General features: G+C 30.4%; 60 protein-coding genes and 1 tRNA gene (2 of these 61 only partly in view). 12 read left to right on the top strand and 49 right to left on the bottom strand.

Features of this window, described 5'->3' with window-relative positions; genetic code table 11:
- The 9 genes from rsmH to CD034_RS03940 all read right to left on the bottom strand — a co-directional run.
- A protein-coding gene (gene rsmH, locus CD034_RS03980; protein ID WP_103288155.1) for a 16S rRNA (cytosine(1402)-N(4))-methyltransferase RsmH crosses the window boundary here: on the bottom strand, positions 1–621 show its 5' portion. Its footprint begins 315 nt before the window's first position; only the first 621 of its 936 coding nucleotides appear in the window; it begins with the start codon at positions 619–621; its stop codon lies off the left edge, out of view.
- Positions 622–635: 14 nt separating this feature from the next.
- Positions 636–1,067 carry a division/cell wall cluster transcriptional repressor MraZ gene (mraZ, locus tag CD034_RS03975; RefSeq protein WP_002455463.1) on the bottom strand — a complete coding sequence of 144 codons (432 nt, stop codon included), beginning with the start codon at positions 1,065–1,067 and terminating at the stop codon, positions 636–638.
- A gap of 142 nt (positions 1,068–1,209) precedes the next feature.
- Positions 1,210–2,823, bottom strand: a complete 1,614-nt coding sequence (gene bshC / locus CD034_RS03970; RefSeq protein WP_002448845.1) for a bacillithiol biosynthesis cysteine-adding enzyme BshC — start codon at positions 2,821–2,823, stop codon at positions 1,210–1,212.
- Between the two features lie 374 nt (positions 2,824–3,197).
- Positions 3,198–3,887 (bottom strand): YjjG family noncanonical pyrimidine nucleotidase, encoded by a 690-nt coding sequence (locus CD034_RS03965; protein ID WP_002448764.1) that lies wholly within the window; start codon positions 3,885–3,887, stop codon positions 3,198–3,200.
- A gap of 125 nt (positions 3,888–4,012) precedes the next feature.
- The gene (locus tag CD034_RS03960; RefSeq protein WP_002488710.1) at positions 4,013–4,147 is read right to left on the bottom strand and encodes a beta-class phenol-soluble modulin; all 135 of its coding nucleotides are present in this window, start codon (positions 4,145–4,147) and stop codon (positions 4,013–4,015) included.
- 42 nt (positions 4,148–4,189) lie between these two features.
- Complete coding sequence (locus CD034_RS03955; protein ID WP_019835726.1) at positions 4,190–4,324, bottom strand: beta-class phenol-soluble modulin; 135 nt, start codon at positions 4,322–4,324, stop codon at positions 4,190–4,192.
- Between the two features lie 34 nt (positions 4,325–4,358).
- Positions 4,359–4,493: a beta-class phenol-soluble modulin gene (locus CD034_RS03950; RefSeq protein ID WP_002488682.1), complete on the bottom strand. Its 135-nt coding sequence runs from the start codon at positions 4,491–4,493 to the stop codon at positions 4,359–4,361.
- A gap of 42 nt (positions 4,494–4,535) precedes the next feature.
- The gene (locus CD034_RS03945; protein ID WP_002488705.1) at positions 4,536–4,670 is read right to left on the bottom strand and encodes a beta-class phenol-soluble modulin; all 135 of its coding nucleotides are present in this window, start codon (positions 4,668–4,670) and stop codon (positions 4,536–4,538) included.
- Between the two features lie 40 nt (positions 4,671–4,710).
- The gene (locus CD034_RS03940; protein ID WP_002449997.1) at positions 4,711–4,845 is read right to left on the bottom strand and encodes a beta-class phenol-soluble modulin; all 135 of its coding nucleotides are present in this window, start codon (positions 4,843–4,845) and stop codon (positions 4,711–4,713) included.
- Between the two features lie 431 nt (positions 4,846–5,276).
- Between CD034_RS03940 and CD034_RS03935 the strand changes: the two genes are divergently transcribed.
- Entirely contained in the window at positions 5,277–6,044 is a 768-nt protein-coding gene (locus CD034_RS03935) for a hypothetical protein (protein ID WP_103288154.1), read from the top strand.
- 655 nt (positions 6,045–6,699) lie between these two features.
- On the opposite strand, the gene CD034_RS03930 is transcribed toward CD034_RS03935, so the two are convergent.
- From CD034_RS03930 to CD034_RS03905, 6 genes are all read right to left on the bottom strand, one after another.
- Complete coding sequence (locus CD034_RS03930) at positions 6,700–7,662, bottom strand: hypothetical protein (RefSeq protein ID WP_103288153.1); 963 nt, start codon at positions 7,660–7,662, stop codon at positions 6,700–6,702.
- Positions 7,663–8,059: 397 nt separating this feature from the next.
- On the bottom strand, positions 8,060–8,656 hold the full coding sequence (locus CD034_RS03925) for a hypothetical protein (RefSeq protein WP_049418228.1): 597 nt from the start codon (positions 8,654–8,656) through the stop codon (positions 8,060–8,062).
- Between the two features lie 1,000 nt (positions 8,657–9,656).
- Positions 9,657–10,004 (bottom strand): ArsR/SmtB family transcription factor, encoded by a 348-nt coding sequence (locus CD034_RS03920; protein ID WP_010891100.1) that lies wholly within the window; start codon positions 10,002–10,004, stop codon positions 9,657–9,659.
- A gap of 18 nt (positions 10,005–10,022) precedes the next feature.
- The gene (locus tag CD034_RS03915; RefSeq protein ID WP_002500367.1) at positions 10,023–10,640 is read right to left on the bottom strand and encodes a CadD family cadmium resistance transporter; all 618 of its coding nucleotides are present in this window, start codon (positions 10,638–10,640) and stop codon (positions 10,023–10,025) included.
- A 747-nt stretch (positions 10,641–11,387) separates the two neighbouring features.
- The gene (locus CD034_RS03910; protein WP_049417887.1) at positions 11,388–11,567 is read right to left on the bottom strand and encodes a hypothetical protein; all 180 of its coding nucleotides are present in this window, start codon (positions 11,565–11,567) and stop codon (positions 11,388–11,390) included.
- 6 nt (positions 11,568–11,573) lie between these two features.
- Entirely contained in the window at positions 11,574–11,939 is a 366-nt protein-coding gene (locus tag CD034_RS03905) for an encapsidation protein CP3 (protein ID WP_049417885.1), read from the bottom strand.
- Between CD034_RS03905 and CD034_RS03900 the strand changes: the two genes are divergently transcribed.
- Entirely contained in the window at positions 11,933–12,655 is a 723-nt protein-coding gene (locus CD034_RS03900) for a tyrosine-type recombinase/integrase (protein ID WP_244927425.1), read from the top strand. The two genes, CD034_RS03905 and CD034_RS03900, sit on opposite strands and share 7 nt — an antisense overlap.
- Before the next feature lie 71 nt (positions 12,656–12,726).
- Here CD034_RS03900 and CD034_RS03895 read toward each other — a convergent pair.
- From CD034_RS03895 to zapA, 13 genes are all read right to left on the bottom strand, one after another.
- A tRNA-Arg gene (locus tag CD034_RS03895) sits at positions 12,727–12,800 on the bottom strand.
- A 223-nt stretch (positions 12,801–13,023) separates the two neighbouring features.
- Positions 13,024–13,536 carry a YfcE family phosphodiesterase gene (locus CD034_RS03890; RefSeq protein WP_077700544.1) on the bottom strand — a complete coding sequence of 171 codons (513 nt, stop codon included), beginning with the start codon at positions 13,534–13,536 and terminating at the stop codon, positions 13,024–13,026.
- Between the two features lie 8 nt (positions 13,537–13,544).
- Positions 13,545–14,126 carry an XTP/dITP diphosphatase gene (locus CD034_RS03885; RefSeq protein WP_002449992.1) on the bottom strand — a complete coding sequence of 194 codons (582 nt, stop codon included), beginning with the start codon at positions 14,124–14,126 and terminating at the stop codon, positions 13,545–13,547.
- Between the two features lie 30 nt (positions 14,127–14,156).
- Complete coding sequence (gene racE / locus CD034_RS03880) at positions 14,157–14,954, bottom strand: glutamate racemase (protein ID WP_049431689.1); 798 nt, start codon at positions 14,952–14,954, stop codon at positions 14,157–14,159.
- 175 nt (positions 14,955–15,129) lie between these two features.
- Entirely contained in the window at positions 15,130–15,987 is an 858-nt protein-coding gene (gene sdhB / locus CD034_RS03875; RefSeq protein ID WP_077700543.1) for a succinate dehydrogenase iron-sulfur subunit, read from the bottom strand.
- The gene (sdhA, locus tag CD034_RS03870) at positions 15,987–17,753 is read right to left on the bottom strand and encodes a succinate dehydrogenase flavoprotein subunit (protein ID WP_002450011.1); all 1,767 of its coding nucleotides are present in this window, start codon (positions 17,751–17,753) and stop codon (positions 15,987–15,989) included. Before sdhA ends, sdhB begins: the two co-directional genes overlap by 1 nt.
- An 80-nt stretch (positions 17,754–17,833) precedes the next feature.
- Positions 17,834–18,448 (bottom strand): succinate dehydrogenase cytochrome b558 subunit, encoded by a 615-nt coding sequence (locus tag CD034_RS03865; RefSeq protein ID WP_002449979.1) that lies wholly within the window; start codon positions 18,446–18,448, stop codon positions 17,834–17,836.
- 418 nt (positions 18,449–18,866) lie between these two features.
- A complete protein-coding gene (uvrC, locus tag CD034_RS03860) occupies positions 18,867–20,651 on the bottom strand; it encodes an excinuclease ABC subunit UvrC (protein WP_103288151.1) in 1,785 nt (594 codons plus the stop codon).
- 96 nt (positions 20,652–20,747) lie between these two features.
- Positions 20,748–21,062: a thioredoxin gene (gene trxA, locus CD034_RS03855; RefSeq protein ID WP_002449989.1), complete on the bottom strand. Its 315-nt coding sequence runs from the start codon at positions 21,060–21,062 to the stop codon at positions 20,748–20,750.
- 180 nt (positions 21,063–21,242) lie between these two features.
- Entirely contained in the window at positions 21,243–23,594 is a 2,352-nt protein-coding gene (locus CD034_RS03850) for an endonuclease MutS2 (RefSeq protein WP_049431698.1), read from the bottom strand.
- Positions 23,595–23,603: 9 nt separating this feature from the next.
- Complete coding sequence (polX, locus tag CD034_RS03845) at positions 23,604–25,316, bottom strand: DNA polymerase/3'-5' exonuclease PolX (RefSeq protein WP_002488667.1); 1,713 nt, start codon at positions 25,314–25,316, stop codon at positions 23,604–23,606.
- 72 nt (positions 25,317–25,388) lie between these two features.
- The gene (locus CD034_RS03840) at positions 25,389–25,910 is read right to left on the bottom strand and encodes a CvpA family protein (RefSeq protein WP_002455474.1); all 522 of its coding nucleotides are present in this window, start codon (positions 25,908–25,910) and stop codon (positions 25,389–25,391) included.
- Positions 25,911–26,177, bottom strand: a complete 267-nt coding sequence (gene zapA, locus CD034_RS03835; RefSeq protein ID WP_002449984.1) for a cell division protein ZapA — start codon at positions 26,175–26,177, stop codon at positions 25,911–25,913.
- Positions 26,178–26,389: 212 nt separating this feature from the next.
- Here zapA and rnhC point away from each other — a divergent pair, with 212 nt between their 5' ends.
- On the top strand, positions 26,390–27,316 hold the full coding sequence (rnhC, locus tag CD034_RS03830; protein WP_002455475.1) for a ribonuclease HIII: 927 nt from the start codon (positions 26,390–26,392) through the stop codon (positions 27,314–27,316).
- A gap of 16 nt (positions 27,317–27,332) precedes the next feature.
- Here the strand turns inward: rnhC and CD034_RS11195 are convergent, their stop codons facing one another.
- The 6 genes from CD034_RS11195 to CD034_RS03805 all read right to left on the bottom strand — a co-directional run bounded on the left by CD034_RS11195 (position 27,333) and on the right by CD034_RS03805 (position 33,249).
- Entirely contained in the window at positions 27,333–27,473 is a 141-nt protein-coding gene (locus CD034_RS11195; protein ID WP_037554444.1) for a hypothetical protein, read from the bottom strand.
- A gap of 295 nt (positions 27,474–27,768) precedes the next feature.
- Entirely contained in the window at positions 27,769–30,171 is a 2,403-nt protein-coding gene (gene pheT / locus CD034_RS03825) for a phenylalanine--tRNA ligase subunit beta (RefSeq protein WP_049431703.1), read from the bottom strand.
- The gene (gene pheS, locus CD034_RS03820) at positions 30,171–31,229 is read right to left on the bottom strand and encodes a phenylalanine--tRNA ligase subunit alpha (RefSeq protein ID WP_017175722.1); all 1,059 of its coding nucleotides are present in this window, start codon (positions 31,227–31,229) and stop codon (positions 30,171–30,173) included. The genes pheT and pheS overlap by 1 nt, the downstream gene beginning before the upstream one ends.
- 351 nt (positions 31,230–31,580) lie before the next feature.
- Positions 31,581–32,321, bottom strand: coding sequence for a TrmH family RNA methyltransferase (locus CD034_RS03815; protein ID WP_002488712.1), 741 nt, complete (start codon positions 32,319–32,321; stop codon positions 31,581–31,583).
- Positions 32,322–32,436: 115 nt separating this feature from the next.
- On the bottom strand, positions 32,437–32,610 hold the full coding sequence (gene rpmF / locus CD034_RS03810; protein WP_001830121.1) for a 50S ribosomal protein L32: 174 nt from the start codon (positions 32,608–32,610) through the stop codon (positions 32,437–32,439).
- An 84-nt stretch (positions 32,611–32,694) separates the two neighbouring features.
- Entirely contained in the window at positions 32,695–33,249 is a 555-nt protein-coding gene (locus CD034_RS03805; protein WP_103288150.1) for a YceD family protein, read from the bottom strand.
- Between the two features lie 126 nt (positions 33,250–33,375).
- Between CD034_RS03805 and CD034_RS03800 the strand changes: the two genes are divergently transcribed.
- Complete coding sequence (locus CD034_RS03800; protein WP_077700419.1) at positions 33,376–34,515, top strand: nucleotidyltransferase; 1,140 nt, start codon at positions 33,376–33,378, stop codon at positions 34,513–34,515.
- 46 nt (positions 34,516–34,561) lie between these two features.
- On the opposite strand, the gene coaD is transcribed toward CD034_RS03800, so the two are convergent.
- Both coaD and rsmD read right to left on the bottom strand, forming a co-directional pair.
- On the bottom strand, positions 34,562–35,047 hold the full coding sequence (coaD, locus tag CD034_RS03795) for a pantetheine-phosphate adenylyltransferase (RefSeq protein ID WP_002450001.1): 486 nt from the start codon (positions 35,045–35,047) through the stop codon (positions 34,562–34,564).
- Positions 35,040–35,591: a 16S rRNA (guanine(966)-N(2))-methyltransferase RsmD gene (gene rsmD / locus CD034_RS03790; RefSeq protein ID WP_002450015.1), complete on the bottom strand. Its 552-nt coding sequence runs from the start codon at positions 35,589–35,591 to the stop codon at positions 35,040–35,042. The genes coaD and rsmD overlap by 8 nt, the downstream gene beginning before the upstream one ends.
- A gap of 70 nt (positions 35,592–35,661) precedes the next feature.
- Between rsmD and CD034_RS03785 the strand changes: the two genes are divergently transcribed.
- Entirely contained in the window at positions 35,662–36,051 is a 390-nt protein-coding gene (locus tag CD034_RS03785) for a DUF7147 family protein (RefSeq protein ID WP_049335444.1), read from the top strand.
- 17 nt (positions 36,052–36,068) lie between these two features.
- On the opposite strand, the gene CD034_RS03780 is transcribed toward CD034_RS03785, so the two are convergent.
- Complete coding sequence (locus CD034_RS03780; protein ID WP_049335442.1) at positions 36,069–36,320, bottom strand: DUF2129 domain-containing protein; 252 nt, start codon at positions 36,318–36,320, stop codon at positions 36,069–36,071.
- A gap of 144 nt (positions 36,321–36,464) precedes the next feature.
- Here CD034_RS03780 and CD034_RS03775 point away from each other — a divergent pair, with 144 nt between their 5' ends.
- Positions 36,465–37,400 (top strand): lysophosphatidylglycerol phospholipase D, encoded by a 936-nt coding sequence (locus tag CD034_RS03775; protein WP_049431710.1) that lies wholly within the window; start codon positions 36,465–36,467, stop codon positions 37,398–37,400.
- A 175-nt stretch (positions 37,401–37,575) separates the two neighbouring features.
- Here CD034_RS03775 and CD034_RS03770 read toward each other — a convergent pair whose 3' ends face one another.
- The 4 genes from CD034_RS03770 to cyoE form a co-directional block, all read right to left on the bottom strand.
- Positions 37,576–38,010 carry a YlbF/YmcA family competence regulator gene (locus tag CD034_RS03770; RefSeq protein ID WP_002449999.1) on the bottom strand — a complete coding sequence of 145 codons (435 nt, stop codon included), beginning with the start codon at positions 38,008–38,010 and terminating at the stop codon, positions 37,576–37,578.
- 18 nt (positions 38,011–38,028) lie between these two features.
- Positions 38,029–39,090 carry a CAP-associated domain-containing protein gene (locus CD034_RS03765; RefSeq protein ID WP_002449976.1) on the bottom strand — a complete coding sequence of 354 codons (1,062 nt, stop codon included), beginning with the start codon at positions 39,088–39,090 and terminating at the stop codon, positions 38,029–38,031.
- A gap of 342 nt (positions 39,091–39,432) precedes the next feature.
- A complete protein-coding gene (locus CD034_RS03760) occupies positions 39,433–39,894 on the bottom strand; it encodes a DUF420 domain-containing protein (protein ID WP_002450009.1) in 462 nt (153 codons plus the stop codon).
- 29 nt (positions 39,895–39,923) lie between these two features.
- Complete coding sequence (gene cyoE, locus CD034_RS03755) at positions 39,924–40,835, bottom strand: heme o synthase (protein WP_002449983.1); 912 nt, start codon at positions 40,833–40,835, stop codon at positions 39,924–39,926.
- A 238-nt stretch (positions 40,836–41,073) separates the two neighbouring features.
- On the opposite strand from cyoE, the gene CD034_RS03750 reads away from it, so the two are divergent.
- On the top strand, positions 41,074–41,994 hold the full coding sequence (locus tag CD034_RS03750) for a COX15/CtaA family protein (RefSeq protein WP_049431714.1): 921 nt from the start codon (positions 41,074–41,076) through the stop codon (positions 41,992–41,994).
- A 123-nt stretch (positions 41,995–42,117) separates the two neighbouring features.
- Here CD034_RS03750 and CD034_RS03745 read toward each other — a convergent pair whose 3' ends face one another.
- The 3 genes from CD034_RS03745 to CD034_RS03735 all read right to left on the bottom strand — a co-directional run bounded on the left by CD034_RS03745 (position 42,118) and on the right by CD034_RS03735 (position 47,656).
- On the bottom strand, positions 42,118–45,567 hold the full coding sequence (locus CD034_RS03745) for a pyruvate carboxylase (protein ID WP_049431717.1): 3,450 nt from the start codon (positions 45,565–45,567) through the stop codon (positions 42,118–42,120).
- A gap of 335 nt (positions 45,568–45,902) precedes the next feature.
- The gene (gene ftsW / locus CD034_RS03740) at positions 45,903–47,135 is read right to left on the bottom strand and encodes a cell division peptidoglycan polymerase FtsW (protein ID WP_002455484.1); all 1,233 of its coding nucleotides are present in this window, start codon (positions 47,133–47,135) and stop codon (positions 45,903–45,905) included.
- Positions 47,136–47,380: 245 nt separating this feature from the next.
- Complete coding sequence (locus CD034_RS03735) at positions 47,381–47,656, bottom strand: Fpa/YlaN family protein (protein WP_019835862.1); 276 nt, start codon at positions 47,654–47,656, stop codon at positions 47,381–47,383.
- A 138-nt stretch (positions 47,657–47,794) separates the two neighbouring features.
- Here CD034_RS03735 and CD034_RS03730 point away from each other — a divergent pair, with 138 nt between their 5' ends.
- Both CD034_RS03730 and CD034_RS03725 read left to right on the top strand, forming a co-directional pair.
- Positions 47,795–48,280 carry a hypothetical protein gene (locus CD034_RS03730; protein WP_002450004.1) on the top strand — a complete coding sequence of 162 codons (486 nt, stop codon included), beginning with the start codon at positions 47,795–47,797 and terminating at the stop codon, positions 48,278–48,280.
- 1 nt (position 48,281) lies between these two features.
- Entirely contained in the window at positions 48,282–48,476 is a 195-nt protein-coding gene (locus CD034_RS03725; protein WP_002449988.1) for a DUF2197 domain-containing protein, read from the top strand.
- A gap of 61 nt (positions 48,477–48,537) precedes the next feature.
- Here the strand turns inward: CD034_RS03725 and typA are convergent, their stop codons facing one another.
- The gene (gene typA, locus CD034_RS03720) at positions 48,538–50,382 is read right to left on the bottom strand and encodes a translational GTPase TypA (protein ID WP_002455486.1); all 1,845 of its coding nucleotides are present in this window, start codon (positions 50,380–50,382) and stop codon (positions 48,538–48,540) included.
- Between the two features lie 98 nt (positions 50,383–50,480).
- On the opposite strand from typA, the gene CD034_RS03715 reads away from it, so the two are divergent.
- Positions 50,481–50,672: a DUF5325 family protein gene (locus CD034_RS03715; protein WP_002455487.1), complete on the top strand. Its 192-nt coding sequence runs from the start codon at positions 50,481–50,483 to the stop codon at positions 50,670–50,672.
- 68 nt (positions 50,673–50,740) lie between these two features.
- Here the strand turns inward: CD034_RS03715 and CD034_RS03710 are convergent, their stop codons facing one another.
- A complete protein-coding gene (locus CD034_RS03710) occupies positions 50,741–51,556 on the bottom strand; it encodes an inositol monophosphatase family protein (protein ID WP_049431722.1) in 816 nt (271 codons plus the stop codon).
- Between the two features lie 692 nt (positions 51,557–52,248).
- Between CD034_RS03710 and CD034_RS03700 the strand changes: the two genes are divergently transcribed.
- Together CD034_RS03700 and CD034_RS03695 are read left to right on the top strand one after the other, a co-directional pair.
- Positions 52,249–52,860 carry a YktB family protein gene (locus CD034_RS03700; protein WP_049431725.1) on the top strand — a complete coding sequence of 204 codons (612 nt, stop codon included), beginning with the start codon at positions 52,249–52,251 and terminating at the stop codon, positions 52,858–52,860.
- Positions 52,861–53,039: 179 nt separating this feature from the next.
- The gene (locus tag CD034_RS03695; protein ID WP_002448215.1) at positions 53,040–54,386 is read left to right on the top strand and encodes an Nramp family divalent metal transporter; all 1,347 of its coding nucleotides are present in this window, start codon (positions 53,040–53,042) and stop codon (positions 54,384–54,386) included.
- Positions 54,387–54,747: 361 nt separating this feature from the next.
- Here CD034_RS03695 and auxB read toward each other — a convergent pair whose 3' ends face one another.
- From auxB to CD034_RS03680, 3 genes are all read right to left on the bottom strand, one after another.
- Positions 54,748–55,869 (bottom strand): lipoteichoic acid stability factor AuxB, encoded by a 1,122-nt coding sequence (gene auxB / locus CD034_RS03690; RefSeq protein WP_049431730.1) that lies wholly within the window; start codon positions 55,867–55,869, stop codon positions 54,748–54,750.
- A 72-nt stretch (positions 55,870–55,941) separates the two neighbouring features.
- A complete protein-coding gene (locus CD034_RS03685; protein WP_049431733.1) occupies positions 55,942–57,015 on the bottom strand; it encodes an ABC transporter substrate-binding protein in 1,074 nt (357 codons plus the stop codon).
- On the bottom strand, positions 57,012–57,671 hold the 3' portion of the coding sequence (locus CD034_RS03680) for an ABC transporter permease (protein ID WP_049431735.1). The gene runs 150 nt beyond the window's last position; the window shows 660 of its 810 coding nt (coding positions 151–810); its start codon lies off the right edge, out of view; the stop codon is at positions 57,012–57,014. Before CD034_RS03680 ends, CD034_RS03685 begins: the two co-directional genes overlap by 4 nt.

Genomic DNA, 57,671 nt, shown 5'->3' with positions numbered 1-57,671 from the left:
TTGGAAAATGCGTTTAGCAGGATGACCACCTTTTCTTCGAGCTTTAGCTGGAATACCTTCTTTAATAATGTCTACAAGCTCTAATGTTGTTTCAATAGGTTGTTGTTCACGATGTGCTTCTATTCTTCTCGCTATTTGTTTAGAAAATTTTTCTTCTCCATAACGATAAAAGATTTTAACCAATGCCTCATAAGGCCAATCATTAACAACATCATATGCAGTTAATTCTTGCGTTTGATCCATACGCATATCTAACTTTGCATCATGATGATAACTAAATCCTCTTTCAGGTATATCAAGCTGTGGACTTGAAACACCTAAGTCGTAGTAAATACCATCTACTTTTTCAATTCCTAAATTTTTCAAAATATCAGTTAATTCTCTAAAGTTATTATGTACAAACGTGACCTTGTGTAAGTGATCTCTTAGTACTTCTTTAGCATTTTCTAAGGCAGTAGTATCTTGATCGATTGCAATCAACCTACCGTCATCGTTTAATTGATTTAATAAATAGAGTGCATGACCGGCTCCACCAAGCGTACAATCTACATATATGCCATCCTCTTTGATGTCTAATTCATCTATTGTTTCTTTTAGCATAACGCTTACATGATGAAACACTATAAATTCCTCCATTAAAAATCAAAATCTATCAAATCTTCGGCAATATCTTCAAAACTTTCTTCTGATTCTTCGTAAAATTCATTCCAAGTTTCTCTATCCCAAATCTCTATACGATTTGAGACACCTATTACCGTACATTCTTTTGTTAAATTTGCGTATTTCCTCAAATTTTGAGGAATGTTAATACGCCCTTGCTTATCTAGCTCTACTTCGATAGCTCCAGAGAAGAACATACGCATAAACTTACGTGCGTCTTTTTTTGTCATAGGTAAGGTTTTCATTTTCTCTTCTATCTGTTGCCATTCTTCAAGAGTGTAGCCAAACAAACATTTATCAAGGCCTCGTGTGATAATAAAACGTTCATTTAAGTCATATCTAAACTTAGATGGAATTATCATACGTCCTTTAGCATCTAATTGATGCTCGTATTCTCCCATGAACATTATTACCACCTCACCTTATTAATAATTTACCACATCTCACCACTATCCTCCACTAATTATGTAAAATATCTTAAAATTCTTTAATTTGACATAAAAAGACCCATATTATCTATTAAAATAATATGGGTCTTTTCCTCATAAATTAAGGTTTTATAACTATTTGGTTAAATGTATATTTAAGTGGAGGATAAGTGGAGGGACTAAACACATCTATCCCAAATTCATTCATCATTTGAAGTGGATTCCAAATTCTTTCTTGTAGGCCACCCATTGGATGCAATACATGTTCAATCTCTCTAAAATGTTTCATACTTATATCGTTATCTCTTTCAATGTTAAGTAAATAGCGATTTAATAAATATTCAAATTGTTTATTATGAATGTCATAATTTTTCTTTACTAAATTGATATTATCATGATTATCATTAACCTCTTTACGAAGTGATTCGTATATTTTGGCATGATTCTCTTTTAAAGACTCTACTTTTTTAATAAATGTATCTGAGGCTTTGCTACGAACGAATTTTTCTCTATCCGTTTCTATACCATTCATAATAACATTTTTAGCATTTAACTTATACTGATTAATTAGTTTTTCTATTCTAATTGGTAAATAAGTGATTTTCATTCTTGGTAAAACAATAGGCATTTCAACATCTAAAATTTTAAATACTTCATTCAATTCAGCCCAGTATTTAATTTCACTTGGTCCTCCAATAAAAGCTACCGTATTAAATAGCCATTCTTCCATTACTGGTCTAGTTACAACATTATTAGAAAAACGAGTTGGTTCTTTTTCAACTAATTTTAACAATTCATCTTTATTATATGTAATATCTGATTTACTCAATTTGAATACATCATCTTTTTTAGTAATTAGTTGACGCATACTATCTTCATGAAGGAACAGATGGACATTGGTATCTGTTTCAATCATTTTGTTTAAACCTGATTGTGTAGTTAATTTTTGTGTTTTTCTAAACGCTTGGTTAATTTCATTATGTTTTTGAATAATATTTTTTAATAATGGCTTCTCCAATTCACGAATTTTTTCATATTGAGCATCAATAAATAGTACACCGTAATCTTTAAATACTTCTTGAAGTAACCCTTTAAAAATATCAGTCCAATTATTGTACTTTTCTATAATCTCTAAACATACTTGATAAAGTGCGTTAGTATGTTTCGTTTCTTTTAATTCTTTAAAAAATTGATTAAGTGCTTCAATCATCTGTTCCTTTTCTAGAATATAGCGAGAAACGCTTGTTTCAGGCGGTGTCATTGTATGATATTTTACTTTATGTAAATGAGCATCTTTTGCATTATAAGCATACGTATGATTTACTTCTTCAAAGTCATGATCTTCACCTGCAATCCAAAAAACAGGTACAACAGTTTGTTGATATGTTTCAGTTAATTCACGACTTAAATTAACAATTGAAAGAATTTTATGAAACGTATATAAAGGTCCACCAAAAAGACCAGCTTGCTGGCCACCAATTACCACTTTAGCTCCTTCACTGAGTGCAGTAAGATGAGTCTGTTGAATTTCTGTTATATTCAAATCTGACATATATGATTTAATCACTTGAGCAAGTTGCTGCTCTCTACCATTATTAGGACGATCCATTCTTTGATCAAAACTAGATGGTTTGACTGGATTATATTGATAAAATTTCAATAATGTTTCATCACTGTTTTCTAATTTAGTAATAAATGAATCTTTTTCTTGAAAATTAGTTACTTTACAGTTCATTCCCTTACTCCTTCAATATAACATTACTTATTCAGTATAAAGATTATATCCCTAGATGACAATTTTACGGCTTAACTATTGAAATTCACATCCATTTTATCAGATTATAAGTAATTAATATGTTATTAAATGAAAATCGTATATTAATGACGATACAATATATATAAAGAATTTAAATGATGATGAGAACATGACTAAAGTTCAACATCTTGAAATAAAATTAAAAAACTGTTGAATTATTTGAGGCATTTAGAGAAATTGATAATGAAGACTTGCATAAGGAGTCAATATATTTGTATGATCTCTAAACAATTAAGCTATAAACGCTATTTGCATAAATAAGCCTGAGCCATTTAGCTCAGGTCTCTTATTAATTATTCTTCAACTAAATTAACCAATTCATATAAAGATTGTATTTCATAATCTGGTACAATATCACTGTTATTTTCTTTATTACGATAATTAAACCAACATGTTGTAATACCGGCATTTTTTCCACCTAGTATATCTGATGTAAGAGAATCTCCTACTATTATTGAAGTCTTTCTTTTTTCTTCACCAATTCTCTCAAAGATATAATCAAAAAATTCACTCATAGGTTTTTGATATCCTGTTTCTTCTGATATATATACTCCAGATAAGATGTCTTTAAACTCTAATTGAGCAATACGACGTTTTTGGGTATCTGTAACACCATTAGTCACAATAAACAATTCACATTCTTGGCTTAATCGATCAATTGTTTCTAAAGTAGAGTTGAAGAATTTTAATGGTGCTTTAGCTAGTTCGTCTCTAAATAAAACATCGGCTTTTTTACCATCTACGTCTATACCATACTCTTTAAAATAATTAATAAAACGATGTGTTAATACTTCTTCTTTAGATAGTTCATTTTTTTGAAATGCTTCCCAATGATTTTGATTTACTTTCTTAAAATATTGAAAATCTTCTTCAGTTGGATAATGACCGAAATGATGTGCCATTTGATGAAATGCTCGATCTTCTGCATCAAAAAAGTCCACAATTGTATCATCAAAATCAAGTAAAATAGTATCGTATTTCATTTTTATACTCCTAAATTATAGTATGTATATTATTTTAGCAGATTTATCATGATTCATTAAATAATGCTAAAAAATAAAAACACTTAAGGATTAATCCTTAAGTGTTGAATACTTGCTATTAAGTATTAGAAACCAAATACTTTACCTAATACACTTGCACCACTTGATACAATGTCAACAATACTTGTACCTAATTTTGTCCAGTCTTGATTTTGTGCTGCTGTTACAGTATTTGCAATTGCTTCTGCTAATTTAGTCATTTGAATTTCCCCATTCTGTTTTTATTTTTAAATATTATTACGTTAGAATCCTAAGTATTTACCTAGAATGCTTACGCCACTTGATACGATGTCAACAATGCTTGTACCTAATTTTGTCCAGTCTTGGTTAATTCCTGCGTCTACTGTATTTCTGATTGCGTCGAATAATTTATCCATATTAATAACTCCTTTATACGTAATTAATAATTAATTAAAATCCGAATACTTTACTTAAGATACCTACACCACTTGATACGATGTCAACAATGCTTGTACCTAATTTTGTCCAATCTTGGTTTTGTGCTGCGTCTACTGTATTTTTAATTGCTTCTACTAATTTAGTCATTTGAATTTCTCCATTCTGTTTTTATTTTTAAATATTATTACATTAGAATCCTAAGTATTTACCTAGAATGCTTACGCCACTTGATACGATGTCAACAATGCTTGTACCTAATTTTGTCCAATCTTGGTTAATTCCTGCGTCTACTGTATTTTTGATTGCGTCGAATAATTTATCCATGTTTGTTATCTCCTTTGTACTATTTATAATTATCTTTAAATTAGAAACCTAAATATTTACTCACTAAACCTACACCGTTTTCTACGATACTAACAATACTTGTACCTAATTTTGTCCAATCACCATTAATACCTGCAGTTACTGTATCTTTAATTGCGTTAAATAAACCTTCCATTTCATACACTCCTTAGAAATTAATTGGTAAAATTCTAAAACGATAGGTTACTGTATTGCTTGCTTTGTTTTGTTTAACTATCGTTTTGTTATCTTTACTATAAAGGGTTTCTTTAGATACTTGTGACATTTTCCGTAACTTATGCTTAAATCATCAAAACTGTGCAATTTAAAAATTTATATTTACAGTTAGGAATTCAAATATGTCTATCTCGTCAAAGTTTTTTAGGTTATCAAAATAAAATAATTAAAAATATTTAATACATAAATATATGATATAATCCAAAAGTATAAAGATTTATTATATTTATTCTCGTAATTTAATTAAATGGTTATAAGATGGTGATGTTAAATGTAATTCCTACATAAAATATGAATAAAAGGACTATATTATTAATAATTACTAATTGAGTGAACGAATGGAGAAGACATATGAAGAAGTATTTCATTTTATTATTTAGTAGTATTTTAATATTAAGTGCATGTGATAATGATTTTTCTTTAACTGGTGATAATAAAAAAGAACAGAATGATACCAACAATAAAAAGGATAATAAAAAAGAGAAAGAAGATAAGCATATTTCAAAATCAGATAAGAATTCTGTAGAACATAATGATAAAACTACCCAAAATCAAAATACTGAAAATACAAGTAATGAACAGAAGTCAAACGAAGATAGAGATTCAAAAGATACCATAGAAGATGTTTCATCTCACAATAACAATCAAATTGATTTCTCCAATATTAAAGATAAAAGTACATTAGAATCAGTTATTTATGGAAATTATAGTGAAGAACAAAAGATACAAGCTTACAATAGTGCAGTTGCAAATGGAATTATTCCACAAGGAAATGTAATGGAAGGTCCTGCTAGTGTAGCGTATCAAAGTTCACTTAGAGTTGAAAATGGTCAAGAAAAATCAATTTATGACCGACCAAATGAGTCAGATGTTTCAGTAAATGATGAAAATGCAAGTTCGGATCCTAATGCTGAAATCAATGCAGCAGAAACTGAAGATGAGTATTATGATGCACTCAGAAAAAAATATAATGGTGGTCTTTCATCTGGAGAAATTCAAACAAAACATGCAATTGAGCAAGGGTACTATGAAGGTGATGACGCTGAAGAAGTCTATCAAAACATTAAAGAACAAGAAGCTGACATAGTAGCTGGAAAATGGGATAAATATAAAAATTAAATTCTTGAAGTCAGTCATCATAGTGAGTTTAAAATAGATAAGCAAAAACCCCGTAACCACAATGGTTAACGGGGTTTATTAGTGTCCTGGGAGGGAATTCTTAACCTTTTATAACATTTTATAATCTTTCAAAAGACTATAATATCAGTATTTTTATCTAATTCCTTTTTATAGCTTTTAATACAATTTCAAATTATTTTCCCCAAATTTTCCCCAAATAAGATTATATATTTTCATTACACTTCAAAAATTTGTACATACTGAATCTCATTACCTCTAATAACCACAGTTTTACCAATAAATAAAAAAACTGTTATATATATATATCCTGTTTTGGACAAACGTAATTATATATAATATTAGTCTTAAGTCTTCATTGTTCTTTAATTCATTCACGCTTTTTATGTATTCGAATAATCTAGTTATATGCAATCATTGTGATAAACATTTTTGACTTCTTCAATATAAGTTATCCCTCTTTTCATTTCTCGCTGCAACACAGAGCTTCTCTCAGTATCTAAAATACAAAAAAACGTCACTCGTAAGTGACGTTTAAGATGAGATATTTAACTTGTCCGTATGCTCACTATTTAATAGTTTTGCCTTTTGTTTCATAAATATACCCTTTATTCGCCCTTTTCTGATTAATATTAAATTATTCAGTAAACAAATTATTTTCTAATATATTATATTCTTCTTCAATCTCCTCAATCATAAGATTTAATTTTTTCTTAATTGCTTCCAAAATGCTACTCATTACTTTTGCCTTTGTATAATCATAATTAGTATTGTAAAATTGATAGTTACCACTAATATTTAATAGTTCATTAAAGAAATTCAATTTTAGCGAATCAATTTGTTTTTGTACATGTATTCCTTCTTGATATTCTGATATAAATTTATCATCAATTATACCGCCTAATTTTTCTACAATTTCTTTTAAATAAGGTATATTATATTGATAATAAACAGAATTAGGTAATAAGTTATAAAACTGAATATTAATATTTATGTATGTTTGTTTTTTAGGATTATGTAAATTAAGTCTTAGTAAATTCTCTTCTTTATTATTTAAATTTGGTATTGTAATGTAATTTAAATTTATAAATTGATTTAATTCAGTTGGCATTTTGAGTACTTTGTGTTTTCTTAAGGTTAATAATTGGTCATATGTACTAAAATTAGTGTAACAAAACAAGTCTAATACTCTAACATATTTTATATATTCTTCTATGTTCTTTATATTTCTAGATAGTTCCCCTTTTTTATTATTCATCATCAAAATGTTTTGTATATCATTTTGTTGTTTCGTTATTTTTAGCATTTTTTCATTAATTTTATTGGCTTCTTCATTTTGTTGTTTAGTCATATTTAATATTCTTTCATTAATACTATTTGCCTTAAGATTAGCTCCATACAATAAAATACTCAATATTGTTGTTGATACTATGCTAATAACAGTTATTGTAGCCAAAAAACTTTCTCTACCATCATTTGTAAAGCTATGGAATATAATTTTTTCAACAAAAAAACCATATATAAATACGATAATTATAACACCTATTAATGTTAAACATAAAAATAATATTGTATTAAATAAATTTTTTTTATTTTTCATTTTTTCACCTCAATATGGTCTTTAACAGCATTAATTTAACTACAAAATAATGAAAAATAGCAATATAAAAATGTATTTTTTAAAATTTAATATTTATCCTATCATCATTTAATTCACAGATAGCATTATTCTTTTATCTATTCCATTCTTCACTAGCATTAAATTAAAATTTAGTATCATTCCTACTGCTACATGTAATTCGTTCCATATCTCTATTTCACTATGCGTCAATAGATCAGTATAAGTAATTCTCTTTAATGCTCATAGCTTTATCAAACATATCATTTACATCAATCTGTTCTACACTTAGAACACATAGTTATCAGTCCTCTAACGGTACATCATCAATTATCATTATTCTATTTGAACATTTCTCATATAGTCCATTTTGTATTATTTATTCAAACACAAATCGTTTTCTAAAAATTAATCTTATTTTTTTCTTACAATTTTCTAAAATATCATTTTGTTGTATTAAATATTCTTCAAAATTTCCTTCTATTTTTCCAGTTTGCATTATATTGTTTAATGACCACATTAACATGTTTGACGTATTATAATAATTCATTATTAATTCGTTTTCTTCGTTCGTAAACATTATAGTATTCTTTTGATGTAATTCTCTTAATTCCGCTATGCAATTTTGTAACAGTTGTAAATGGTACATAAAATTCACATTATAAACTTGTTTCTCATCATCACCCCACATATATTTATCGTAATTTTCTTTTGTAATTTCAATAACATCTTTAACATATACATTAGAATGACGAAATGTTATTTCACGATTAATAAAACATTCTATTTGGACAGTAACTTCATACATAGCACTGTAAATATCTCTATATATCGGAAAAAAGTTCTCTGCAAAAAATTGTTTCTTTTCAGTTTCAAATTTTTTATCTTCTAATTTAGATTCTTTAAAAAAATTAATAATCTCTCTAAAGATTATACCTCCAGCAAAAGATAACAAACTAATTATGATTCCTATCATTAGCATTGACTCCTTTTAAGTACTTAATTAGTACAGTATTTATACAATTTAATATAACTTTTAACTTTCAACTGAAGATTGACACATACATATACTTAACTTAGTATTAAACTGTAATAAAAAGCTTACCTATTGGAGTAGGTAAGCTAAAACTCATAATAGTCTTAAATTATTAATTTCATTTGTAACTATGCTGTTTACTATTGGAGTAGTAAGCAGCTATTTCTTTTTTAGATCATAAAGTACGGTAACAAAATAGAATGATAATAATGCACTAATGTTTAAAATTGAATTCACATTAATATTAATTGTTTCAATATTTAGCAGTACTATCACCTCCATATTGAGAAGAGATAGACTATTATGAATATAAGTAATTTTATCAACTAACTCTACATACTAAAAGCTAATATTTAACTTTGATTGTTCGTGAAAATGGTTGAAGGTGCGTCATAGCTATATTAAAAACTAAGAAAAATTTATTTTAGTTTTTTTTAGGGTATTTTACTTGATTTTATTTACAATATTTACTTCTCTAATGACAAAAGATGTAGTCCCAGTTTAGAGCTACATCTTTTTATGTATCGAAGCGGTTGCTATATTCACTTACCTAACGTCGCAAGTTGAAAGATATGAGGGAAAGTGTCGTTCACATATCTATGTGATATCCTTTTTTGTTTCATCAAACTACTTCCCTATTTTAAGGTACTGCTTACAAGCGGACTTTTAAGTCCGTTTGTTATTGTATGAAATGTAAAGTTTTGACAAGTTATAAATAAAAAGACTGCACCCAAAGGATACAGTCAGTTTATTAAAGGATACTCGATTTTGAGTAGTAAGTTTAGTAGCTACATGCATTATCTTATAAACGGCTCTACATGTAAATAGAAAACGCTTACTTTTTATAAATAAAAATTTTTCGCGTCATACTTACATTATTTTTAATCTTTGCGTTATTTCTATATAGTATCAAGACAAGAAGAAACTCGTTTCACTCGTTTCAAAAACCCTCCTGATTTTTAGAGAAAAATTCTCTTATTTCATCGTCTTTAATAAAATAATATGCCATCTTTCCCTTTTTATAAAAATCAAGTACATCATTTTTATATAAAAGTCTTAAATGATGTGAAGTTGAAGCAACACTCATTTTCAATATCAAAGAAATATCACAAACACACAACTCATCTTCTTTAATCAAAGATAATATAATTTTCAATTTCTTCTCATCACAAATCTTTTCTAAAATGTTAAGTAATTTCTTAGATTTATCATCTTCTAAAAAACTTAAAGCATTGTTAACTTTATCCTCATGTACACAGATCACATCACAAGCATTTTCATAACTCATATGAAATCACACCCTAAATTAAAATATAAATCCTAAAATTGTTTGAATAGTGTCATTTTCTATAATGATAAATAAACCTAAAGCTATATAAATAACAGCCATAATCCAACGACCAAATTTCTCAACAATTTCTCCAACTCCTGGAATATTAGCTAATTTTTGTGCAGTAAATACCAAGAAGAAAATTAAAATTAAAAAGACAAACAAAGTAATTAATAAATTAGTAACACTTAATGTCACAAAATAGGGAACAAATAAACCAATATTATCAGCGCCACAACTTGCTATCGTAACAATTGCAATCGTACCAACTAATTTAGACAATCCTTTTTCATTCAATTCTTTTTTAGCTCTCTCTTCTCCATCACTATCACCATAAATAGCCACTTTAATTCCTAAATAAATCGGTATTAACCCTAATAATCCTAATATCCATTTTTCAGGAACATAATTTAAGACAAAGGCAAAGAATAAACTTATGACAATCAATGCCACAGATCCTACATATTGACCAATATAAATATCTCGATATTCTTTCCTAGTCTTTGCTCTAGCAAAGAACATTAATAAAATCACTAATAAGTCTAATGCTGTCGCAATATAAAGAATAGCAGCAGTTACAATAGTCTGAAACATAATTACACCTCATTCAAAAATATTTTTGAATGTATTATAACTTATTTTTTTAAATAATCATAGTTGCTTTATTTGTGATAACTTAAATTTATAAAAATAAAATAAGCATAATCCACAAATCCAGTTTGTTTTTTACAAATTGGTTTTATTTTTTTGTCTTAATATCTAAGATTTTATAAAAAATCAGAATACCTTTATTTGCAATTTTAATGTACTTTTTAGAGCATTTAGAGAATTTCATATATTTTTTATTTAATAACTCTTAGAACACAAATAAATGGTAAATTTTAAAAAATTAGAAAAACAAACCTTTACTTTAGATATTAACAAATTAAACTCTTATTTAATATTTAACATTCAATATACATTTAACTACCTAAGAAAACCTAATATGAAATGTAGTAATATATAGTATTTTAGCTGATTTTAATTATTAAACTTAATAATTATTTTCTACACTTAGAAGCTCATAGTTTCTATATAGTTTTAAATCTCTCGAAAATTAAAGTTAATTAAAGGTGTAAAATCAACAATGACTATGTTCTTTTTTAACCCGTCGTTCGTGTCGTTCTTTTTATTATAAAACTGTTTAATAAAATAACTTCTCTATTGTTTCATCGAATATTTGTCTTATTCTTTGAACAGTTAGATTAAATATTTTTGCTATATCATTTAATTCCCTACCACTAATGATTAACCAAAAAACACTAAATTCTCTATCTGTTGCTATCAAATTAACTTCATCTATTAAGTTATTGATATATATATATGATTTTCTACATTTAAATTTTGAACTTCATCACTCGCATTAGTATCAAGAGAGAAAAAGTCTTCTATTGATGTATCTACAACTTCTATATTACTTTGCCTTTTATTTTTTCGGTATTCTTCAATATTCTTTTTGACTGTTGCTATATCATGCAGCAATAGTAGTCACGCACCTTTTGTTTTATTTATTGTATTAATAGGTTTTCTCATATTCATAATGCTCAATATCCTTTTTCTTTCTTGCTCTTTAAAACGTTGCCCACGCTCATCATTTGTTCTTTCAAAAATTTCTTCACATAATCTATCTATTAATTTTGTTGGTCTAAATCGACCATTAGAATTCATATAAGTCATGATAGCTATTTGATCTGATTTTGAGTATTTACTAATAATTTCCTTGAGAGTATTCATATTAACTTTAAATCTATCTTTATACTTTTGTAGATTTTCTTTACTCTCAATAATCCACTCTACAAGCTTATCAATAGGATAAGATACAGCGATTACACCTCTTATTTCATCACATGTCAAATAGATATGAATATGGTAAAAATCACAATAGAGAAACTGCAAGAAAATTAAACAGTTATGTAAGAAATGTATGTGACCAAGCAATACATGAAGGTTTAATTATGCGTAATCCTACATATAAAGCAACTATCACAGGTGCTAATCCTAGCAAGAGTGAAGATTTGAAGTTTATTAGCCATACTGAATATGTGAAACTTAAACATTATTTAGAACAAAAAGATACTACATCATCATTAGTATTATTAATGGCGTTAGTGACTGGAGGACGCTTTTCTGAAATAGCAAACATGCAGCGTGATGATTTTTACTTAGGTGACAATAAAATACATTTGCCTGGTACAAAAACAGAAACATCAGATCGTATTATTTCTATTGATACAAATACACTAAATAAAGTAAAAAGGTTTATTGAGAAGAAACCAGCCAATATTAATGGCTATGTATTTACAGTAAATGGTCACGTTATATCAAATACTGCTATAAATAAGGTATTAAAAAAAGCATGCGTACACTTAGGCATTAAATCTATTACGATAAACGCCTTGAGGCATACACATGCGTCTGTGTTAATTCATAATGGTTATAGTTTACATTATATATCAAAAAGGTTAGGCCATACTTCTACATTGGTCACACAATCTGTTTACCTACACTTATTAGAAGAAATTTATGAACGTGAAGATAAAAATATGATTGAGTTTTTGAATAAACTTTAAATTGTTTTCACCAAATTTTCACCAAACACAGTAAAAACCCCGTAACCATAATGGTTAACGGGAGGTATTAGCGTCCTGGGAGGGATTCGAACCCCCGACCGATGGCTTAGAAGGCCATTGCTCTATCCAGCTGAGCTACCAGGACATTATTTTTTAACACAAGTATTATTATATCTAAAGAAATCTTATTTAGCAATAGCTTTAATATAAAAAAAGTTTATATTTTCCACTAATTACGTATAATTGCAACTAATCACATACTTTTTTCGTTGCTATTTAGTTAAACTAAATAGCTAAATGTTTGGTACCAAACTTGAAATTAGATAGGACTAGACTATCTTGCATTGTAGTCCTAGCCCTTTTAATAGTTAATTAATTTCAAATTCTATTGATTGAATGACTTGATGATCTCTATTTCTAAAATTCAGCGTAGCTTTTTTACTTTCATCCTCTATAAGTAGTTCTGCGTACGTTTCTTCTATATTACTACGCGATTGTGAAATACTACCAGGATTTATAATATGGACGTCTCCTATTTTTTCATATTTAGCTATATGTGTATGCCCATAAAACGCAAATTGACAACCAAGAGATTGTGCTTTTTCAGCCAAACGCATACGCGTTTGATTTACACCATAAAGATGACCGTGGGTGTATAATGCTTTAACACTGTTCTTTTCAATAATGTCTTCATTTGGAAATTCAGGATAAAAGTCACAATTACCTTTTACACGTTGATACAAGTTCAATTCAGTATCGTTATATTTAAATTCAGAATCTCCTAAATGTAAGCATATATCTGCGTCTTTATGATAGTCGTATAATTCATACAGAATTCCAGATTCTGTATGATTATCACTTACAATTAACCATTTAGACATTTTAGACATTATTTTTCACGCTCCAAATATTCATTTAAAGCTTTAATTGCATTTCCACGATGACTCACATCGCTTTTTTCTTCTGTAGTTAATTCAGCCATTGTTTTGTTTTTTTCTGGAAGATAAAAAATAGGATCATACCCGAATCCATAATCACCTTTACGTTCTGTTGTAATTTCTCCAGATACAGTTCCTTTGAATATATGTGTTGGTTCATTTGGCGCACTCATACTAATCACACATACAAATTGTGCCTTTCTATTTGTCTTACCTTCTAACTTTTTAAGTACTTTATCAATATTTGACTCATCATTTTTCTCAAGACCAGCATAACGTGCAGAATATACACCAGGCTCACCATTTAGAGCATATACTTCTAAACCACTATCATCGGCAATCACTCTTTTATTGAGTGCTTTAGCTGCCGCTTCAGATTTTAATCGTGCATTTTCTTCAAAGGTAGTACCTGTTTCTTCAACATCAAAGTCTTTTATAATTTCTGAAATGCCAATAACATTATCATTTGGAAAAATAGTTTTAAAGTCATTTATTTTACCTTTGTTGTTAGAAGCTATAACAATGTCTGCCACTTAAATCTTCCTTTCAATTCTGTTTTAAATTTAATCTAGTTTTATACGTTCAACTTCTACATCTAATTTTAACCATTGAGAAATGATATGTTTAATATGAACCGTATCACCTGTTGCAAAAAATCGATGTTTTGGATGTTGCGTATAGCTTGCATGTTCATTACTAAACGTAAGTAATGCACTTACTTCACGTGCAGTTTCAAGCCCAGAAGAAATAACTTTTTTATTTCCACCAAAATAATCATTAATGGGTTTATATAATAATGGATAATGCGTACAGCCTAAAATAACAGTATCGGCATCTGTGTTACGCCAATGTTTTAAAGTCTGATGTATTACAATACTAGTTATTGTAGGGTCATCATAACGCATTTGTTCAACGAGGGGTACGAAACCTGGACATGCTACCCCATATACTTCGACATTTGGGTTTATTCTTTTAATATGATGGCGGTAAGCTTCTGATTTAATCGTGCCCTCAGTACCTAAAATTAAAACTTTTTGATTTTTTGTAGTCATAATAGCGGTTCTAGCACCAGGTTCAATGACTCCAATAACTGGAATTGGTAATAACTGCTGTAAATGTTCTAACGCCACTGCAGTTGCAGTATTACAAGCAATGACTAACATTTTTATATCAAATTCCATCAGTTTATTAGCAAGTTGCGTCGTAAAAGTTTTTACTTCTTCTCCAGGTCTTGGACCGTATGGACACCTTGCGATATCGCCTAAATAATATATTGTCTCATTAGGAAGTTGTCGCATAATTTCTTTAGCTACAGTTAGTCCTCCCACTCCAGAGTCTATGACACCAATGGGTTTATTCATTTACATTCATCCTTATAATACATAATACGTTTATTTTACCATAGACAAACCTAATCATTCATTAATTGATATTTTTGCTCATTTTCATTTTACTAAATAAACATTTATATCCGTATTGAATTCCCCATTAATAAAAACCAGCAAAGTTTTTACTTTGCTGGCAAATATGTCATATTTAATTTACTTGATGATCAGAACCAAAGAAAGATTTAAACATATGGAACGATGTTTCACGGTTCATTGCTGCAATTGACGTTGTTAATGGGATACCTTTTGGACATGCATTAACACAGTTTTGAGAGTTACCACATTCTTGTAAACCACCTTCACCCATTAAAGCATTCAGTCGTTCATCTTTAGTCATTGAACCAGTTGGATGTAGATCAAATAAACGTACTTGTGAAATAGCTTGCGCACCAATAAATTTATTATTACGTGTTACATTAGGACACACTTCTAAACATACACCACATGTCATACATTTTGATAATTCATATGCTGTTTGACGTTTCTTTTCTGGAATACGTGGACCTGGGCCTAAATCATAAGTACCATCAATTGGAATCCAAGCCTTCATACGTTTTAAGTTATCAAACATTCTTGTACGATCAACCTGTAAATCACGAATGACTGGGAATGTACTCATAGGTTCCAAACGAATCGGCTGTTCTAATTGGTCAACAATGGCTGAGCAGGCTTGACGTGCACGACCATTAATAACCATTGAACAAGCACCACATACTTCTTCTAAGCAGTTCATATCCCATACTACTGGCGTTGTTTTTTCTCCTTTACTATTAACAGGGTTGCGTCTTATTTCCATTAAACAAGCAATCACGTTTAAATTCTCTTTATAAGGAATTTCAAATGTTTCTTCATACGCTTTTGCTTCTTGATTATCTTGACGTTTAATAATCAATTTAACTGTTTTTTGCGTGTGTTTTTCTTTTTTATGTGTTATTTCTTGATTATGTTGTTCATCTGTATGACGTAATTCTTCTGGAGTTTCTTTTACTGATTGATTGTTAGCCATCATTTTTTACCTCCTTTAGATTTACTAGTATAGTCACGTTTACGTGGTGGAATTAAACTGATATCGACAGGTTCATATGTGAATTTAGGTGCTTCATATTCACCTTGATATTCAGCTAAAGTTGTTTTTAACCATTCATCGTCATTACGATCTGGGAATTCTGGTTTATAATGTGCTCCCCGAGATTCATTTCGGTTATACGCACCAATTGTTATGACACGTGCTAGTTGCAACATGTTCCATAATTGACGTGTAAAGAATACAGCTTGGTTACTCCAAGTTTGTGTATCTTCCATATCAATATTTTGATAACGTTCCATTAACTCAACAATTTTTTTATCCGTTTCTAATAATTTGTCATTTTCACGTACTACTGTAACGTTTGCTGTCATAATCTCGCCTAATTCACGGTGAAGTTTATAAGCATTTTCAGTACCACGCATATTAAGTAATTCGTCGAAACGTTTTTGTTCTTCATCTACACGATTTTGGTAAATACTGTCATCTAACTCAGTATATGATGTTTCGATATTTTCAACGTATTTAATTGCATTTGGACCTGCTACTGTACCGCCGTAAATCGCTGATAATAACGAGTTAGCACCTAAACGGTTACCGCCATGTTGAGAGAAATCACATTCTCCTGCAGCAAATAACCCTTTAATAGTTGTCATTTGATCATAATCTACATATAATCCACCCATTGAATAATGTACTGCTGGGAATATTTTCATAGGTACTTTACGTGGATCATCACCAGTGAATTTTTCATAAATCTCAATAATACCACCTAATTTAACATCTAATTCATGTGGATCTTTATGAGATAAATCAAGATACACCATATTTTCACCATTAATACCTAATTTTTGATTGATACATACATCAAAGATTTCACGTGTTGCAATATCACGTGGTACTAAGTTACCATAATCAGGATACTTTTCTTCTAAGAAGTACCATGGTTTTCCATCTTTATAAGTCCAAATTCGACCACCTTCACCACGTGCTGATTCACTCATTAAACGTAATTTATCATCACCAGGAATTGCCGTAGGATGTATTTGAATAAATTCTCCATTTGCATATTTAGCGCCTTGTTGATACACGATAGATGCAGCTGATCCAGTATTAATCATTGAATTCGTTGTTTTACCAAAAATAATACCCGGACCACCTGAAGCCATAATAACAGCATCAGAACCGAAAGATTTAATTTCAGAAGTAGTTAAATTTTGAGCAACAATACCCCTTGCTGCATTTTCATCATCTTTAACTAATCCTAAAAATTCCCATCCTTCATACTTAGTAACTAAACCATCAACTTCAAAAGAACGAACTTGTTCATCTAAAGCATAAAGTAATTGTTGTCCTGTAGTTGCACCAGCATATGCTGTTCTATGATGAAGTGTACCTCCGAAACGTCTAAAGTCTAACAATCCTTCATTTGTTCTATTAAACATAACGCCCATACGATCTAATAAATGGATAATTTTTGGTGCAGCTTCAGTCATTGCTTTGACTGGTGGTTGGTTCGCTAAAAAATCTCCACCGTATACTGTATCGTCAAAATGAATCCATGGTGAATCTCCTTCACCTTTAGTATTTACCGCACCATTAATACCACCTTGGGCACATACAGAGTGCGAACGTTTAACAGGTACAATTGAGAATAAGTCCACATGTGCACCTTGTTCTGCAGCTTTAATTGTTGACATCAGCCCCGCGAGGCCACCTCCGACAACAATAATTTTTTTCTCTGCCATAGAATTGTCACTCCCCTAAAATATATCTGAAACTAACCTATTGATTCCTTTTATAACTATGCTTTTATTACTTTCATTTTTTATGCAAAAGCTAAAATTGCAGTCACACCTATGTATGACAGAATTAAGAAAATAATTAATGAAACCCATGTGAAAATACGTTGTGATTTTTTAGATTGTAAAAATCCCCATGTTACTAAGAATGACCAAATACCATTAGAAAAATGGAAAATGACAGCAATAACACAAATAATGTACACGATAACCCAAATTGGATTTTGTAACGTTTGATTCATCATGTCATAACTGATTTCTTTACCAAAGAAAAGTTTTTGTAAACGTGTTTGCCATAGGTGTACAAAGATGAATACGAAAGCAATAATCCCTGTTAACCTTTGTAACGCAAACATCCAGTTTCTAAATAATGAATAATGGCCGATATTTTCTTTAGCAGTAAAAGCAATATGAATACCATATAATCCATGATATAAAATTGGAATGTAAATTAAAATAAGTTCAGCTGCTAATAAAAATGGTAAAGATTCCATAAAGCCTGCAGCCTTATTAAAAGCCTCAGCTCCTTGAGTCGCTTGGTGGTTAACCATTAAATGAACAATTAAAAACGCACCAATCGGAATAATCCCTAGTAGTGAATGAAGACGTCTAAGATAAAATTCATTTTTAGACTTAGCCAAAAGGAGTCCCCCCTGTTATAAAACTTATAAATTTAATTAGCTTCTTTTTAAGATAGTACTATAAACGCATTTACTATTTTATTTAGTACTTGTATGTATAAACATATAATAGTTATAATGATTGTAAATTTTCTGAAAATTAAACAAATCAAACATCTCTTTTTATTAGATTGAGTATTATTATTTTTTATAACTACAAGTATGTCTTAAAAAAGTAAATACAATTAAAAATAAGACGAATAAATGAGATATACAAGTATTACACAATAACCATGCAACTACTATAAAATGATAATATTTCTCATTTAGAAAACGCTTCCATACTTTCTTAAAAAAATAAGCTTTTTGTTAACTATATTGTAACATTCTTTCTATATGTATGGGGTATGAAATTCAAAGTCATACCCCTTTTTTTGAATTAATCTTCTTTTAAAGCATATTGTAGATTTTCAGCTACCCTTTTAGGTAATCCTGCAGCTTTTAAATCTTCTATACTAGCTTCTTTCATTTTTTTAATGGAACCAAATGTTCTTAATAATTTTGTTTTTCGTTTACTTCCTATACCCTCTACTGTATCAAGAACAGATTGTAATCCAGTTTTTTGTCGGGTTTGACGATGGAATGTTATCGCAAAACGATGTACTTCATCTTGGATTCTATGGAGCAAATAAAAGGCTTGACTATTTTTCTTTAGAGGTACAACCTCAGCATTTGCACCGTACAATAATTCAGATGTTTGGTGTTTATCATTTTTTCTTAATCCAGCAACAGGAATGTCTAAACCTAGTTCATTTTCTAGTACATCTATGACACCAGACATATGTCCTTTACCACCATCAACGATAATAAGATCTGGTAATGGAAGACCTTCATTAAGTACACGCGTATAACGACGGCGTACAACTTCTCTCATCGACTTATAATCATCAGGACCTTTCACAGTCTTAATTTTGTATTTACGATATCCTTTTTTATCCGGTTTACCATCCACAAATGTTACCATTGCCGAAACAGGATCAACACCTTGGATATTTGAGTTATCAAATGCTTCAATTCTTATCGGTGTTTGAATACCCATTCTTTCACCAAGTTCTTCGATAGCTTTTATCGTTCTAGATTCGTCTTTAGCGATTAATTGAAATTTATTTTCTAGTGCAACTTCAGCATTATGATTAGCTAAATCAACCATTTCTTTCTTTGTTCCACGCGCAGGTTGAACAATTTTTGTATCAACTACAGAGTGAATGATATCTTTATCTAAATTTTTCGGTACATGTACTTCTTTAGGTAAAATATGTTGATTTAAGCTATAGAATTGTCCAATGAATGTATAAAATTCTTCTTCTTCTGTTTGTTGTAGAGGAATCATTGTTGCATCACGTTGAATCATATTTCCTTGTCTAATAAAGAATACTTGAATACACATCCAACCTTTAGAAACGCTATATCCAAAAACATCTCTAATTGTATTATCTGAAGACATAATTTTTTGTTTTTTAGTTAAATTACGAATATGTTGAATTAAATCTCTATATTCTTTAGCACGTTCAAAATCTAACTTCTCACTAGCATCTAGCATGCGTGTTTCAAGATTATGAAGAATTGTTTTATCTTCTCCATTTAAAAAGTCAGTAATTTCACGCGTCATTTGTGCATATTTTTGTTGATCTACATCATACACACATGGTCCCATACACTGACCGATATGATAATATAGACACAATTTATCAGGCATATTATCACATTTTCTAAAAGGATAAATACGATCTAATAATTTTTTAGTTTCCTGTGCTGAATATGCATTAGGATAAGGTCCAAAATATTTTCCTGTACCCTTTTTTACTGTACGAGTCACAAGTAAACGTGGATGTTTTTCTTTAGTAATCTTTATAAAAGGATAACTTTTATCATCTTTTAATAAAATATTGTAGCGAGGTTGATATTGTTTAATCAAATTCAACTCAAGTAATAATGATTCTGTCTCACTTGAAGTTACAATAAATTCGAAGTTGCGAATTTCACTAACAAGACGTGTAGTTTTTTCATCATGTGCACCAGTAAAATAAGAACGTAGTCGATTTCGTAATCGTTTTGCTTTACCTACATAAATAATTTGGTCATTTCGATCTTTCATTAAATAACAGCCTGGTTCAAATGGGACGACACTTAATTTATCTCTAATTTTTTCTTCGTAGTCGGTCATCCGTCTCCTCCTTTCTATTAACTTGACGTTCACATAAAAAAGACGGAGCGATTACATAACATGTAATGCCCCATTCTTTTATAATTGTACTAAATATTATAGATGTTTATCTAAAACTTCTGCTAAGTTTTCTTTAGGTTGGAAACCTACTACTTTATCTACTGCTTCTCCATCTTTAAATACGATTAAAGTTGGGATGCTCATTACTTCATATTTAGCAGCAGTAGATGGATTTTCATCTACATCTAATTTTAAGATGTCTGCTTTACCATCATAGTCTCCAGCTAATTCTTCTAACACAGGGGCGATCATTTTACAAGGTCCACACCAAGTTGCCCAAAAATCTACTAATTTAACACCTGATTGAATGTTTTCATCAAAATTTGAATCTGTAACTTTTACGATTGCCATAATTGCCAATCCTCCTTAAATATTAAATGATGAGCAAATTATAACAGACTTTCCATATATCTGCATTGCTCTTGCTCATCTTTATCACTATTTATTAATCTTGTCATAAACTTGTGTTAAGATTAAACGCTTGCTTTATTGTACGTCAAATTTTAAAAAAATCAACATTCTAGTTTTATATTATTTAAGTTCTGCTACTGTAACACCAAATCCGCCTTCACTTGGCATTCCACCACGAAAAGATTGAACACTTTTATGTTTTTTTAAATGATTTTGAACTGCTTTTTGAAGTGCACCTGTACCTTTACCATGAATAATATAAACCTGTTCATAGTTACTTAATACAGCTTGGTCAATATATTGATCTAAAGCTCCAACCGCTTCTTCATAACGATAGCCTCTTAAGTCTAATTCTGTTTTAATAGTTTGACGATTTTGGCGTGTCACCATTTTAGTTGGTTTTTCTTTTTTCTTTTTCATTTTTTCTAAATCTTCAATAGGTAATTTCATTTTGATAATACCCATTTGAACTACAGCTTCATTTTCTCCGCTTAATTCTAATACTTCGCCTTTTTGTCCATAAGATAATACTTTAACTTCATCGCCAGCATGAATATCATCCCATTTTTGTTTTTTTACATTTTGTTTTAAGGATTTAGCTTCATATTGATCTTCTAAATGTTTTTTCTTATCAATTAGTTCATGTTCTTTAACGTCGGCTCCTTTTTTATCTCGCATTTCTCTTAAATCTTTTAGAATGTCATCTGCTTCTTTTGTAGCTGATTTAATGCGTTGATTTGCTTTATCTTTAGCTTCATCCATTAATTTTTGTTCATAATTTTTATATTGTTGATACTGACGTTCCAAATCATCATGCGTTGTTCGTGCTTCTCTTAATAATTTTTCAAGCTCAATACGTTGTTCATCCACACGTTTAGAGTTTTTCTCTAATGACTCTATCATTGAATTAATTTCTTGTTCGTCTGTACCAATCATTGTTTTAGCTTTATTAATGATGTTTAATCCTAACCCTAATTTTTTGGAAATATCAAAGGCATTGGAACGTCCAGGAACACCCATTAATAATTTGTAAGTCGGGCTTAACGTATTCACATCAAACTCAACACTTGCATTCATAACGCCTTCCCGATTATAACTATAAGCTTTAAGCTCTGGATAATGTGTCGTTGCCATAACTAGCGAACCAATATCTCTCACATGATCGAGAATACTCATAGCTAAGGCAGCACCTTCACTTGGATCGGTTCCAGCACCTAATTCATCAAATAAAACAAGACTATTTTTATCTGTTTCTTTTAAAATTTCTACAATATTTTTCATATGTGATGAAAACGTAGATAGTGATTGTTCAATCGATTGTTCATCACCTATATCACAGTATACGTTTTCAAATACACTCAATTGACTGCCATCTAATGTAGGAATGAGTAACCCGGATTGAGCCATCACAATGATAAGTCCCAACGTTTTTAAGGTGACAGTTTTACCACCTGTGTTAGGTCCCGTAATAATAACCGTTTCAATATCATCAATAAATTCAATTGTATTTGCTACTACTGTATCTTTATTCAATAAAGGATGATAAGCATTAGGTAAATAAACCGTTCTTTCCTTATAAAAAGTAGGTTTTGTCCCTTTAATTGATCGTGCATAACGCGCTTTAGCTGTTAAGAAATCAATTTGACCCATAACTGACTCTGCCACTAAACAATTATTATCATTAGCAGCTACTAAACCTGTTAATTCTGTTAATATACGTTCACGTTCTACTGCTTCATCATTTCTTAATCGACTAATTTGATTATTCATTTCAACAATGGAAGAGGGCTCAATATAAAGGGTTTGTCCAGAAGCTGATTGATCATGCACAATCCCTTTAAAATCTTGTCGATATTCTGCTTTTACTGGTATCACATTGCGATCATTTCGCACTGTAATAATGGCATCTGAAAGTTTCTTTTGATTAGCTTGACTTTTAACAATACGATCTAAATTTTGTCTAATACGTTGAGTCGTACTTGATATTTTGCTTCGAATACCTTGCAATTCATAACTTGCATTATCATATAAATCATAAGCATCACATTTTTCATTTATTTCTTGATATAAATCAGTAAGTACAGGTAGTTGATTCATTCTTTCATTTAAAATTGGATACTTTATGACACCTTCATCTTCTTCAAGCAGTTGATTATAAAATGTTTTAAATTGATTTTGTACTTGTATCAACCGCTTAATTACATTTAATTCGGTAACATTAAGCACACCACCAATTTTAGCACGGTGAATTAATGGTGATACTTTTGATAAACCACTTAAACTAGGTAAACGATGTTTATTATAAATTTGTGATATTTCATCTGTCTCATTCATTTGAAATTCTACAGTTTCAAAATCAGTTGCTGGAGACATTTTAGACACTTTTTCACGTCCTAAATCACTTATCGTTTCAGAAGCTACAAATGATTTGATTTTATCAAACTCTAAGACGTCTAATGTTTTTTGTCTCATACAATCCCTCTATTTCTGTAATTTAATATTATTATTAATAAAGTTTTTAAAAGCGTCACGCGTCATTGTATTAATCACTCTATCTTTATTTACAAATCCTTTTTGCGCAGTAGCTACGCCATATTTCATAAAATCAAGATGATCCACATGATGGGCATCCGTATTAATTGTTAATTTAATATTTGGATATTTTTTAACAGTGGCAGCATTTAAATCTAATCGTTTTGGGTTAGCATTAATTTCCATTACCGTTTGTGTTTCTTCGGCAAGTTGCATCAACTGTTCTATATTAGGTTGATACCCTTCACGTCGCTCAATAATACGACCAGTTGGATGGGCAATATGTCTAACATAAGGGTTACGACATGCATGTTCTAGGCGCTTCATAATTTCTTCTTCAGATTGATTGAAACTTTGATGAATAGCTGCAATAACATAGTCAAGTTGCGATAGTATATCATCCTCATAATCTAATGATCCATCAGGTAAAATATCCATTTCTGTACCTGAGTAAATATCTATTTCTGTGTATTCTTCATTCAATTTTTTTATTTCTTCATTTTGACGTAATAGTCGTTCAACTTGTAATCCATGAGCAACTTTTAAACTCTTTGAATGATCCGTAATGACCATGTATTCATAGCCTTTTTTAATGTTTGCTTCAATCATCTCTCGTATAGAGAAAGCGCCGTCACTATACGTTGTATGCATATGAAGATCACCTTTAATATCATCTAATGTAATGATTGAGTTTAAATCACGATCAAACTCGCTGCCATCTTCACGTATTGCCGGAGCAATCCAATGTCTACCGAAGTGTTGGTAAATTTCAGCTTCACTTTGGAATTGGAGTAACGTTCCATCTTGTTGTTCGATACCATACTCACTTACTTTTTCATTTTGTGCTTTAGCAAGTTGTCTAATGCGAATGTTATGATCTTTGGAACCTGTAAAGTGCTGTAAGGTATGATAAAAGGCTTCTGGTTCAACAAGTCTAAAATCTACACCAATCGTTTCATCATCATATTCTAATTCAAGCGACACTTTCGTTTCTCCAACTGCGACTTCTTTCACTTTATTTGGAATATTTAAAAGTTGTTGTTGTACATGAAGAGGGTGTCGTGTACTAATAATATAGTCTAAATCTTTACTTACTTCTTTATAACGACGGAAACTACCTGCTTCAGAATAATGTTCAACTTCTTCTAATTGTTCTAGATAAGTCATAATATCTTTATTTAAATGTCGCATCAAATCAATAGGATAATGATCTTTTTTAGCTCCTAGTGCTTTTACTGCTTCAAGTATGTTTTGTTCTGTTTTTTTAGCAAATCCACTTAATTCACTAACTTTTCCCGCTTCACAAGCTTCTTGAAGACTTTCTTTATCTGTAATATTTAACTCTTTATATAACTTTGCAATTTTTTTACTACCTAAACCTTGAATTTTCATTAAAGAAATTAATCCTTCAGGAACTAAACGTTGCAATTCTTTTAAAGTTGATGAGGTCCCAGTTTCTCGATATTCGCTAATGACCTCTCCTACCCCTTTTCCAATTCCTTTTAATTCAGTAATATCTTTTATTTCATCTAAAGAGCGTTCATCTATTTCAAGACTTTGTGCTGCTTTGCGATAAGCAGACACTTTAAACGTATTTTCTCCATTCAATTCCATATATATAGCAATTTTTTCTAGTAGTTGAATTACATCTTTCTTTGTCATTACATTCACTCCATAAAAAGAGACCAGGAGGTTTATATCCATCACCTAGTCCTGACCTTTTATCTTTTTTATTTATAAATTTAGTATATAAGATGATAAAAACGGCATCTTAAATAGAATAATATGGCTTAAATAACCGTATTTTAAACTTTCTTGAATCCATTCATTAGGATATAAAGATACTAAATATAAAACAAGTTGCAGTACAATCACACTTGCAATACTACCTAATACGCTTCCCAATATTCGACTTGTAACATGAATATTATGATATGACACTATATTATCAAAAGTTACAATAATAAGATATAAAAGCAACTTACTTATAAAAGCAATACATAAAAATGCCACAATAGTATCAAAACGTTGTTGTACATCATGGTATTGAAATGCGAAGTGCGTGTCAAAAGCAACTGTTTTAGGAAATGGAACAAAAACAATCATTTGTTTTGATATATATTGGTAAAAACGATGCGCAATGAATAGTGAGACAAGTGTAGACGACAAATGAAGACTATTCAGCCAAAGGCCTCTTCTAAAACCAATTATCATATACATCAAAATAATAAGTATCATTACTAAATCTATAGTCATTTAGCTATCCTGATGTTTTAATTCATAAATCATTTGTTTTAATATTTCGTTTTCTTCTTCCAATTTCACTTTTTCGTCCATGATATTCACTGCAGTTAAAATTGCTTTTCTTGTTGTATCTAATCCTGCTGATTTACGTCCTAATAATCTTAGCTGTTCATCTACTAAATGTGCTACATAACGTATGTGTTCAGGATCATCGTCACCGATAATCGTAAAATTTTGATCATTGATCGATACATTAATACGATTTTTAAATTCTACCATTGTATTAACTCCTGACTTTTGATAATATTTTAAATTTCTTTGACTAATGTTTTGTTGAGTGAATAAGTAGATTATTATTATTATACATGAGTGTCTCTTATTTGTAATTATAGATTTAAATACTATTGATTTATACCACTAAACCTACGTTCTTATCTTCATTATGTTAAAGTATATCTATTAGAATTTTAAAAGAGAGGTTTAAACAAGTTATGGGAAATGTAGTACATAAATTAACTAATCAAGATATTGAGCAACTGATGAACCAAATTAACTTTAGTACATCCAATTTACCTAATGGGATGAAAGCAAGAACCAAATATCATGACACTGTCATTAGTATTTACAATTCTGGTAAAGTTATGTTTCAAGGAAAACGTGCTGAACATATAGCGCGTCAATTTTGTACTACTGATTCTGGAACTAATTCAAAATCTTCAAAGGCAGATGGTTTCCATAATATAACATATGATGATTATAACTGTATTGGTAGTGATGAAGCGGGAAGTGGCGATTATTTTGGCCCATTAACGGTTTGTGCTGCTTATGTATCTAAAGAGCATATAGATATTTTAAGAACGCTAGGCGTAGATGATTCGAAAAAATTAACAGACACTAAAATTATAGAACTTGCAGAACAACTGATTACCTTTATTCCTCATTCATTACTTACATTAAACAATACTAAATATAATGAAAGACAAGCACTAGGTTGGTCTCAAGTAAAAATGAAAGCAGTCCTTCATAATGAAGCGATAAAAAATGTAACTAACAAGATAGATACTAAAGCATTAGACTACATTGTCATTGACCAATTTGCAGAACGTAACGTCTACAAGCGTTATGCTCTAAGCGACTTACCTTTTCCAAATCAAACAAAATTTGAAACAAAGGGAGAATCTAAATCCCTTGCTATTGCAGCAGCAAGTATCATTTCTCGCTATGCTTTTATTAAGCACATGAATTCAATATCAAAAATGATGCATTTTGATATTCCGAAAGGCGCGAGTCATAAAGTAGATTTAATTGCTGCTCAAATTATTGAAAAATATAATATTAGTAAGTTAGATTCTATTTCAAAAAAACATTTTAAAAATCGTGATAAAGCATGGACATTGGTTAATAAAAAGTATCAATAAAGAACATTTTAGAATGCTATAAGATAGCACTACGACGATGTCTGAATTCATCAAATTCAGTATCGAGAATTGTTTCAACACTATTATTTACATATCGTGACACATCATTTGTGGGAACAAGTGCTGAAGTTTCTATCGATAAAGTAAGTTGAGTCATGCTAGAACTTTATACATAAGGTACCTCGTTAATTTAGTTTAGTGAAGTTTATTAAATTATACGAAAGGACCTTATTTTTAAAAGTATTTCAATGTAAAACTGTATATAAAAAGGATTTTAGCGAGACTCTTGTGGGAATACGATACGTTAAAGACTACAGACTAGATCTGTCCCCTAATAAAGAGAGTCAACTATACAAAGTATTGTAAATAATGAAACCAGTAAATGACTTTATAATAAACTCATTTACTGGCTATTTTTTTAGGATATATGTCCCAATCTCTTCTTTATTTTATTATCGAATTGTAGCGCCTTTAGCTTTTAATTCTTCTAAAATTTTATCATGCACTTTAGAAACACGTTCATCTGTAAGTGTATTTTCAGTATCTAAATAATTTAAACGAATGGCTACTGATTTTTTACCTTCTTCCAAGTGTTCACCTTCATACACATCAAATACAAGTGTATTTTTTAGAATGTCTTCACCATTTTCATGAATAATATCTAATAATTCTGATGAAGGCATGTCACGGTTTACTTCCATAGCGATATCTCTTGACACACCAGGGAATTTTGGAATTGGTTCATAATTAATGTAACCTACAGCTACTCGCATCATTGAATCATAATCTAATTCAAATACATATGTGCGTTTAAGATCATTTTCAGCTGCTAATTGAGGATGTAATTCTCCTACAAATCCTATCTCTTTACCTTCTAATGAAACAATCGCAGTTCTGCCTGGATGAAGGCCTTTAATTTCGCCAGCTTTATAAGTGAAATCTAAATTTAATTTTTCAGCAATTCGATCGACTACACCTTTAGCAATAAAGAAATCAATCTCTTCTTTTTTACCTTGCCAAGTATTAACTACATATTCTCCAGTTAGAATACCACTTAAATATTCTATTTCATCCGGTAATTCATCTTTGCCGTTACCAAAGAACACACGTCCAATTTCATATAATCTTACATTTTTATTTTTACGTGCTACGTTATAAGCTGTTGCTTCGATTAAATGTGGTAATAAGCTTTGACGTAATGTAGAATGCGCTTCACTCATTGGCATAAGTAGACTAATTGTAGGACGTTCTTGTAATGCAAAATCTTTGGCATGGTCTTTAGACACAAGTGAATATGTGATGGCTTGATTTAATCCTGCACCTTCGAGTGTTTCTTTTACTGTACGCGTTTTATATTGACGATCTGTCAATTTTCCACTAGTTACATCATCGAACACTGGTAAAGTTGAAGGAATATTATCATAACCGTATATTCTTGCTATTTCTTCAATTAAATCCTCCTTAATTGAAATATCTTTACGACGTGAAGGTACATATACTGTTAAAGTATCGGCATTTTGAATCGTTTTAAATCCTAATTGTTCAAAAATAGCTTTAATCTCATCATTTGATAAATTAAAACCAATTGTTTGATTTACTTTTTCGGCAGTAATATCAATTGGCGTAACAAGTGAACCTAAATCCCCTTGTGCCACTCTATCTTTTAATACTTCGCCAGAGGCATAATGTTCAAGTAAATAACAAGCTCTATCGACTGCTTCATTGACAAATTCTGTTGCAATACCTTTTTCAAAGCGACTTGAAGACTCACTACGTAAATTCAAACGACGTGATGTGTGACGAATAGATACAGGGTCAAAAATCGCACCTTCTACTACGACATTCATTGTTTGATCAGTCACTTCTGAAAAATCTCCACCCATAACACCAGCTAATGCAATAGGTTCTTTACCATTTGTAATAACGATATCTGTATCAATAAGAGTTCTTTCAGTATCGTCTAATGTTGTCATTGTTTCATTTTCATTCGCTTGACGTACAACAATATCTTTAGAACCCATATGATCTTGATCAAACATATGAAGTGGTTGACCATATTCGAGTAATACATAGTTAGAAATATCAACTACATTATTAATTGGACGGATACCAGCTTTAATTAAACGTGCTTGCATCCAAATAGGTGATGGTGCAATTCTCACATTTTTAACAACTCTTGCACTGTAATAAGGGACTTTTTCAGGGTTATCAACTGTCACTGATAACTCATCTGTTGCGGAAGTTTCAGTTTCGTTAAGCGTTGTGTTTGGTTTAGTCATTTCAGCTTGATATAACGCTGCAACTTCATATGCAGTTCCCACCATACTTAAAGCGTCTGCACGGTTAGGTGTTAAATCAAATTCCATAATTTGATCATTAAGATATAATGCGTCTAGTGCATCAGTTCCTGGTGTCACTTCATTAGGAAATACGAAAATTCCATTTTCATAATCTTTTGGTACAACATTACTTGAGACACCAATTTCTTGTAAGGAACAAATCATACCTTCCGAACGTTCTCCGCGTAATTTGGCACGTTTTATTTTAATCCCTCCAGGTAAACGTCCACCTACTTTAGCTACAATCACATATTGATTTTCATCAACATTAGGTGCTCCACAAACAATTTGAACAAGTTCTTCTTCACCTATATCAACTTGACAGATATTCAATTTATCTGCATCTGGATGTTTTTCTTTAGATGTTACATATCCTACTACTAAATTTTTAATATCTTTTGAGTAATCTATAATATCTGCTACTTCAATACCTGTACGTGTAATACGCTCAGCTAAGTCTTTAGCAGGTACACCAGCATCTACGTAATCTTTTAACCATTCATTTGAAATCAACATTATGCTTCACCTCTATCTTCTACAGCTTTAAATTGATTAAGGAATCTCACATCATTTGTATAGAAATGACGAATGTCTTCGATTCCGTATTTTAACATTGCTATACGATCTGGCCCCATACCAAATGCAAAGCCAGAATATTCATTTGAATCAAAACCGGCCATTTCTAGAACATTAGGATGTACCATACCTGCACCTAAGATTTCAATCCATCCAGTATGTTTACATACATTACATCCTTTACCTTTACATTTGAAACAAGAGACATCTACTTCCACTGATGGCTCTGTGAATGGGAAATAACTTGGTCGTAATCGAATCTCACGATCAGCCCCAAATAATTTTTTAGCTACTAACTCTAACGTTCCTTTCAAATCACTCATTTTAATATGTTTATCTACTACTAAACCTTCAATTTGTGTAAATTGATGACTATGTGTAGCATCATCTGAATCTCGTCGATACACTTTCCCAGGACAAATAATTTTTACTGGTCCTTGACCGTGACGTTTTTCCATTGTACGTGCTTGCACTGGAGACGTGTGCGTACGCATCAAAATCTCATCTGTAATATAAAAACTATCTTGCATATCTCGGGCTGGATGTGATTTAGGAAGATTTAAAGCTTCAAAATTATAATAATCTTGTTCTACTTCGTATCCGTCAACAATTTCATATCCTAATCCTAGGAATAAATCTTCAATTTCTTCAACTGTTCTAGTTAATGGATGTTTTGAGCCAATATTAATTTGACGACTAGGTAATGTAACATCAATTGTTTCCTCAGCAAGTTGTTGGTTTAACTTTTCATTTTTTAATAATTCTTGTTTTTCTTCAAGTTCATTTTGAATTGCTTGTCTTAATTCATTTACTTTTTGTCCATAAGCTGGCTTTTCTTCATTTGGTAAATCTTTCATATTTTTCATTAAACCACTTACAGAGCCTTTTTTTCCTAGATACTTTACTTTGACATCTTGTAAAGCACGTTCATCTTGCGCTTCGTTAATGTCTACTAAAGCTTGTTGTCTTAATTCTGTCATTGAATCATTTTGAGTCATGACTTACACCTCATACTTTCTATTTATCATAAAATTTGCTTTATTAAATTAAAAAAAGACTTTCATCCCTAAATAACTGGGACGAAAGCCTTCCGTGGTACCACCCAAATTTATGCTTAAGCATACACTTGTTAGCATTGTTAACGAAGATGCACTCCGACTTAAATTTCTTTAAGTAACCAAAAAGGTGAAAAAAACTAATGTAAATTGAAGTAAGTTTCAGTCACGCTTACTTTCCCTGTGCAATTAATCATTTAGTTTACGTCTTTTTATCGGTTTATATTTATCTTTAATAAACATATCATTTTAATTTTGTATACAATTAAGTATAGTCGATTTTAAATCAAAAGGTCAACCTTTCAAATGATAAAGCAAAATACTTCCAGCAATCGCCACGTTTAAACTTTCCGCTTTGCCGTATATAGGTATAATAAGATTTTGCGAGGTATGTGCTAATAATTCTTTATTAACACCTTCTCCTTCATTACCAAGTAATAAGGCAAATGTGTCTTGCGATTCGATGTTTTTATAAGACACAGCATTTTCTAAGGCTGTACCATATACTGGGCCATCAAATTGTTCAATAAATTTATTTAATTCTGTTGTGACAATAGGAATGTGAAATACACTTCCTTGACTTGCTCTCATTACTTTGTCTTGGTATGCGTCTGCTGTACCTTTTTCCATTACAACCATATCTATACCCGCAGCATCTGCTGTACGAATTAACGTGCCTAAGTTACCAGGATCTTGTATACGATCAAGTAATAACACTTGTTTCGCTTTTGAGATATCATGTTTAGGTTTTTCAATAACTGCAAAAAAACCTTGTGGTGTAATAGTCCCTGATAATGATTCAGCCACTTTCATATTAATTTCGTAAGCTTCTTTTGCATACTCTAAAAGTCTAGAATCTGTTCTTTCAGGCTCAATTACAAATAATTGTTTAATCATTATATTACTTTTAAATGCTTCATCAATTAAATGTATCCCTTCGATGAGAGCTAATCCTGTTTTATCGCGTTCTTTTTTCTTTTTAAGTTTATTTGCTAATTTAATTTTATTATTTTGTGTTGAAGTAATTTGTTCCATAATAGTCTCTCCAAATTATTTTTGATAGCAATGGTATAAATTGAGATAATATAAAAAAAGAGTGGGATAGAATTCATAATGAATTCGTATTCCACCTTTTTTTAATAGATATAAATTATTTAGAAACGACTTCTTCACCATTGTAAGAACCACAGTTTTTACATACGCGGTGAGATAATTTGTACTCGCCACAGTTTGGGCATTCAGTCATACCAGGTACTGAAATTTTAAAATGAGTACGACGTTTATTTTTTCTAGTTTTAGACGTTCTTCTTTTTGGTACTGCCATGATATATCCTCCTTAATATTAAAACACATAATCTCAAGTATTCGGTCATTTAATTATTATACTATAAATTAAATTAACCTGCTATTACTCTTTATCATATAACTGTTGTAATTTTTGAAGCCTAGGATCAACGTGGCGTGTTTGGGAATCGTCGTTATCTTTAGAATGTTCAAGCTCAAGCGCTTGTTCTTCATCAATAACTTCCCAACCGTTACCTTCTGTAAGCATTTGATCACTATTCTCAGAAAATGCACGCATTGGCTTCTCAATAATAACCAATTCTTTAGCAATATCTCGGATATTAATCATACCATCTGTAGCAAGATGATAATGTTCATCTTCATCTACTTCTTCTTCGGTATAACTATTATAACCTTCTAAATCAAATATTTCGGAAGTTCTGACATCAAGTGGCACATCTACAGGCACTAATGTACGAGCACAAGGCATAGTATACGTACCAGTAACATGCATATCTGCTATCACTTCATTTGATTTTATGGTTAATTCACCTTCGATATTTACTTCTGATAAATCAATCAGACCTAAAGGTTCTATTAAATCGTCAAAGTTCACCTTTTCATTGAATTCAAAAGGTTTACCTTGATATTTTCTCAATTGCGTTATTGACCATTTCATATGGCTTCACCTCTAACAAACACAAAATTTATTTTAACTTTACTATAATAAGTTGTCAAGATTTTTTCTTAACATCTTATTATCTGTTACAATACTAATAATGAATACTGAAAGGACGAATTGCAAATGAAAAGTGTTGGATTGATTACAGAGTATAATCCATTTCATAACGGTCATGCTTATCATGCGCAACAAGCTAAAACACAGTCCGATGCAGAGATCTCTATTGCAATCATGAGTGGTAATTTCGTTATGAGAGGTGAACCTGCTATTTATAACAAATTCCTACGTACACAAATGGCACTTTCCAATGTCGATTTAGTTGTTGAGTTACCCCTTATCGCTAGTCTTTCTTCAAGTGATTATTTTGCACATATAGCTGTTCAAGTTGCTCGTTACCTAAATGTTGATACTATTGCTTTTGGAAGTGAAACGCCTGATATAACTCGCCTTAAAAACGTTGCAAATGAAATAATCAATTTAGAACATAGTTCAACTTTTAATCAAAAAGTAAAAGAAGGTAGTAATTATGCAAAAATTATAAATGATTTAATTAGCGATAATACTTTACTAAAAATGCCTAATAATATTTTAGCAATCACTTACTTAAAAGCTATACAACAATTTGCACCTCACATGAAAGGACTTGCTATCCAACGTGTGCATGCTCATCATCATGATGCGACAATTGAAACATCATCCTTTGCAAGTGGTTCTGCAATTAGGCAGTCGTTAATCACTCAAGCAACTCAGTGGACTACAGTTGTTCCCTCTTCAATTCAATCACTGTATACAACACCTCATTTAACTAAAGAGGATACATTTAGCTTGATTAAATATCATATCTTAAGTCATTCAATTCATGAAATGGCTCATATATACACTATATCTGAAGGACTAGAACATCGATTAAAAAAATATATTAATCAAGCAACTTCTTTTGAATCCTTTATGTCTTTACTGAAGACAAAACGCTTTACCTATACTCATTTACAACGCATACTTATGCAAATTCTTTTAAATGTAAAAAAAGAAGATTCTATTCAATCCATTTCAGCTGTAAGAATTTTAGGAATGAATCGTCGCGGACAAAGTTATCTCAAACAATTAAAAACCAAATTTCCAGAGCGTCAATTCATCACTAATATTAATAAAACATCTGCTCATTTTTTTAAAAATGAAATTAAAGCTACCGATATTTATAACTTATTATCAGGTCAAAAGAAAAATGATTTTAATACACCTGTAATTAGATTAAATAATTGAATTAAAGCGTATGGAACATTTCATTTCTGTTCTATACGCTAATTTTTTAATCTTCAAATTTTTCTTTTAATGCTCTTTCAACATGACTAGGTACGAAATCTGAAATATCTGCCTTATATTGAGCCACTTCTTTCACAACACTTGAACTAATAAATGAATAGTTTGTACTTGTCATCATATACATTGTTTCAACATTACTATTTAATTTTTTATTCATTGAAGTTAAGCGTAATTCATATTCAAAATCACTCACTGCTCTTAAGCCACGAATAATTGTTTTAGCGCCTATTTTATCACAAAAATCGACAAGTAATCCATTAAAATTATGTACTTTCACATTTGGCAAATGTTTTACAGATTCACGTATTAATTCCATACGTTCTTCAATAGAAAATGTACCTGCTTTACTACTATTTTTTAATATACATACATGAAGTTCATCAAATCGATCAGAACTTCTTTCGATAATATCTAAATGTCCATAAGTAATAGGATCAAAGCTACCTGGAATGACTGCTTTTGTCTTAGTCATTGTGTTCTCCTTTTTTTAATAACAAAGTATCTGTTAAACCGTAATGATATTGCTTAATTACTTCAAAATCATATGTATTGATTTTTTCTTGATTACTAAACTCACAAATGATAATACCATGTTCTTTTAATAAATTAAACTTAGAAATTTGGTCTAGAGCCTTATCTATTAGCCCTTTATTATAAGGAGGGTCTAAAAAAATAAAATCAAATTGAATGTCTCTTTTATTGATAGCCTTTAACGCTCTATCTGCATTATTTTTATATACTTCAGATTGTTCCTCTAAATTTAATTGTTTCAAGTTAGCTTGGATCACTTTAACTGCTTTAAAGTTTTGGTCTACAAATATAACTTTATCCATACCTCTAGAAAGTGCTTCAATTCCTAAAGCACCACTACCAGCAAATAAGTCTAAACCTAAGCCGTATACTTCATGTAAACTGTTAAAAATACCTTCTTTAACTTTATCCATTGTTGGACGTGTATTGCGTCCTTCTAAACTCTCTAGTGGTTTACTTTTATGTTTTCCAGCAATGACTCTCATTTTGACTTACACTTCCATTTCATTCATTTATTTACTATAATTTGTTTTGAAAAAGGAGAATTAAATATTTATGAAACAATCATTTATTATTTTAGGAGAAGGACTTACAGATTTATTCGAATTTCTTACTCTTATTGAATATAATCATGCAAGAATAGACAAGGTTGTCTATTTCCATACACCACAGTCAGACAAACAATTATCGTCAGTCGCAATTATTATGAATCCTACGACCGGTAAACAATTTCAAGCCATGTATATGATGTTAAACGCTTTAAAATATCCCTACCCAAGTAGTAATAAAAAATTTGAGATGATTAATGAACAAGCTCAATCGTATGATATTCCTATTGTCGGCATTGATGTTCAACCGCCAAATGCATTTCATACGAATGATTTATATTTTAAATATTTAATTAGCGTACTTCGTTTACAAAATTGGATCCCACCGATGCAATAACAATTTTTAAATACATCTTAAAGCATTTCATGCTTTTCTTTATCATATGTTTTTTTCAAGTTTTTATAGGGGGATCCATCAATATGTAAGACATATTTTAATTTCATTAATTTCTGGAGAATATCGTCTACTTCATGTTCATTAACATACATTACTACATACTTTCGAGGTTTATTAGTATAAACAATATGTCCATATTTACGTATCTGTCTTTCATGTTTAATATGCTTTAAGTAAATAATTAAGCTAACTCTTGGAATCAATTCCATATTATTTCACTCACTCCATTTATTATGCATAATTACTATACCATGACTAATAATTTTATAAAATACATTCATTATCTCAATACTTAACTTTCAAAAAATATTGATTTAATTATTAATTTTAAATGAACTTTAGGAGGTTATACCTTGAAACACATTAAGAAGAATTTTTTTAATTTGGGTATCACTAGTATGGGTATACTAAGCAGTTTATTACTTTTAAAAAGAAATCAAAAGCCTAACATGCTTAAAGACATACCTTACTTTTTTAATGGACCAGCACCTTATATTTTTGCACATAGAGGTGGAATGTCAGTTCGACCAGAACAAACACAATTAGCTTTCGATAATGCTGTTGATTATGGTTTAGATGGCTTTGAAACAGATGTGAGACTAACTAAAGATGAAGAATTGATTGTTTTTCACGACGCTACAGTCGACCGTACTACTAATGGTTCAGGAAAAGTATGTGATTACACACTAAAAGAATTAAAAAAATTAGATGCAGGATTTCATTTTACTGATATCAATGGTCGACATATTTACAGAGGGCATCAACAAGCTAGAATTTTAACTTTCGATGAACTTTTAGAAATGTACCCTAGCAAATATATCAATGTAGATTTAAAAGATGCTCCAAGTAGTTATGAAGGATCTATTGCGCCTAAAAAAATGTATGATATTATAAAGCATCATCATGCTGAGAAACGTGTACTTGTAACGAGTTTTCATAAAGAACAAAATGAACGTTTTAGAGCAATAAGCAATGGAGAAATCGCTACTGGCGCAAGTCAACATGAAGTGACTGAAGGTGTGATTAAGTTTATTTTAGGACTAGGCTATCATTATCATCCTCATGCTGACACATTTCAAATGCCTATAAAATTCAAAGGTATCCCATTATCATCAACTCATTTTATTCAATGGCTTAACTTATTAAATATTGTGCCAGGTTATTATGGCATCAATAGTGTTGACTTAATGTATGATTTGTATCAAAAAGGTGTTCACACCATTGTTACTGACCGTCCTGATTTAGGTAAACAATTTAAATCACTACTAAAACAGCATACCTTAAGTTAAATACACTTATTTTATATATTATATAAAATTAAACTATATGCATAAAAGAATCTGAGACATATATCATCATTGTCTCAGATTCTTTTAATATATTAATCATCAATAACTAAAATAAAAATATACTTACATCTAATTTTGCAACTCAACCTCTGATTTACTAGATTTTTATTCTTAATTATAAACTACAATTACATGTGCCTCCTGAGGCGCAACCTTTAGAATCTGTTTTAAAAAATGGATTACCCACTTCAATCTTTACATTTTCTGACACAGATAATGCGATTTTAGTCAACACTTCATCTATTAAATTTTGTAATTGTACTTCTTTAGATTTGTAATCCATTACATTAGGCAACATTTCATAAGCTCGCTTACGTCGACGTGTATCTAACATGACATTTTGATAATCTGGGTGATATCTACCAAAGCGCATCACTTCATCATAACGTTCTTTTGATTTTAAAAAAGCTTGATACAATAAATGTGCTTCATCATCTTGTTTAAGTTTTTTTTGAGCTTCTCTATAATTAAAATACACTTTTGATTGTACAATCATGTCTGATAAATCTTCAATTTCATCTAAAATTGATAATGTTTCCTCTGTATACATTATCGGTCACCTCACAACCTATTTTTGTACAAAAATAAGTGAATAATAATTTCTCATTACTTCTCCACCCATTTCATTATACTTTTTATTTAACATTCTTGAACGGTGTATATCCGAATTCATCCAACTATGAATTAATGTAGGCACATCATTGAAATCATAACCCACATTTTGACTTGTAGCTATAAAATCAATATTTTCGTTATCAAGTTGGCTCTTAAGTGCACCTTCTGTAAATTCAACATCTTCTGTACCAGTTGCTTCATATAAGTTTGCTGAAGCAATGTGTGATATGTCTGAATTTACTTTCAATGGTGGAATATGTTTTAAATCTCTCATTTGATTAGTAATTTCATAGAGTGTTATCAATTGATTTGGGTTTTGTTCATATGGTAATGAATTTTTATTATTTCTGTCATTATTAAATTTATCATCTGATATATCTTCTTCATCTGTTAATTGATACGGTTTTATAAATGCTAATAGTTCTTTATCTAGATATCGAATACCCATAATTCGATTTGATTGTTGATCTACATAAACTTGAGCATAAACATTACCATATTTAATTAGAGTTTGAGTTTTAATATCTTCATCTGATAACTCAAAATTATATTGTTTTCCATTCACTTTAAAAGAGGGGTCAGGATTAATACTAGTTTTTTCAAATATATGTGAAGCATTTTCATTGATTTTTAATGATTCGGTTTGAGCTTTTTCTCCAGTAGCATAAACAGATTTAATTTCGTCATGTTTTGTAGTGACAATATAATATTGTTGCTTTCTCTTAAATATATAATCAGTATATCCGCCTTTAACAGGGTATGTACGATTTGCTTGTCCATATTTATTTGTAAGATAATTAATATCTTTACCTATCCAAGTACCTATCCCATTTTTGGGAGCAGGATTTTCAGTCTGTTTTTTCACGGAATGTGATTCTTGATTTGAATGACTTATTTTATTGTTGTTATTAGGATTTTCAAGGACATCAAATTTTAATCTTGGTGAGTAAAATAAATAAATTAGAAATGTAATTAAAAATACGATTCCTAAAACTTTAATTACTAACTTAGTCATTACTCCCCCACCTCTTTAGAATTACATATATTGTACAAAATAACTATTTTAACAATCAAGTCATTCATTTTTTCTAAACTCCAAATTTATTAATTAAACTACATTATACCTATTTACAAATAAAATAAACAATTAATATTAAGACATAGCTTATACTAAACAATTTTATCATATCAATATAGAATCCACTGTTGTTATTTCATGATAAAAAAGGAAGTGAATCAGAATTCATTTTGAATTCGTCGTCCTCCTTAACAATTTGATCATCGACTACCCAAATATTAAAAATACCTGAGACAACTCATTATGTCCCAGGCTATTCTTTAAAATTATTCAATATTGTTATAAACCTAGTGTGGCTTTAATCAACGATGTAGTTTCTCCACCTGGATAAATTACATATAATAATAAGTATACTGCCACACCTGTAATGCCAGTAAAGAACCATATAATTGAAGCGACAGGTCCGATTCTTCTATGCCATTTAAATTTATCTTTAAATGCAGTAATAATTTGAACTAATCCTAATACGCCACCAATCGTAGCAAGATTAACGTGGAAGATTAAGAATATCTTATAATATGTTCTAACAGAATCTGGACCACCAAAATCTGTATTACCTATAAATATCGTTCGAGTTGAGTAAATAATAAAAAACGTTAATGCGAAAAATGCTGCCCATAACATAACTTTTTTGTGAGTATTAACATGACGATGAGCAATTTGCCACCATCCTATCGCTACTAAAATAGCACTAATTACGATACAGCTTGTACTAATAGTTGGTAGAATTGGTAAACTCATATGTTCCATCCTTATTTAACTTAGATATTTTAAATCATTTTTATTAAAGAGATGACAACGACTAATGCAAAGAATACTACTAGATAATTTAGTGAATAGATAAACATTTTTGTTGCCCACTTAGTTTGATCGGTATTTTTCTTAAATGTTGTTAAACCTATAAAAATCCATCCAAAATTTAATAAAGTTGCTAATACAACAAACGTAGTGCCTAAACTAGATAATAGGAAAGGTAATGGTAATAATAATACTAACCAAATAAACATACTTATTCTTGTACGTTTAAAACCTTTTACTGAAGGTAACATAGGAATATTTGCTAATGAGTATTCATCACTACGTTTAATAGCTAGAGCATAGAAATGAATAGGTTGCCAACAAAAGACAACTAAAAATAAAGCAAAAGCTACAAGACTGATTTGTCCATCAATAGCTGTCCATCCAATTAAAGGTGGTACAGCGCCTGGAAAACTTCCTACTACTGTATTCCAAGTCGTATGTCTTTTAGACCAGATTGAATAATATGATACATATCCTACTATACCAAAAAGTCCTAAAACACCTGATGGCACATTTAATAAGAATAGACATGCTTCTCCTACTAACATCATACCAAAACTTAACATCAATAAATGTTTATCAGAAATTCTATCGTTTACTGTTGGTCTACTTTGTTTACTTGGCATAATTTTATCAATATCTTGATCATAATAATTATTTAATGCACAAGCACCACCCATAATTAATGTCGAACCTATCAACATTAATAGGATTTGAGGTATTGACGATAGGAAGGAATGATTTGTCATTACAATAGCTAACCAAGCGCCTGCAAAAGCAGGAATTAAGTTACCCTGTACCAAGCCCATTTTAATAATTTGTTGTAGTTCTTTAAAAGACACTCTACTTGACGGCTGTGATAAAGTGTGTTCTTTACTCATGGTTCCCCTCCTTAAAATTTTCATATAGTATTATGATATAATAATTACTTATAAAAGGCTAGGTTATATTTATTTAAATTGTGACACTTTAACGACTTTCTGTTTCACTAATTTTTTGTCTTTAATTATTGTAGTATAATAGTGGTAATATTTATAATTATATCTTTTATATTAAAATCAGAGCATAAATGGATATCATATTACAAAATATTTTAAATTAATGGCGGGGTGTTTAAACTTGTTTAACAAACGAAACCTTAAATGGTTATCAATCGTAGCAACAATTATTATGGCAATGGTACAACTTGGGGGCGCCTTAGTAACTAAGACGGGCTCTGAAGATGGCTGTGGTGCTTCATGGCCTTTATGTCACGGTGCTTTATTACCTCAGAATTTGCCAATTGCTACAATCATTGAATTGAGTCACCGAGCTGTATCAGGTTTATCATTAATTGTTGTGTTATGGTTGGCCATCACAGCTTGGAAAAATATAGGATACATTAAAGAGGTTAAACCTTTAGCAATTATTAGTGTTGCTTTTCTATTAATTCAAGCCTTGATTGGTGCAGCAGCTGTTATTTGGCAACAAAATTCTTATGTCTTAGCTTTACATTTTGGGATTTCATTAATTAGTTTTTCTTCTGTATTCGTATTAATGCTTATTATTTTTGAAGTGGATAAAAAATATGAGGCTGATGAATTATTTATAAAAAAACCATTGCGCAATCTTACTTGGATTATGACGGGCGTTGTTTATGTCGCTATTTATACTGGTGCTTTGGTTCGCCATGCTAAAGCAAGTTTAGCATATGGAAGCTGGCCATTACCGTTTAATGATTTAGTACCCCATACTGAGCAAGATTGGGTACAATTTGCACATCGCGGTATGGCACTTATCACTTTTTGTTGGATTATGATCACATTTATTCATGCCATCAAAAATTATTCTGAGAACCGTACAATTAGATATGGTTATACTGCCGCATTTATTTTAATTATTTTACAAGTGATTACGGGCGCATTGTCTGTAATGACACATGTTAATTTAATTGTTGCATTGCTACATGCACTTTGTATTACTATACTTTTTGGCTTAATCGCTTACTTTATTTTACTCATGCTTCGTTCAATTAGAAGTGAAAATACAAAAATTAAATAAAGTTTTAAAAGACACGTTAGAGTTATTGTAGAACATATAATCTCTAACGTGTTTTTTATGAAAAAAAGCATAAGATAGAATGTCATTTAACTTTCTATCTTATGCTTTTAAACTTTTTAATACCTACTCAGATTTTTCAATTTCGATTAATAAATCTCCCGTTGCAATAGCATCACCATTTCCAACAGTAACTTTTTTAATCACTCCATTAAACGGAGCTTGAATTGTTGTTTCCATTTTCATTGCTTCGGTAATTAATAGTGGTTGATTTACTTTAACCTCATCACCTACTGAAACTTTAACTTCAGTCACACTTCCTGGCATTTGAGCTCCTATATGATTTGGATTTGTTTTATCTGCTTTAGGTTTTACATTCGCATTTGTTTTTATGTTTTCATCTTTAATCGTAATACGACGTGCTTGACCATTCATCACGTAATAAATTGTTCGGTTACCATTTTCATCTGCTTCGCTAATTGTTTCAAGTTTAATAATTAAACGTTTTCCGTTTTCAATTTCAATCTCTACAGTCTCCCCGTTACGCATACCAAAGAAGAATGTCGGTGTATCAAGTAATGATAAGTTACCATATTGTTGTCTAGTTTGAATAAATTGATCAAATACTTTTGGATAAAGTACATAACTTATAATATCTTGCTCAGTCACTTCACCATAATTTTTATCTTGTAATTGTTCTCGTATCTCATCAAAATCTACTGGTTTTAAATATTCTCCTGGACGTTCAGTTAGCGGTTGTTGACCTTTTAAAATAATATCTTGTAATTGTTTATTAAAGCCATTTACTGGTTGACCAATCTCACCTTTAAAGTATGACACTACTGATTCAGGAAAATCTAATTTATAACCTTGTTCAATAATCGATTGTTCATCTAAATCATTTTGTACCATATATAACGCCATATCTCCTACCACTTTTGAAGATGGTGTCACTTTAACGATATCTCCAAACAAGAAATTAACACGACGATACATATCTTTGACCTCATTAAAACGTTCACCAAGACCTAAACTTTTAGCTTGTTGACTTAAATTAGAGTATTGACCACCTGGCATTTCATGTTGATAAATTTCTGTATTAGGTGACTTAATATCACTTTCAAAGTCAACGTAGTATGGACGAACAGTACTCCAATAGTGACTTAATTCTTCTAAACCTTGAATATCTGTACGCATATTTCGTTTAAATCCATCTAATGCATAATATAAAGAGTTCACACTTGGTTGACTTGTTAAGCCACTCATCGATGCAATAGCTGTATCGATAATATCTACACCAGCATCGATGGCTTGTTTGTAGATTAATAAACCATTTCCACTTGTATCATGTGTATGTAGATGTATTGGTAAATTAACTGCAGCTTTTAATTCTCCAACCAGTTCATATGCTGCTCTAGGTTTTAATAAGCCAGCCATATCTTTAATTGCTAAAATATGGAAACCTTCACGTTCTAATTCTTTAGCTAATTTAACATAGTAATCTAAAGTGAACACATTTGAACGTTCTGGGTTTAAAATATCACCTGTGTAACAAATAGTACCCTCCGAAATTTTACCTGCTTTTTGTACCGCTTCATTTGCCACTTTCATTTGATCTACCCAGTTTAATGAGTCGAAAATACGGAAAACATCTACACCTGCTTTAGCACTTTCATCTACAAATTTTTGAATTACGTTATCAGGATAATTCTTATAACCCACAGCATTTGAAGCTCTTAATAACATTTGGAATAATACATTTGGAATCGCTTTTCTAAGTTTTTCTAAACGCTCCCAAGGATTTTCTTTTAAGAAGTTGTATGCTACATCAAAAGTAGCGCCACCCCACATTTCTAAAGAAAAACTATCTTTAAATACTTCAGCAGTTTTAGAAGCTATATTTAACATATCTTTTGTACGTACACGCGTAGCAAGTAAAGATTGGTGCGCATCACGGAATGTCGTATCAGTAATTAAAACATCATCTTGTGCTTTAACCCAATCCGCAACTCCACTAGGCCCTTTTTCATCTAGTAATTGTTTTGTACCATATAGACTTTGAATTTTCTTTTTTGAAACTTGCGGAATCGAAGTTGACTCATAGTCTGGCTTCGTACGTTTTTCGACATTCGGAAAACCATTAATGGTTACATTCCCAATGTATTCTAATGTTTTAGTACCACGGTCTAATGTAGGTGCAATATCGAATAATTCCGGTGTTTCTTCAATAAATTTTGTTGTATAATCTCCACTTCGGAATTTTTCATTACGCATGACATTAACTAAAAATGGGATATTTGTTTTCACACCACGAATACGCATTTCTCGTAAAGAGCGTTCCATTTTTTCTTCAGCTTGTTTAAAAGTAATGGCATGAGTAGATAATTTCACTAATAGTGAGTCATAGTAAGGTGAAATTTCAGCGCCTTGGAAGCCATCTCCTGCGTCTAAACGTACACCAAAACCACCACTTGAACGATAAGCAATAATCGTACCAGAATCTGGCATAAAATCATTTGTAGGATCTTCAGTAGTGATACGACATTGAATAGCATAACCAAGTGTTTGGATTTCTTCTTGAGGAGGTAAAGCGATACGTTCGTCAAATAGGCTTGCTCCATCTGCCACTAAAATTTGAGTTTTAACTATATCAATTCCTGTAATCATTTCTGTAATCGTATGCTCTACCTGAACACGCGGATTGACTTCAATGAAAAAGAATTCATCCCCAGATACTAAAAATTCCACTGTTCCAGCATTAACATATTTGATATTTTTCATTAATTGTAATGCAGATTGACAAATACGTTCTCTTAATTCATCAGGTAAACCTACAGATGGTGCTACCTCAACTACTTTTTGATGACGACGTTGTACAGAACAATCACGCTCATATAGATGAACAATATTACCATATTCATCGCCAATAACTTGAACTTCAATATGTTTTGGATTATCGATGTATCTTTCGATATATACTTCACTATTACCAAATGATTTTTGTGCTTCAGATTTCGCACGATGAAACGCATCTTCTAATTCACTTTCTTCGCGAACAATACGCATACCTTTCCCACCACCACCACTTGTGGCTTTAATCATCAGAGGGAACCCTGCTTCTTTAGCAAATGCCTTTGCTGCATCAAAATTTTCAATTGGTCCATCTGTTCCTGGTATAACTGGTAAATTTGCTTTAATTGCAGTTGTTCTTGCTTTTACTTTATCACCAAACATATCTAAATGGTCTAGGTGCGGGCCAATAAATGTTATGCCTTCTTCATTACAACGTCTTGCAAATTCTTCATTTTCACTTAAAAAGCCATAACCTGGATGTATTGCATCTACATTCGCACGTTTTGCTACTTCAATAATGCGTTCAATATTTAAATAACTTTCGGCAGGTCCTAAATCTTTTCCCACTAAATATGATTCATCGGCTTTATATCTATGTAATGAATTTTTGTCTTCATTTGAATAAATTGCTACTGTTTGAATATTTAATTCCGTTGCTGCTCTAAAAATTCTAATTGCAATTTCACCACGATTGGCTACTAATAATTTTTTTATATGATTCAAAGAAGAAACACCCCTTTATAATTTGAATATTCTAACTAATTAGATAATAAAATTTTATCTTAAAATAAATGAGAAAGCTATTACTTTTTTACATACAATTTATAAAATGAAAATATAGTAAATAGGTTAGCTTAATCACTATTTTAAAATGTAATCATTAATATTTATTATACTTAATAACTTTATATTATCATTTATAATTTGAAGACGCTACTCTAGACCAGTAATCCTTTAACTTGTCACATAAATGTAAAAAGAGTGGAAGCAAATTTTTTAATACTCGCTTCCACTCTCAATAATGTTAGTTACATATTTACACCTATAATTAAGTGATTTTAATATTGTCTAGGAATATCCACTTTGGATTTTTTATTTTTTATCGTTCTTTTTTCTTCAACTTTAATTTGTCTTGCTACTAACAATAATAATCCCATAGCAATACTTAAACTGATCATAGACGAACCACCAAAACTTATAAATGGAAGAGGCACCCCTGTAAGAGGAATCGTGGCTGATATACCCCCTAAATTTACGAACGTTTGACTACCAATATAACTCGCTACACCAACACATATTAATTTATAAAAATATGAAGATGTTTTAGTGGCTAATACAAATGCACGGAATACAATAAAAAATAATAATCCAATTACTAATAAGGCACCGACCAGTCCCAATTCTTCACAAATTACTGCGAAAATAAAATCTGTATGCGCTTCTGGAAGATAGCCCAGTTTCATGATACCGTTACCTAATCCTCGACCAAATAATCCTCCATTTCCGATTGCCATTAATGAATTGGATAAATGATACCCAGTTCCTGAAGAAGAACTAAAAGGATCGTAAATTGTACTAAAACGTGCTTTTAAATATTCTGGCATCATTCCGGTGAAAATAAAGAACCCAGCAATAAGAATAAATCCAAGAATAATATATAATATAGGTCCTTTTACTATTTTCTTAACACCTATACCTACAAATAAAAACATTGATAATATAATAATTAATGTTAATAATGTTTGTCCAATATCTCCTTGTAAAAGTACTAAACCTAAACAAAGGATAATTAAAATAACTGGTCCTTTGATAATTTTTAAATTACCTCTTAACTGTGGTAATTTTTTACTTAATACATAAGAAATATAAAGAATTAAAGCAATTTTTAGCAACTCTGAAGCTTGTAGATTCATAAATCCTAAGTCTATCCAACTTTTTGAACCATTGATATTTTTACCTACCAATAATGTTAAAATTAAAAGGACACAGATGATAATCATAATCCACTGTTGAATTTTTGATTGTTTAAAAACTTTTATATTCATCATAAATGAAATAAAAAAGACAATAATAAAACTCATGATAACATAAATTAATTGTCTGTTATAAAAATATGTACCTGAAACCTCAACGCCACCTGTTAATGTCCCTTTAGTAGCTGCCACCATACTGGCACTGTAAACCATCACTAAACCTATAAAACACAAAATAACATATGAAATTAATAATGGATAATCGATAAACTTAGAGGTTCTACCTATGTATCGAAATATATTTTTTAAATTATTCATAAAAAAGATCATCCAATTCTAAAAATTTAAACTATATATGCTCATTAAAACGATTTATCAAATTAAATTCTGTCTAAACTATTATATACTTTGTAATTATTAATTAACAAACATAAATGTAAAAAATAAAATAAAAGGACTGAAAATATTATTTACATAACATTTCAGTCACTATCATAAATTTATTACATATATTAATTCTTGCTCATTATAACACTTTCATATTAAAAGCATTAGACTTAGAGTTATACGTTTGTGAATGCTTCATGCAATTTAGATAATTCTTTTTCTAAACGAAGCATTAAACTTTTACCGTCTTCTTTATTAACTAAACCAAGTTTCACAGCAAAGTCTACTTCTTTTTGTAAACCAAACATTTGTGTGTCGAGAACCTCTTCATATAGTGGGCAAGATGGCATAGTTAAATTATCCATTTGAACCTTAATTAAATGCAAGATTCGGTCAGCATCTTGATTTAATTGCTCATAAGCTTCACTATTTATGTTCATTTGCTTCGGCATCACATTCTCCCCCTATCATTAAATATCTTCATATCAGAAGTTTATCCTACTACCTTTTAAAAAGCAAGTTTATTCAATAAACCCTTCAATCTAACTATGATAAAATAATAGTTAGATTGAAACTAGGGAGTGGGCAAGATGATTCAAATTAAAGGAGATGTCAAATTTCCTATTACTTTAGATAGTACAACATGGATTTTTGATGATAGAAAAGTAAAAATAGAGGATATTGAAAACGGTATTTTTGAAGGAACTAAACCTATTAAATTTGAAGATAACCGCGAATGGAATAGAGCGATTTTAGAAGGACAAACCAATCCTCCTACTTTAAACTCTGAAATTAAGTATCGTAAACGTGCTGTATTAGAAGATTCATTTGCAATAAATATGACACCATTTTTTAAAAATGCAGAGCCTTTAGAAAGTGCAACTACAATTAAACTTTCAAATGATACATCTTCAATTGAAATCCCATTAGAATTATTACCTTATCTTTTTTTCCAATTTGCTAAAGATGGTAAGAGATTGTACGATGATAATTCAGTAGATAGCTTTGTTTATAACCCCGAGGAGAACGCCTATTCATATAACTTTAAATATGTAACTCGTATTGAGGTGATTTAAGTTGCGAGAAGTACAATGTATTATTTGTGATACTAAGGTCTTAATTGATGAACGTACAGTTGAAGCTAAACGTCTACGTAATAATCCAATCAAAACATTCATGTGTAGTGACTGTAAAAGTCGATTAGACACACCTAGACAACGACCAAATGAAAATCGTAAATTTAATCTCCATTTTCCAAATGAAAACTTATAGTATACTTTTCAATAATAAAAAGACGCAACATCAAATTTGATGTTGCGTCTTTTTATTAGTTTTATTGATCTTGCATCATTTGTTTTACACGTTTCGCTTCTTTTTCACGTGCAGCTTTATTTAATATTTTTTTTCTTAAACGGATGCTTTGAGGCGTTACTTCAACCAATTCATCATCATTAATATATTCTAATGCTTCTTCTAACGTTAAAATTCTTGGACGATTCATTGTTTGAGTTTGGTCTTTTGTTGCTGAACGTACGTTAGTTTGATGTTTAGCTTTAGTAATATTAACTGTTAAGTCATTTTCACGATTATGTTCTCCTACAATCATGCCTTCATAAACTTCAGTACCTGGTTCCATGAAGTTTACACCTCTGTCCTCTAGACCAATGATGGCATAAGCTGTTGCTTGTCCTTGATCCATTGAAATTAATGCACCATTACGACGGCCACCAATTTGTGCTTTAACACGAGGTCTAAATTCTTCAAATGTATGATTAATAATGCCATAACCACGTGTCATAGACATAAATTCAGTTGTGTATCCAATCATACCACGTGCAGGTACCATAAAGATTAAACGTGTTAATCCATTATCAGTTGTTAACATGTCTAACATTTCACCTTTACGCGCACCAAGTGATTCAATCACTGCTCCAGCATTTTCAGATGGAACTTCACATTGAACACGTTCAAATGGTTCACTTAATACACCATCAATTTCGCGTAAAATAACTTGAGGTTTAGAAACTTGAAGTTCAAATCCTTCACGTCTCATATTCTCAATTAAAATAGATAAGTGCAACTCTCCACGGCCAGCTACAACCCACGTATCTGGAGACTCTGTTGGTGTAACTTTTAAAGATACATCTGTTTCAAGCTGTTGATCTAAACGTTCTTGGATTTGACGAGCAGTTACAAAATCACCTTCACGACCAGCAAATGGTGAATTATTTACTTTAAATGTCATTTCAAGTGTAGGTTCATCAATACGCAATACTGGTAACGCTTCTTGATGATCATGTGGTGTAACTGTTTCACCTACGTTGATATCTTCCATTCCTGATACAGCAATTAAATCTCCCGCTTGTGCTTCTTCAATTTCTTCACGTTTTAAACCAAAGAAACCAAAGATTTTTGTTACACGGAAGTTTTTCACTGTACCATCTAATTTAATAAGCGATACGTTATCTCCAACACGCATTTTACCTCTAAATACACGGCCAATACCAATACGACCAACGTAATCATTATAGTCTAATAATGCTACTTGGAATTGTAGTGGTTCATCACTGTTATCAATTGGAGCAGGCACATAATCAAGAATTGTTTCATATAAAGACTGCATGTTTTCATCTTGTTTTTCAGAATCAACACTCGCTGTTCCATTTACAGCTGATGCATAAACAACTGGGAAATCAAGTTGTTCATCATTTGCTTCAAGTTCAATAAATAAATCTAATACTTCATCTACTACTGCTTCTGGTCTAGCAGAAGGTTTATCAATTTTATTAACTACTACAACAGGTTTTAAATTTTGTTCTAATGCTTTTTTTAGTACGAAACGTGTTTGTGGCATAGTACCTTCATAGGCATCTACAACAAGTACAACACCATCTACCATTTTCATAATACGTTCAACTTCACCACCAAAGTCAGCATGTCCTGGTGTATCTAAGATGTTAATTCTTGTACCTTTATAATTTATCGCAGTATTTTTAGCAAGAATTGTAATACCACGTTCTCTTTCTAAATCATTAGAGTCCATTGCTCTTTCATCAACATGCTCATTTTCTCTGAAGATTCCAGATTGTTTAAGTAATTCGTCAACTAGTGTTGTTTTACCATGGTCGACGTGAGCAATAATTGCAATATTACGAACATCTTCTCTTCTATTAGTCATTTTATAATATCCTTTCTTGAGTAAATTCCCACTTTTAATTGCAACTTTTTTATTATATCATAATATTAACAAAAGATAACTAAAAGGTGGGGATGGGGATGGAAAAACCAAAATCTAAAGGTATATTCTGGATACTTTCTATTGTAGCAGTTATATTTTTAATGCTCTTTAGTTTTAGCGTGGGTGCCGGAAGTATTCCAATGATGATTTTAACATTTATACTTTTCATTGCAACGTTTGGCGCCGGATTTACGCTTAAGAAAAAGTATCGTGAAAACAATTGGCTATAATCAACCATTAAGATATATAAAGCTTGAGATATTGTTGTCTCAAGCTTTTTTTATTGAAATCAGATTTTTTATTTTTTAAAGCGTTGATGTAATTCTATTAAAGTAGTCGTATTAGGCGCTAGATAATTTTCTAATATTTCTTTATGAATATTTGAATTTCCTACTAGTACTGAATTCGCACTTGAAATATTTAATGGTTCACCTAATAAGTTGCTAGCTACGCCTCCAACTTCATTTAATACAATAAGACCACCAGCAAAGTCCCAAGGCTGTAATCTAGGTGTGATATAAGCAGCCAATTGTCCTTTAGCTACACTTATAATTTCTAAAGCTGCACTACCATATGCTCTACAACTTCTTGCATCATTTACTATATCTTGAAATATAGGGCCCATTTTAGGTTTGGTTACCCAATTTGGATTGATACCAATTAAGCTTTTCTTTAGGGTGGTAGATTCAATCGTAGATAATGGATGTTTATTTTCAAATGCACCCTCACCTACCTTGGCATGATATAAAACATCTTTCATTACATCATATACAAAGCCAGCGTATGGTTTACCATTTCGGTAGATACCAATTGAGATAGCAAAATTTTCTTTTTGATGTACAAAGTTTAATGTGCCATCAATTGGATCCACTACCCATACGACACCTTCAACATGAGTTAAATCATGACCATGTCCTTCTTCTCCAATAACACGATGTTCTGGATAACTATGGGTAATTGCATCATATATATAATTTTCAGTAGCTTTATCAACATTGGTAACTAAGTCATTCGGATTTGATTTTGTTTCAATATTTAATTCTTCCTTCATCATTATTCTAACTTTATTTCCTGCTTCTAAAACTAAACCTTTAGCAAAATCATATAGCGACATACTATCATCTCCTGTTGCTTACTATTATACATCAAATCAATTTTATAATTGTTATACATCATTTTATACCTTCATCACTATATATGAAACTCTTATGAAGAGTTTATAAGCATAAAAATAGGTCGCCAATAAAGGAAACCTATCAAATCCATGATATAAAAGACTGAAAACATTTAAAATATACGAATAAACATGTACATTCATCTTATGATTATGGAATACAAATAAGTAAAAGGTCATTATGCTAATTTTAAATGTAAAATCGGATAATCTCTGCTTTGGTTGTCTTTTTGAGATCCACTCTATGCTTTAAAACCATTTTTAATATAAAATTTCAATACATGTTGGTTATCTTTATTAAACATCTACATATTGGATTTTATCTTCTTGAATCAGTGACTGAAGTATAATTGTACCGTAACTTTTATTAAAATCTTCAGGATCTATAAACAACATTTCCAAACTTTTAGTATTGTATTATAGTCTTTTTTCTTTTACTTTTATTAATCTCATGACACTCTCCTAACCACGAGGGGTAAAATCCTAAAAATTAAATGACTAACATCTAGGTACTGACTCTACCTTTTTAGTTTAAATTAACTATCTATATTGTATATTACTATTCTATCATTATAACTTTGAAATATATGCTACAATAAACTCAACATACTATTAAAATAGGAGGAAGATCAATGACACAATACACATTTACACCTAAAGATTTTAAAGCATTTGACGTTGAGGGTTTAGATGAACGAATGGAAGCTTTAAATAAATATATTAGACCTCAATTACATCAGTTAGGCGATTATTTTAGTGAGTATTTCACTTCTCAAACTGGAGAAACATTTTATGCACATGTTGCTAAACATGCGCGTAGAAGTGTTAATCCTCCTATAGATACCTGGGTCGCTTTTGCACCTAATAAACGTGGTTATAAAATGTTACCCCACTTCCAAATTGGCCTTTTTAGGGATCAATTATTTATCATGTATGGAATAATGCATGAAGGAAAAAATAAAGAAGAACGTGTTAAAGTTTTTGACAAACATTTTAATGCATTAAAACAACTTCCAAATGATTATCAAATTAGTTTAAATCACATGAAAAAAGATAAACAATATATCAAAGATTTAAGTGATACTGATTTACATCAAGCTATTGATCGTGTTAAAAATGTGAAAAAAGGAGAATTTTTTATAGCACGTACTTTAGCTCCTAGTGATGAACAATTAAAATCAGATGAAACATTTTTAGCTTTTATTAAAGAAACATTTGATGAATTCTTAAAATTATATGAATAAATACTATTCTTCGGCCTGGGACTTTACTAGAAATCTCAGGTGTTTTTTATTTTATTGGTAATCACTCACTGTCTTGAAGATCCATCTAAATTCAGTAATATTCTTTTTTACAACTTTTTTAGGTTGACCTAAAAATATATTTAGGTTAATATAATTAAAAAGATTTTAGGAGTTTATGAATGAATCATATGAGTAATAAAAAACAACGTAGCTTAGACGAAATTAATAATACAGTAGACTTTAGTAGTAATAAAAGTGCAAGCCAAAAATTTTTAGCTTTTTTAGGTCCAGGATTATTAGTAGCGGTGGGATATATGGATCCAGGTAACTGGATTACATCTATGCAAGGCGGAGCACAATTTGGCTATATTCTTCTTTTTATTATTTTAGTTTCTAGTTTAGCTGCAATGCTTTTGCAAAGTATGACAGTTAGATTAGGTATTGCTACAGAGATGGATTTAGCACAAATGACACGTCATTATTTAAATCGCCCGTTAGCAATTATATTTTGGATAATAGCAGAACTAGCTATTATCGCTACAGATATTGCTGAAATTATCGGAAGTGCAATAGCTCTAGACTTATTGTTTAATATTCCTTTAATTATAGGTGCACTTATAACTGTTTTAGATGTTTTTCTTTTACTCTTTATTATGAAATTTGGCTTCAGAAAAATCGAAGCGATTGTCGGAACATTAATTTTTACTGTTCTAATTATTTTCTTATTCGAAGTATTTATTTCATCACCTAAAGTGATTAATATTCTTAACGGGTTTATTCCTCATAAGGATATCGTTACAAATCATAGTGTACTGTATATTGCTTTAGGGATTATTGGTGCTACAATTATGCCTCACAATCTCTATTTACATTCTTCGATTGTACAATCACGTAAATATGATAGAACTAATGAGAACGATAAGGCACAAGCAATTAAATATGCAACAATTGATTCTAATATACAATTAAGCATCGCTTTTATAGTAAATTGCTTGTTACTTATATTAGGTGCTGCACTATTTTATGGTGTTAATGCTGATAAATTAGGAGGATTTTATGATTTATATCATGCCCTTAAAACTCAGCCGCTTCTAGGATCAGTACTTGGCAGTATAATGAGTACATTATTCGCTATTGCACTACTTGCATCTGGACAAAATTCTACAATCACTGGAACACTCTCAGGTCAAATTGTTATGGAAGGATTTTTAAGATTATCAATTCCAAATTGGTTAAGACGATTAATAACTAGAGGTTTAGCTGTCATTCCTGTTATAATTTGTTTAATTGTATTTAAAGGTAATGAAAATAAAATGGAACAACTTTTAGTACTTTCTCAAGTATTTTTAAGTATCGCTTTACCGTTTTCACTCATTCCTTTACAACTTGCAACAAGCAACAAAAAATTAATGGGCCCTTTTTATAATAAAAACTGGATTAACTTTTGTTCTTGGAGTTTAATTATTATTCTAAGCCTACTTAATGTTTATTTAATTATCGAAACATTTAAAGAATTTTTTGCATAAAATAAAACTATTGTTAAGGTATTGAACATGATATCTTAACAATAGTTTTTCTCTGTATTCTTTTAATTCATTATAACTTCCATAATATCATTGCAAACCACACTATATTAAACTTTCATATCAATGTCATAATATGAATAGTATAGATTTAATTTTTAATAATTAATGTAGGTTTTACAAATACTCCAATAGAACTAATTATTGCGATTATATCATTTCAATTATGTATGCATTTTATTTTAATTTATATCTTTCTATTATTACATACTTATCCAATTTTATTTTTATTGACGATAAATAAACTCCCAAGCAATTCAATTCAAATTGCTTGGGAGTTACACGTAAAACTAATAACCTTCAATTATTCCTGATCAACCGAGTGTTTCTCTTTGTTTTCTTCTTTATTTAAAATTTGTTTGCGTTCTTCATAATTCATTCGACGTTGATTAACAGCACTTGGCTGATTCTTTCTTTTTTCTTTCATACGTTGATTATAAGCTTTACGTTTTTCTTTTTTCTTAGCACGTAATTCCGCTTTTTCTCTTTTACGTTGTGCTTTTTGTTCTTTCTTATCAATATATAAGTCTTTTTCTACATTATTTTCATCATCATTAACTTCATTCGGCATACTATTTTTTGATTTATATTTATACTTTCTTTGTCTTGAAAGCACGCCAGAAGTATCATCCTCATTTGAAGATTGTTGATATTCACTTGTTACAGCACGTTTAGGGTATTGATTATATTTATCTTCCTCAATATCCTCATTAAAATCTTGCTCATCATTATTTTGAGTAATATGATGATAATCTTCATAATCATGTTCTCTTTCATTATAATCACTTGAAGGTTTACGACGAATACGACGTTCTGATTTTTTAGTCTTACGAGGTGGTTCTATGTACTCTTCTTCATCATTATATTGAGTAGGTTCTTCTTCATAATAATATCTATCATCATAATCATCTCTTTGATTATAATAAGGGGGATAATCGTAAGTAGAACCATATGCTGGAACTGTTTCTATTTTACTTCTTCTTGCAAACATCATAATCGCTGTAATGAAGAAGAAGATTGGAATAATTAATGTAATAAATAATAACACTAAAGGCAAAGTAATAATGGAAGCAATTAAAAACAATATTCCAGATAAAATTCTAATATTCATAGAAATCAAAGCTAAAAATGAAATTAATAAACAAATGATAAAGTACACGATAATTGCCCAAATTCCATTTTGTAACCATATAACAAATTGAGTCGTATTTAGACTATTGTTAACTAGTATTTGTTGTATTAATTGATTATTATTCATGGAATTTTCAAGATTTTGAATTGATGTATCATTACTGAATGATACGAGTGCAATAAACATTGTAATAACCGTTAATATTAATAAGAAAATCCAACTAATCCAACCTAAAAGTTTCTCAGTTAAACGGCTCACAGGTCGTTTGATTTGTGTGTATCGTTCTCCTGACATTTATTACAACTCCTTAATTGACTTGTCAAATTATTATATCTAATTTATAGGAAAATAACTACTAATTATCACTTATTTTAACGACATTTTAAAATTCAAGAAGCTTTCATTATATTCTCCTAATGTTTTCTCTCCTAAGTCTTTATAAACTTCTAAACGTTTTTGTTCTTTTTGAGTTGGATAAAAACGATGATCGTTTTTTATGTTATTTGGTAATAAATTTCTAGCTGCCTTATTCGGAGTAGCATACCCAACCCATTCTGTATTTTGTTTATTATTTTTAGCATCTAATAAAAAGTTAATAAATTGGTAGGCGCCTTCTTTATTTTGAGCAGTTTTAGGAATGACCATATTATCAAACCATACATTCGAACCTTCTTTAGGAACCACATAATCATAAGTATCTCCCTCTTGAACAAGTGGTGCTGCTACACCACTCCATACTACAGCAATATGGCCTTCATTTTGTTGAAGCATCATAGTAATTTCATCACCTACTACCCCTCTAACTTGAGGGGTAAGAGATTGTAAGTCTTGTTCTGCTTGCTTAATATGAACAGGATTGGAATCATTTAAACTATAACCCAATTTATTTAAAGCTAATCCTATAATTTCTCTAGCCCCGTCAACAAGTAATATGTCATTTTTGTATTTAGACTGATATAAATTGTTCCAACTATCAAATTGTTCATTAGGATACGCTTTTTTATTGTATAGAATACCTACCGTTCCAAAAAAATATGGTATTGAATAGTTATTATGTGGATCATAAGCCATATTCATATAATCAGAATCCAAATTTTTAATATTAGGTATTTTCTGATGATCTAAAGGTTCTAATAAATGTTCTCTTTTTAATTTTTGAACAGTATATTCACTTGGAAATGCAACATCATAATGTGTACCACCATTTTTAATTTTTGCTTCCATGGCTTCATTCGAATCAAACGTTTCATAAACAACTTGTATACCTGTCTCTTTTTCAAATTTCTTTATTAAATCGGGATCAATGTATTCCCCCCAGTTATATACATAAACTTTTTTACCAGTTTTTGTATGATCTTGAGAATTAAACCAATGACTTATTCCTAAACATATCAATCCTACTACAATGGCACCGATAATTAACTGAAAAAATTGTTTCATTCTATTGCACCTCTTTTAGCACTTCTACGTTTTAATATATTTTGAAGTGCATGGTATCCAATAATACCTAGCACAATAGCTAAAAATAAGATTGTTGAAATAGCATTTATTTCCATACTGATACCTTTTCGAGCCATGGCATACACCTCTACTGATAAGACACTAAATCCATTACCTGTCACAAAAAAACTTACAGTAAAATCATCTAGAGAATAGGTAAGTGCCATAAAAAAGCCACCAATAATAGCAGGCATTAAGTTTGGTAAAAGTATACGTCCGAGTACTTGATATTCTGTAGCGCCTAAATCACGAGCTGCATTTAACATATTATGATTCATTTCATATAGCTGTGGTAGCACAAGAATGACTACTATAGGTATACAGAATGCAATATGCGATGCTAATACTGTTCCAAATCCTAACCCTAATCCAAATATATGTCCTAAAGCAGTGAACATAATTAAAAATGAGGCACCTATGACAACATCAGATGAAACCATTAGTACATTATTTAATGTAAGTAATGTCAATTTAAACTTCTTATTTCGCAAATAATAAATTGATATTGCTCCAAATGTTCCTATAATAGTAGATACTGCTGCGGATAGCAATGCAACTGCTATTGTATTGAATATTACAGACATTAAATGATCATC

It is taken from the genome of Staphylococcus hominis subsp. hominis (assembly GCF_002901845.1).
In the GTDB taxonomy this organism is placed as follows: Bacteria; Bacillota; Bacilli; order Staphylococcales; family Staphylococcaceae; genus Staphylococcus; species Staphylococcus hominis.
Note: the sequence above shows the minus strand (reverse complement) of the source record. Positions and strands in the feature narration are given on the sequence as shown.

What these genes read in the sequence shown, in the direction of transcription:
- racE (WP_049431689.1), bottom strand. Translation starts at nt 14,954, where the DNA reads ATGAATAAACCCATTGGTGTCATAGACTCTGGAGTGGGAGGACTAACT.
- rnhC (WP_002455475.1), top strand. Translation starts at nt 26,390, where the DNA reads ATGGGAAATGTAGTACATAAATTAACTAATCAAGATATTGAGCAACTG.
- CD034_RS03700 (WP_049431725.1), top strand. Translation starts at nt 52,249, where the DNA reads ATGACACAATACACATTTACACCTAAAGATTTTAAAGCATTTGACGTT.
- CD034_RS03930 (WP_103288153.1), bottom strand. Translation starts at nt 7,662, where the DNA reads ATGAAAAATAAAAAAAATTTATTTAATACAATATTATTTTTATGTTTA.
- CD034_RS11195 (WP_037554444.1), bottom strand. Translation starts at nt 27,473, where the DNA reads ATGACTCAACTTACTTTATCGATAGAAACTTCAGCACTTGTTCCCACA.
- CD034_RS03710 (WP_049431722.1), bottom strand. Translation starts at nt 51,556, where the DNA reads ATGTCGCTATATGATTTTGCTAAAGGTTTAGTTTTAGAAGCAGGAAAT.
- CD034_RS03805 (WP_103288150.1), bottom strand. Translation starts at nt 33,249, where the DNA reads ATGAAATGGTCAATAACGCAATTGAGAAAATATCAAGGTAAACCTTTT.
- CD034_RS03765 (WP_002449976.1), bottom strand. Translation starts at nt 39,090, where the DNA reads ATGACTAAGTTAGTAATTAAAGTTTTAGGAATCGTATTTTTAATTACA.
- pheS (WP_017175722.1), bottom strand. Translation starts at nt 31,229, where the DNA reads ATGACTCAAAATGATTCAATGACAGAATTAAGACAACAAGCTTTAGTA.
- pheT (WP_049431703.1), bottom strand. Translation starts at nt 30,171, where the DNA reads ATGTTGATTTCAAATGAATGGTTAAAAGATTACGTAGATGCTGGTGTA.
- CD034_RS03760 (WP_002450009.1), bottom strand. Translation starts at nt 39,894, where the DNA reads ATGAGTTTACCAATTCTACCAACTATTAGTACAAGCTGTATCGTAATT.
- CD034_RS03735 (WP_019835862.1), bottom strand. Translation starts at nt 47,656, where the DNA reads ATGCCGAAGCAAATGAACATAAATAGTGAAGCTTATGAGCAATTAAAT.
- CD034_RS03920 (WP_010891100.1), bottom strand. Translation starts at nt 10,004, where the DNA reads ATGAGTTATGAAAATGCTTGTGATGTGATCTGTGTACATGAGGATAAA.
- CD034_RS03890 (WP_077700544.1), bottom strand. Translation starts at nt 13,536, where the DNA reads ATGTCTAAATGGTTAATTGTAAGTGATAATCATACAGAATCTGGAATT.
- ftsW (WP_002455484.1), bottom strand. Translation starts at nt 47,135, where the DNA reads ATGAATAATTTAAAAAATATATTTCGATACATAGGTAGAACCTCTAAG.
- CD034_RS03800 (WP_077700419.1), top strand. Translation starts at nt 33,376, where the DNA reads ATGAAAAGTGTTGGATTGATTACAGAGTATAATCCATTTCATAACGGT.
- CD034_RS03915 (WP_002500367.1), bottom strand. Translation starts at nt 10,640, where the DNA reads ATGTTTCAGACTATTGTAACTGCTGCTATTCTTTATATTGCGACAGCA.
- CD034_RS03945 (WP_002488705.1), bottom strand. Translation starts at nt 4,670, where the DNA reads ATGGATAAATTATTCGACGCAATCAAAAATACAGTAGACGCAGGAATT.
- trxA (WP_002449989.1), bottom strand. Translation starts at nt 21,062, where the DNA reads ATGGCAATCGTAAAAGTTACAGATTCAAATTTTGATGAAAACATTCAA.
- CD034_RS03695 (WP_002448215.1), top strand. Translation starts at nt 53,040, where the DNA reads ATGAATCATATGAGTAATAAAAAACAACGTAGCTTAGACGAAATTAAT.
- rpmF (WP_001830121.1), bottom strand. Translation starts at nt 32,610, where the DNA reads ATGGCAGTACCAAAAAGAAGAACGTCTAAAACTAGAAAAAATAAACGT.
- rsmD (WP_002450015.1), bottom strand. Translation starts at nt 35,591, where the DNA reads ATGAGAGTCATTGCTGGAAAACATAAAAGTAAACCACTAGAGAGTTTA.
- auxB (WP_049431730.1), bottom strand. Translation starts at nt 55,869, where the DNA reads ATGTCAGGAGAACGATACACACAAATCAAACGACCTGTGAGCCGTTTA.
- CD034_RS03715 (WP_002455487.1), top strand. Translation starts at nt 50,481, where the DNA reads ATGGAAAAACCAAAATCTAAAGGTATATTCTGGATACTTTCTATTGTA.
- CD034_RS03935 (WP_103288154.1), top strand. Translation starts at nt 5,277, where the DNA reads ATGAAGAAGTATTTCATTTTATTATTTAGTAGTATTTTAATATTAAGT.
- sdhB (WP_077700543.1), bottom strand. Translation starts at nt 15,987, where the DNA reads ATGGCTAACAATCAATCAGTAAAAGAAACTCCAGAAGAATTACGTCAT.
- CD034_RS03925 (WP_049418228.1), bottom strand. Translation starts at nt 8,656, where the DNA reads ATGATAGGAATCATAATTAGTTTGTTATCTTTTGCTGGAGGTATAATC.
- CD034_RS03770 (WP_002449999.1), bottom strand. Translation starts at nt 38,010, where the DNA reads ATGTATACAGAGGAAACATTATCAATTTTAGATGAAATTGAAGATTTA.
- CD034_RS03785 (WP_049335444.1), top strand. Translation starts at nt 35,662, where the DNA reads ATGAAACAATCATTTATTATTTTAGGAGAAGGACTTACAGATTTATTC.
- CD034_RS03730 (WP_002450004.1), top strand. Translation starts at nt 47,795, where the DNA reads ATGATTCAAATTAAAGGAGATGTCAAATTTCCTATTACTTTAGATAGT.
- CD034_RS03965 (WP_002448764.1), bottom strand. Translation starts at nt 3,887, where the DNA reads ATGAAATACGATACTATTTTACTTGATTTTGATGATACAATTGTGGAC.
- CD034_RS03900 (WP_244927425.1), top strand. Translation starts at nt 11,933, where the DNA reads ATGTCAAATAGATATGAATATGGTAAAAATCACAATAGAGAAACTGCA.
- CD034_RS03960 (WP_002488710.1), bottom strand. Translation starts at nt 4,147, where the DNA reads ATGACTAAATTAGCAGAAGCAATTGCAAATACTGTAACAGCAGCACAA.
- CD034_RS03780 (WP_049335442.1), bottom strand. Translation starts at nt 36,320, where the DNA reads ATGGAATTGATTCCAAGAGTTAGCTTAATTATTTACTTAAAGCATATT.
- uvrC (WP_103288151.1), bottom strand. Translation starts at nt 20,651, where the DNA reads ATGACCGACTACGAAGAAAAAATTAGAGATAAATTAAGTGTCGTCCCA.
- polX (WP_002488667.1), bottom strand. Translation starts at nt 25,316, where the DNA reads ATGACAAAGAAAGATGTAATTCAACTACTAGAAAAAATTGCTATATAT.
- CD034_RS03950 (WP_002488682.1), bottom strand. Translation starts at nt 4,493, where the DNA reads ATGACTAAATTAGTAGAAGCAATTAAAAATACAGTAGACGCAGCACAA.
- CD034_RS03940 (WP_002449997.1), bottom strand. Translation starts at nt 4,845, where the DNA reads ATGGAAGGTTTATTTAACGCAATTAAAGATACAGTAACTGCAGGTATT.
- bshC (WP_002448845.1), bottom strand. Translation starts at nt 2,823, where the DNA reads ATGAACTGTAAAGTAACTAATTTTCAAGAAAAAGATTCATTTATTACT.
- CD034_RS03850 (WP_049431698.1), bottom strand. Translation starts at nt 23,594, where the DNA reads ATGAGACAAAAAACATTAGACGTCTTAGAGTTTGATAAAATCAAATCA.
- sdhA (WP_002450011.1), bottom strand. Translation starts at nt 17,753, where the DNA reads ATGGCAGAGAAAAAAATTATTGTTGTCGGAGGTGGCCTCGCGGGGCTG.
- zapA (WP_002449984.1), bottom strand. Translation starts at nt 26,177, where the DNA reads ATGGTAGAATTTAAAAATCGTATTAATGTATCGATCAATGATCAAAAT.
- CD034_RS03685 (WP_049431733.1), bottom strand. Translation starts at nt 57,015, where the DNA reads ATGAAACAATTTTTTCAGTTAATTATCGGTGCCATTGTAGTAGGATTG.
- cyoE (WP_002449983.1), bottom strand. Translation starts at nt 40,835, where the DNA reads ATGAGTAAAGAACACACTTTATCACAGCCGTCAAGTAGAGTGTCTTTT.
- coaD (WP_002450001.1), bottom strand. Translation starts at nt 35,047, where the DNA reads ATGACTAAGACAAAAGCAGTCATTCCAGGTAGCTTTGATCCTATTACT.
- CD034_RS03815 (WP_002488712.1), bottom strand. Translation starts at nt 32,321, where the DNA reads ATGGAACAAATTACTTCAACACAAAATAATAAAATTAAATTAGCAAAT.
- typA (WP_002455486.1), bottom strand. Translation starts at nt 50,382, where the DNA reads ATGACTAATAGAAGAGAAGATGTTCGTAATATTGCAATTATTGCTCAC.
- mraZ (WP_002455463.1), bottom strand. Translation starts at nt 1,067, where the DNA reads ATGTTCATGGGAGAATACGAGCATCAATTAGATGCTAAAGGACGTATG.
- CD034_RS03840 (WP_002455474.1), bottom strand. Translation starts at nt 25,910, where the DNA reads ATGACTATAGATTTAGTAATGATACTTATTATTTTGATGTATATGATA.
- CD034_RS03955 (WP_019835726.1), bottom strand. Translation starts at nt 4,324, where the DNA reads ATGGATAAATTATTCGACGCAATCAGAAATACAGTAGACGCAGGAATT.